Origin of the sequence: Mycobacterium sp. AZCC_0083, from assembly GCF_014202335.1 — a bacterium.
In the GTDB taxonomy this organism is placed as follows: domain Bacteria; phylum Actinomycetota; class Actinomycetes; order Mycobacteriales; family Mycobacteriaceae; genus Mycobacterium.
Genome location: NZ_JACHGP010000021.1, coordinates 1 through 45,772, shown reverse-complemented (window position 1 = coordinate 45,772; position 45,772 = coordinate 1). Strand labels below are relative to the sequence as shown.

Here is a 45,772-nt window from a genome sequence, read left to right as displayed (position 1 = left end):
TGCATCATGCCACGACGTCTTTCCGGCTACATTCGCGACCGACTTGTAGTCTAAAGTGTTGTAGTCCAGGAACTTTGAACACGATGCGTCAGCTGAATCACCGGGACGCCTTTGGATGGGGTGATCGGTGCATAGCTACTTCGACCTGAAAAACCCGTGATCGGTGTTGGGGCTTATCGGCGAAGTTGTTGACTGGGTGCGCCTGGCGGTGCGGGGTGGTCGTTTCAGGCTGCGAGGGTGCCGATCTTGACGAGGTTGTGGGCGAAGACGCCGTGTCCGCACCAGGTTCGGGCTCCATCGAGGCCGGTGAGCTCGGTGCGGTTCCAGCCGTAGCTTCGCTTGATGTGGTTGATCCGTCCTTCCGATCCGGTGCGCCATTTCACTTTCTCGCGGAAAGCCCGGCGGTGTTCGAACTCCCGTCGAGCCGCTGTGGGCTTGCTTCTGCGGGGGATCGCCACGTTGCGCACGCCGAGGTCGTGGAGATCGTGTTCCACCGCAGCTTCGCCGTAGCCGCGATCAGCGGTGACCGCGCGCGGGGCCTTTCCGGTGCGGCCGATGATCCGTTCGACCGCTGGTGCCAGCTGCGGGGCATCCGCCGGGTTCCCCATCTCGACGTTGTGGTCGAGGATGACCCCGTCGGCGTTGTCGACGATTTGGGCTTTGTAGCCGAACTCCACGGGCTTGCCCAGGCGTCCCTTGCGGATCGGGCGGGCGTCGACGTCGTGCAGGCTGACCACCCGAGTCGCCGACTCGGGCATCACCCCGGCCAGGCGGCTACGGGATTGGGCGACAACGCGTTCCGCGGTCAGCACGACGGTCTGTAGGCGGTTGATCGCACGGTGCAGTTGTCCTTTGCGGTGACCGCTGGCACCCCGGAGTGCACGACGAGCATTACGAATCACCGAGGTGGCTTCGCGCATCGCCTCCTCGGCGATGTCCGCGAGTTCCCCGGTGATCCGCCGTACCGCGGCCTGGGCCGCATCGCGTTGCTGTTCACCACGCAGTTTCAGTTTCGCGGCGATCGAGCGGGCGCGGCGCCCGGCCGAGCGCTGCCGATCTCGCGACGCCGTTCGGGTCGCGCCACCGGCGGCTTTGATTCGCGCCACACTGCGGGCCATTGAGCCGATCGCCTTGGCCAGCAGACCGGAATCGGTCGGATAGGACACCGCAGCCGGAATGACGGTGGTGTCGGCGCGGACCTTGTCGGTGCGCAACAGTTTGGCTGCGGCAGCCTTGGCCAGCAGTGCCTCGTTGAGCCCGGCAATCGCGTCTTCACCGCAGCGGGTGGTGATCTTCATCAACGTCGTCGGGTGCGGCACTCGGGTGCCGAACGGAATACGGCAGAACCGCTGCCAGGAGATGGAATCGGAGACCTCTCGGCACAACGACTCATAGCCCAGCCGGTAGCGGAACTTCAGGAACATCAGCCTCAGGTAGGTTTCCATCGGAATCGACGGCCGCCCGATCCGGGCATCGAAGTAGGTTGCGAACGGTGCGAAGAAGACCGGATCCTCCAGCAGGGCATCGACCCGACCCAGCTCCACGGGCAACACCAACAACTCGGCGGGCAGGATCGCATCCCACAACGTCGGCTGATCATTTACAGTACGAAACACAATGTCCTCGAATCCTTCTCACCAAGGGTTCGAGGACATTGTCCCAGTTCAAGGTGTGCCCGGGCCCGTCGCCACGCCCGACTTTTTCAGGTCGAAGTAACTAGCGACCGGCCAATGGGGCCGGCCCCTTTGGGGTTCACTGTGCCTGCTGATAGATCTCGTCTGCGGCTGCCGATGCGACGCCCAGTTCGGCTGCGACGGCGTCGATCGCTTGTTGCGCGATGTCGAGGTCGGCCTGGCCGTCGGGGGTGAAGTACGGGCCGACGTAGCGTTCGTAGTGTTGTTGGGCTTCATCACGGGTGAGTCGGTTGAGGAACGAGGCGATGTAGTCGACGGCCAGGTGGGGTTGTTCGGCAAGGGTCTGCAGTGCCCGTTGGTTGGCTCGCATCAGGGCTTGCAGCGCGGGGCTGTCCAGCGGGATATGGACGGGGTCCACGGCGACGCCCACGGTGGGGATCTGGAAGTGATCGCCGACCCAGGCCAGCAGGTGAAATCCCTCTTCCGCGGCGATCTGTTCGGGTGAGAGCGTGCTGCCGACGTAGGCGGCGTCGATGGAGCCGTCCCGAAGGCGTCGTAGGTCCATCTGGTAGTCACCCGGATCGCGCACCACGCACTCCAAGTCGCGGTCGGGGTCCAGGCCGTGTTTGCGCAGGACGATCCGGGCGAAACAGCCGGGGGCGGTGTGGGCGGCATGGACCGCCAGGCGGCGCCCACGAAGATCCGCCATGGATGTCACCTCGGCGCTGCCGAGAAACCAGAACAGCGGACGATGGGTGTTGACGTTGAGCACTGTCCATCCGATGCCGTCGGTCAGGCGCGACAAGAGGGTCCGGCCCAGACCGATCGTCGCGCCCCGGCGCAGACGCTCCATGTCCCAGTGGACCCCATCGCGGATGGCGACGTGGACGCCTTGGTCGTCGTAATAGCCTTCCTGGTCGGCAACGTAGGCGACCAGTTCCTCGTGGATACCATGCCCGGCATAGGCCAGGTCGATCGTGTGCATGGATGGAGCCCTTCCCGATCTGGTGATTTCGGTAGCGGCAGAACCTGGTTCAGTCCATGGAGAGGCCGCCGTTGACGGGGAGGTAGTGCCCGGTGGTGAACCCGGAATCCTCACTTGCCAAGAAGGCCACCGTGCGGGCCACCTCGTCGGGGCGGACGAGGCGCCCCATAGGATTGGTGGCGCCGAGGTGACCGATCTGGTCGGTCGTCAACTGCTCGGTGACCCTTGTCTCGTCCACCGTGGCGGGCGCGACGAGGTTTGCGGTGATGCCGTGCGGCGCCAGTTCGAGTGCGACGTAGCGGACAAACTGGTCCAGTGCCGCCTTGGCAGTGCCCAGCGTGATCATCCCTTCTCGGGGCTGGCGGGACAATCCCGTGCTGAGGTACACCAGCCGACCGTAGTCGCGGGAAATCATGCCCGGCACTACCGCTTTGGCGACGAGGAATGCGGCACGCAACTCTCTGTCCAGTTTTCCGCCGAGCTGCTCCCAACTCAGATCGGCAAACGAGGTGACGTCAAACGGGATCAATGCGTTGTGCACAAGCACGTCGACCGCACCCCACTTTTCGTTGGTTTCGTCGACCATCGTGGCCACGTCGTCGGCATCGGTGACATCGGCCCGAATCGCCACGGCCTCACCGCCGGCCGCGGTCGCGGCCCGGACCACCTCGTCTGCTTGCTCGGCACTCGACCGGTAGTTGACGACCACCCGAAACCCCTGCTCCGCGAGGACTAGGGCGGTCGCCGCACCGATTCCCCGGCTGGCTCCGGTGATCAGAGCAACACGGCTCATCAGTGTCTCCTCTGCCACGGGCCGCACGACATCGAAATCCCTGTGCCGCCAACTACGACGATCATCATTACTTCCCCTCGCGAGATCACAGGAGCGCGTGCTGGTAACGCTCCGGACGACGCCGCTCGGTCATGACACTCTGCGGTCAGCGCCGTCGTCGTTCTAGTCTGCGGGCCGACTGCGCCAATATCCGCCCACTCGTCTCGATTCCCAGTGTTCTCGCAGCCGCTAACCCAAGTCGGATACATGATTTGACGGAACTTCCTCAGTTGAATTTAGTTTTATACGGATGACTTTGCGTCAGATGGAGTACTTCGTTGCCGTCGTCGAGCACGGCTCCATCGTCGCGGCCGCCGCTGAGCTACCAGTCTCGGAGTCAGCGGTATCGGTGGCGATCTCCGAGCTTGAGAACATCGTGGGGGTGCGGTTGCTGCATCGCGTCAGGGCGCGGTGCGTCACGCTCACCGCGGCGGGCAACTCATTGCTCCCGGAATTGCGGTCGCTGGTGGCAGGTGGTGGTCGCCGCAGCCGCCGTGAAGAGGCTGTGCAGAGCGTATGCAAGTGACCGCTGAGCTCACACCGGGTGCAGCGTCGGCTGCGTTCCTGCTCGGCGCCGGTCAGGGTGGCCGCTGGATCGTGGAGTTCGACACAGTCGGACCGGAACTCGTCTTCGCAGGGCTCATCGGTGCGGTGCTGCCGCGTGTCGGGCATGTGCAACGTCGCCAAGCCGCCCCACTGCAAGCGTCGATACAGCTGCATGTCGATGCCGCGCGGCGTCGCCGACAGACGCAGCGGCATGTTCTCGTAGTAGGCCCGAAGCGCCGCGACCCGTCGGTCGAGGAACCACGGATCGGGCTTGGCGGGCACCTCATCGGCCCAGTTGTTGGCCCACCTCGTGGTCGTCGAACACCGCCAGCCACGGCGCGACCGCATGGGCGGCCTGCAGGTCCGGGTCGGTCTTGTACTGCGCGTAGCGCTGCCGGTAGTTGGCCAGCGTGACCGTCTCCGGCCCGACGTGGTCGCGCACCCTGTCCTTGCTCTGCCCCGCGGCGTACTCGTACTGATAGTCACCGAGGTGCACGACGAGGTCCGGCTGCTCCTCGGCGAGTCGGTGGTAGGCGGTGAACCAGCCCTGCTCGTAGTGCGAGCACGACGCGAAGCACATCGTCAGCGGGCCAGCGACGGTTCGGGTGCGGTGCGGGTGCGCCCGGCCGGCGACAGGTGACCCACGGTGCGGAACCGGTAGAAGTAGTCGGCGCCGGGTCGCAGGCCCGCCAGTTCGACGTGCACGCTGTGCGCCGGCTCCGGGACTGCGGTGGTCAGCCCGCGCCGCTCGATCCGGGCGAAGGCCTCGTCGGTGGCCACTTCCCACTCCACGTCGACCGCGCGTGCCGGCATGCCGCCGAGACCATCGTCGGCCAGCGGTTCGGGGGCCAGCCGGGTCCAGATCACCGCCCCGTCCGGCGCCGGGTCGCCCGAGGCCACGCCGAGGGTGAACGGATCTGCGAGGACGGGGCCACGCCGACGCCCGGTGAACCCGGCGACGGGCAGCGCCGCGAGCACGACGGCACCCTTGAGCAGGGCGCGACGGGTCGGACGGTGAGACACGCCGTAGTGTCGGCGTTTCAGCTGGCCGTATCGCAAACGCCGTGTGTACGTGAGCTTTCCGCGGGATGGATGGCCTGGGCGCTGACGGCACTGGCATACTCCCAACGGTGACTGCTCTCGAGTACTCGGATTCTCTTTTCATCTCGGTCGAACCGGACCAGCTCTACGCGATGGTGTCGGACGTGACGAGGACGGGCGAGTGGAGCCCGATCTGTAAGTCGTGCGAGTGGGACGAGGGCGACGGACCGTCCGTCGGCGCCTGGTTCACCGGCCACAACGAGACCCCGGAGCGGACCTGGGAGGCCCGGTGCCAGGTGGTGGCTGCCGATCCCGGTCGGGAGTTCACGTGGGAGGTCAACAAGGGCTGGGCGCGCTGGGGTTTCACGTTGGAACCCGTCGACGACGGCACCCGCCTGACCGAGTCGTGGACGTTTCTTCCTCGCGGTATCGCCGGCTTTCAGAAGAGGTTCGGCGACGAGGCCGATGCCCAGATCGCCGAACGCAGCGAGGCGGCGCACCACGGCATTCCCGTAACGCTGGCGGCAATCAAGAAGGTTGCCGAGTCCGGGTAGCCGGACTTATGGCGCCGTACGCCTGCGGACGGTGATCGAGGGCACCTGCGCCAAGCTTTGTCCCACAACGCAGTAACGCTCCGTCAGCTCGGCCAGCTTGGCCAGCGTCGCATCGTCGGCATCGGTCTGCAGCTCGGCGACGACGCTGACCTCCTGCACGCCGACGGGTACGTCGCGGGACACACCCAAGGTGCCGCGGGCATCGAAGATCCCGGTGGCACGCAATTCCGCGCTGGCGATGTCGATGCCCATGGCAGTGGCCACGCTGCGCATCGTCACCCCGGCGCAGCCCAGCAGGGCCTGCAACAACATGTCAGCGGAGCACGCGTCGCTTCCGTCCCCGCCGGTGGCCGGATGCAGACCGGCACGGATCGGGGCGGCCCACGTCTGGACCGACGCCGTGACGGGTTTCGTCTCGAATGACGCTTCGGCTTCGATCGGAGTGCGCGCGCTGGCCGGGTCGTCGCGATATTGCTGCTTGAGCGGCTTCTGCAATTCCCGAAGCGTGGCTGCGTCCATTCGGCCATTTTGGCACCCAATGCCTGAGAGCCCGGATGCAGGGAGGGGGCATCCGGGCTCTCAGGGGCTTTGGTGGGGCTTACTTGCTCTTCTGGTGGTGGTGATGCTCGGCGGTACCGGGCTGAGGGGTGTTGACCTGGTGCGGGAAGGCCGGGTGCTGGGCCGGGGCGCTGGTGGCCGGGCCGTTGTAGCGGACCGAGGTCTCGGCGTGGCTGGCGGTGGCGGTACCGAGGGCGATCAGGGCGGGGGCGGCGAGCAGAGCGGCGGTGGCGGCGATCCGGCGGCTGATGGTGTTCATGTGAATCTCCTTGTGTGAGTGTGCTTTTGAGTTTCTCTGCCGGTGTTTTCCGGCGTTGAGACAACTATGTCGCACTCAGTTGGAGATGTATGTCCGCTGACCAGCCACTACACCGGATGAAAGACGTGTCCCCCGATCGGCGGACACGGAGTGGACGGAAGGCAGTCGCATCGGTGGTCCTGCCACTTCCGGTCGCGATTGCCTCGTTGAACAGGCCTTTGTGTGACATTCTGTGCGGGTGTCCGCGGGGGCCCCGCCTTCGGGGGTTGTCACTTTCTTGTTCACCGATATCGAGGGTTCGACCCGTCGGTGGGAATCCGATGCTGCTGCGATGGGGTCGGCCCTCGTCGTGCACGACGAGGTGCTGCGCACCGCAATTGAGTCGCACGGCGGTTTTCTGTTCAGTCACACCGGCGACGGGGTGGTCGCCGCGTTCGCATCGCCGAAGGCGGCTGTCGACGCCGCGATCGCCGCTCAGCAGAGGTTGGAGTTACCAGTCCGGATGGGACTGGCGACCGGCGAGGCCGAGCTTCGAGACGGCGACTACTTCGGCACCGTACTCAACCGCGCCGCACGGGTAATGGCTGCTGGACATGGCGGTCAGATCCTGCTGGCCGACACCACGGCAGGACTGCTCAGCGGAGTGGAGCTGGTGAATCTCGGGCCGCGGCGGCTGCGAGACCTCCCGATCCCGATCACGGTGTTCCAACTGCGCGCGCCCGGGCTGGGGACTGACTTTCCGCCGCTACGAACACTCGAGAGAAATTCGGGAAACTTGCGGCCCGCGGCAACCAGCTTGGTCGGCCGCGAGGCCGAGGTCGCCGAGATCGAGGCGGAGTTGGGGAATCATCGGCTGGTGACGTTGACCGGGGTGGGCGGGGTCGGCAAGACGCGGCTTGCGACCGAGGTAGCGATGCGTCTGGTCGATGAATTCCCGGACGGTATATGGGTTTTCGAGTTGGCCACGGTCGCCAATCCGGCGGCTGTGCCCGATGCGGTGGCCGCCGTGTTGGGCATCACGCAGCAGGCGGGCAAGACTGTGAGCGAATCGGTGGCCGCCACGCTAGAAGGTAGGGTCCGGTTGTTGGTGTTCGACAACTGCGAGCACGTGCTCGACGCAGCGGCGGATCTAGTGGAGGCCATCCTCGCGCAGTCCGCAACGGTGACGATCCTAGCCACCAGCCGTGAGGGATTGGGCGTCGCGCGTGAGCAGATATGGCCGGTGAAGTCGCTGAAAGTCGGCGCGGCGGTGGAATTGCTGGTGGAACGCGCTCACAGTGTGGCACCGGGCTTTTCGGCCGACGACGCGGTCCTGGAGATCTGCCACCGCCTTGATCGCATTCCGTTGGCCATTGAGTTGGCGGCCTCGCGGATGGCGTCGATGACCGCCACGGAGGTGCGCGACCGTCTCGATCATCGTTTCCAGCTGTTGGTCGGGTCACGGCGTGGCCTGGAGCGCCACCAAACGTTGCGCCACGCCGTGCAATGGTCCTATGACCTACTCGACGATGCGGAAAAGGTGCTGCTCGATCGGTGTTCGATATTCGCCGGGGGATTCGATGTTGAAAGTGCTTGCGCGGTGGCCGGATCCGACGGTGCCGACGACTACGTGACTCTCGATCTGCTCGACGCGTTGGTTCGCAAGTCGCTGCTGGTCGCCGACCGAGCAGCCGGGCGGACCCGATTTTCGATGCTCGAGACGATCCGCCAGTTCGCCGAGGACCAACTCGTCGCCCGTGGCGAGGCGACCGAGGCGCGTGCGGCGCATGCCGGCTACTTCGCGGGGCGAGAAGCCGACATCCTTGCGCTGTGGGATAGCCCCCGCCAGCGCGACGCCTATATGTGGTTCACCGTCGAGCTGGCCAATCTGCGCACGGCATTCCGCTGGGCTGCCGACCACGGCGATCTGGATGTCGCCGCCCCCATCGCAACATGTGCGGCGTGGTTCGGTTTTCTGACTGAGAATTACGAACCGATCGTGTGGGCAGAAGAGCTCATCGAGCCGGCCCGCTCCGTCGACCACCCCCGGCTCACGGACCTGTATGTGTTGACATCGCTGTGCTACAACACCGGACGGATGGATTCGGCTATTCGCTACACCGAGGCCGCCGAGAGGGCGATCAGCGGTGGAAGCGACCACCTCCCGCACGCCGCAGCGGGCTTCCTTGGCAGTGCCTACCCTGCCGTCGGCCAGCCGGAACGGTGGGTTCAGTGGTTTCGCGCTCAACTCGCACGCGGTCGCGCCACCGACCCGTACAGCACGACGAACCTCGTCATCGGACTGACGGTCGCCGGTTCCATTGATGACGCGATGGCCGCCGCCGGCGGTCTGATCGACGCCGCCGAAGCGACCGGCAACCCGTATGTGCTCTCATGGGCGCTCATGGCCCACGGGTATGCCTTCCGCGCCGGTGATCCCGGCCTTGCGCTCGCTGCCGCGCGCCGTGGCCTGCCCATCGCACAAGACAGCGGCAACCGCTTCAACGAGACGATGCTGGTGCACATGCTGTCCGGACTCGAGGCAGAATACGGGGACCGGATGGCCGCGTTGGATTACTTCACGGTGTCGATCGGCAACTTTCACGAGTCGGGCAACACCTACATGGTCAGCGCGCCGCTGGCCCTCCTGGCCGTCTTACTCGACCGGCTCGGACGTTACGAATCAGCGGCCACGATCGCGGGCTTCGCAGCGGCCAATCCCATGACTACTGCGGCTCTACCCGAACTCGACACAGCGATCGCCCACCTTCGCGATGTTCTCGGTCACGCGACCTACGAATCGTTCGCGTGCGCGGGGGCAAGCATGACCAACACGGCGATGGTGACCTACGCCTACGACCAAATCGACCAGGCCCGAACCGAGTTGAAGACCGCCCCGAAATAGCCGACATACGAGAGTCTCGAAAGTCAGTCGCGGTTCCGTGTCGTGCTCAGCCGGTCACTTTTTCGTGGTTCAAGCCCGCGTAGCGAGTTGCCCAGTCCGGTCCAGCGCTACCAGTGCGCTGGTTGACCGTAGGCTGGAAACTCCCCCGAGAGAGGTACTGAACATGGCCGCTTACGATCTTGCCGCGTTGTGGGAGGCGCACTGTCGGTATGAGTTTGACACGCGGGACGTGGACGCCACTATGGCCACCATGGTGGCCGAACCCTACGTCAATCACATCCCGACCATGACCGGTGGCGTCGGCTTCGAGAGCTTGCGACACTTTTACGCGCACCACTTCATCGGGGTGAATCCTCCCGACTTCGAACTCCTCCCCGTCAGCCGCACAGTCGGCGAGAGTTCCGTCGTCGACGAGTTCGTCGTCCGCTTCACCCACACCACTCGGATGGACTGGATGCTGCCCGGCATTGAGCCCACCGGACGCGCAGTGGAGATTCCGACAGTGGCCATTGTGCAGTTTCAGGAGGACAAACTCGTGCACGAGCACATCTACTGGGATCAGGCCAGCGTGCTCGTTCAACTCGGTCTGCTCGACCCCGACGGCCTGCCCATCGCTGGGGCCGAGACCGCGCGCAAAGTGATTGACGTTTCCCTGCCAAGCAACACGCTGATGACTCCGTTCGATTAGGACGCCTGGCCCACGGACACGAGTTCGCGGTGAGTTCGACTGGCACGTCTCGAAAGAAACCTTCCGAGACTCCCTTGCGTCGACCCGCGATCTTTGGTCACGGCATCCCGCGGCAGGCCAAACTCTTAGGTATCGACACGGTCACGGACCGATACCGTTCGATGCAGCACTGACCACATCAGCCTCACTGATCACTATCGTCACATCAGTCAACTGCTGACGTCAATGCGACGTCCCACTTGAAAGGTGTGACATGTCGCCGCGTCCAGGTATCGCATCGGTATCGATGGCGTCGGCGGCCGTGATCGGGCTCATCGTTTCTCTCGGCGCCACGCCGACGGCCAGCGCCGAGCCGTGCGAAGGCGCTGCCGCACAAGCTCAGCCCCTCCCCAACCAGGCATTCGAGATCCCCAGCCCGTCAAACATCGCGCCGCTCAACCGCCCGATCGGACACAAGCCCAGCGGCGCGAATGACCAAGCGGCGCTTCCCAAGCTCGGACTTCTGCCCTCGATCCTGAAGGCGCTCACACCACCCCCGCAGCCCGTGCACCAACAGGCGGCAGTGGTGCCTCCCAAGCCCGCTCCCGTCGCCAAGCCAGTTCAGCCGGCGCCCGCACCCGTGGCGGCACCGCCTTCCGGGCCGCCGGGAACGACACTCGTTGGCTGGGTGACCGGACCTGACAGCCCAAACCAGACCATCCAACGTTTCGCCATCACCGGCACCGACCTCGGGATCATGTGGGACAACGGCGATCCCACCAATCATCAAGTGCTCATGGCGTTCGGCGACACGAACGGCTACTGCGGAATTCCCAACAAGCAGTGGCGTTACAACACGCTGTTCCGCAGCTCAGATGGCGCGCTGTCGAATACGATTGCCGTGCCGGATGGCGTTGTCGCCAACAAGTATTCCGGCTCACCGGTCTGGCGACAGGGCATCTCCAAGCAGATCATCAACACCATCGGGCAGGCGCCAGAGGAGACGGGCATCATCCCGACCGCCGGCGTCTCGGTCGGCGGTAACCAGTTACTCAACTTCATGTCCATCAGGGACTGGAACAGCCCAGGCTCTTGGTCGACGAACTTCTCGGCAATCGCTGTGTCACAAGACAATGGCGAGAACTGGGGCGTCTACCCCGGGACCATTCGCCCACCCACGGGCGGCAACGAGAACTTCCAGATGGGGGCATTCCTCAAGCCCGGACCCGGTGACCCGTACCTCTACTCGTTCGGGACACCCAACGGCCGCGGCGGTTCGGCGTACATCGCCCGGGTCGCCCCGAACCAGGTGCCGGACCTCACCAAGTACGAGTACTGGAACGGCGACAACGGAGCCTGGGTCCCGGCCAACCCGGCCGCCGCGACGCCGGTGATCCCCGGCCCGGTCAGCGAGATGTCGGCGCAGTACAACACCTATCTTCGGCAGTACCTGGCGCTGTACGGCAACGGCTCCAACGACATCGTGATGAGGACTTCGCCGACACCCCAAGGGCCGTGGGGTCCCGAGCAGCTGCTCGTTCCGCAGTCGCAGATCCCCGGCGGCATCTACGCGCCCTACCTGCATCCGTGGTCGACGGGTCGCGAGCTGTACTACAACCTCTCGCTGTGGTCGGCGTACAACGTGATGCTGATGAAGACCATCCTGCCGTAGGGCTCAGTTCGCGACGTAACCCTTGCCCAGGTTGACGACGTTGCAGTACGCGCCATTGCCAGCGGCTTTCGGCGCATTGTTGCTGCGCGAGACGATCGTCCGCCCGTCGATGGACACCCGACAGGTCACCGTGCCTGGATCAGGGCCGGGATGGATGCCGGTGAACGTCAGCGACGGCGCGCTCCCGTTGTAGTCGTACGCCGCCGACCACGGCAGGCCCGCCACTTCGACGATGGGTTCGTCATTGGCGCCGAAGTACGACACCTGCACACCGTCGCCGAACGAGCCGGTCAACTCGAACACGATGGGGGTCGACGCGAACGCCGTCCCCGGAGATGCCAGAAGCAGTCCCCCACCAAGCGCGACGACAGCCGCCAGCCTGCCCAACCGACCCGCAACAGATTCGACCCCCATGGGTTAAGTACAGCACCGCATGCAGGCCACCGTCAGGCGATCTACGGACAGGACCACATCCGAAGTAGTGGAACCCGCTCTCAACGAAGTGCAGGTGTCAGCGGGCCGCAACGGACGTCGAATCGTTCGCGCACAGTGTCAAGGGCGCGGCGCTGGTGCTCGCGTTCGCGGCGGTGCGTGAGCAGGAAGCGCGCCGTACCCATCATGCGGCGTGGCAACGGATACCAGCGTTCGAGGTCGAGTCCGCAGTCAAGGAATACCTTGGTCGGAACGCTGTCGGAGATCAGGCTGAGGTTGTGCTGGGCGAGGGAAAACATCGTGTACGGGAGTACCGCGTGCGACTTCGCCCGCAGGTCCTGCATGTCGAGTTCATACAGCGGAAGGTCGTTGATCTTGTCCAAGAAGAGTAAGTGCGTCATGAAGTAGCCCCCGAACGACGTCAGGTGCAGGGTCGCAGAACGCGGTTGTATCGAGACCACTGCACCACTGGGGGAAACGTAAGGCTCGTAGTCGTGGTCCTGGTCGTGGCGCACCAGGTATCCGGTGCAATTCACAATCCAGCTGCCCGGTTGGATCGGCTTGGTGGCGCCACTGCGGAACACCAGGTCCGTAGCGCCGTTGCTGTCGACGACGTCCACGACGTGGTCCATGATTAGGTCGTGCAGGCCGGCGGCAATCGTCTTGTTCTCCGAATCGGAGAGCAAACCCAGCAGGAAGTTGCCCGTCTCGGAGGTTAACGACGTCCCGTATGTGGCGCGGAACCAATTGGCGACCTCTGTCTCGTTGGTTCCGTCGAAACGGCGAGTCAATTCCGAGGCCATCTTGCCGAGTCCCGTGCCACCCCACCATCGTCGGGCACCCGTGGGGTAGAGGCGGTCGCGGCTGGCGAACATGGTGCCCGAACCAGCCACGAGGTTCACCTCACGGCTGGGGTATGTCGTGATCAACGCATGCGCAGTATCCATCCCGGTCTTTCCGCCGCCGATGACCCAGACCGGTGTGTCGCTCGCCCCGATGTCCCCGCCGCGCATGTCGCAGTAGTCCGGAGACACCGACTGGACACGCGCGCTGGACAACTCGAGCGGTTCGTTGGGCACAACTCGCACGCCAAAAGCCTTGATCAGTCGTTTCGCCTCAATTACTCGAAGTTGGCCCGCAGAAGATCTGCACGTGATCCGCACGATCCCGTCGGTTTCGTCGTGGGACTCCAGCGTCCACCCGAAGAACTCGTCGACCCGCACTCGCCGCTTGATCTCGTTGAGACAGTGTTCAAAGTGCCCCAGCACCTCGCCCTTGGTCGCCAAGTAGGAGGGTTTCTGGCCGAGAGTCCACTTGATGTTGCCGGCGGTGAACATGCCATGCGGCTGGTGCAGTCGCACGTACGGATACGTGTCGACCCACATGCCGCCGACGCGTTCCCGGCTGTCGACGAGGATGACCTTCTGATCGCGAGATAGGTAACGGCTGGCTACGAAGAGGGCATTGAGTCCGGCGAGCCCGGCTCCCACTATGCAGACGTCACACCTCTCAACAGCGACATTTTGCGCTGCAATATCGGACGGTTGAGCTGCAGACATTGGTCGCACCCTTCTTTTCAGCAACGCGCCTCGTGTACTTGCGCGGCGGACGACTCATTGTCTGCCCTTGCTGTGGCGCGACGTCGAGTAATCGACTACTCGACCTTCTTGCCTTCGCCCGATTGACCTCTTCTCATATCCCGGGCTCGATCTCTGGCGCCTTGAGCAGACACTTCGAGGCCGATATCAAACCCGAGACGGTTCAGTCTCGATCGTCATCGCGGGTGCCTGAGAGCCCGGATGGGGGGCATCCGGGCTCTCGGGCTTGGTGGGGCTTACTTGCTCTTCTGGTGGTGGTGATGCTCGGCGGTGCCGGGCTTGGGGGTGTTGGCCTGGTGCGGGAAGGCCGGGTGCTGGGCCGGGGCGCTGGTGGCCGGGCCGTTGTAGCGGACCGAGGTCTCGGCGTGGCTGGCGGTGGCGGTACCGAGGGCGATCAGGGCGGGGGCGGCGAGCAGAGCGGCGGTGGCAGCGATCCGGCGGCTGATGGTGTTCATGTGAATCTCCCTGTGTGAGTGTGCTTTTGAGTTTCTCTGCCGGTGTTTTCCGGCGTTGAGACAACTATGTCGCACTCAGTTGGAGTTGTATGTCCGCTGACCAGCCACTGCACCGGATGAAAGCCGTGTCCCCCGATCGGGGGACAGAGGTCACGTCCCGCTGCCCCCGTCGGGGCTCAGGATCTCCAGGGCGGCGTTCGACCGGGCGATCCATTCCTCTTGCGACTCGGACTGGGCGTATTCGTCGTGCCAGTTCCACCACTGGTACGGCGGGGTCTGCGGGTACCCGTCGGGCGAATCCTCCCAATCCTCCTGGCGTCCAAGCGCTGTCATGTCGAGGTAGCTCCAGGTGTTACCCAAGACTTCGTCGCCGCGATTGTTGATGAAGTAGGTGCGAAACACGCGGTCCCCGTCCCGGATGAACGCGTTGGTGCCGTGCCATTCGTCGACGCCGAAGTCGACGTCGAACTGGTCGGTGATGCCGAACCACGGGATGTCCCATCCCATCCTGGCCTTCACCCGGTCGATGTCGGCCAGCGGCGCGCGTGAGACGAACACCAGCGTGGTGTCGCGGGCGTTGAGGTGCGCGAGGTTGCCGATGTGGTCGGCGATCATCGAGCAGCCACGGCAGGCGTGGTCGGGCCAGCCATACACCCCGGGCTCGAAGAACGCGCGGTAGACGATCAGCTGACGTCGGCCTGCGAACAGATCCTGCAGGCTCACCTTGCCGTCGGGCCCGTCGAAGGCGTACTGCGTATCCACGGGCACCCATGGCATGCGCCTGCGCTCGGCGGCCATTGCGTCACGGTCACGCATCACCTTCTTCTCCTTGACCAGCAGGCGCTGGCGTTCGGTCTCCCATTCCTGCGGCGACACGATCGGGGGTGTGTTCATGCGAATATCCTTCCGGGGTTGGTGAATTGGGCTCAGGACAGCGGTGTGAGGCCCGCGGATGTGAGGGTGTAGGCGCGGTGGTCGGGGTGCGGTGCGGTCGCGATGTCGAGAATCGACTTGCCCGCATGATCCGGGGTGAGGACGGGCGACAGGGCCGCCACGAAGGCGTCGACGTCGACGCCTTGCCGCTCGGCGTAGGCCGCCACCGCCGCCGCGCCCAGGTCGGTGGCCGGCGTCAGCTGCGGAAGGACGGACACGAAGCTGATCCCCAGCCCGGCCCGTTCCGACTCGGCAGCGGCGTAATCGGCAATGAAGCGGACGGTGGCCTTGGCACCCGCATAGCCACCGCTGAGCGGCGACCCCTTGAGCGCGGCGCCGCTGGACATCACGATCACCGAACTCCCCGGCGCCAGCGGGCGCCCAAGCGCGTGACGGATCCAGTGGAACGCCTGCGCCACATCGACATTCCAGTTCTGGCTGAAGCTCTCCCACGTCTGATCGGCGAGCGGGCTCATCTGCGGGGCGGCCCCGGCGCACAGCACCAGTGTGCGCGGCCGGTATTCGTCGATGAGCCGACTGGCGGTCGCGGGATCGGCGGCGTCGGCGCTCACCGCGGTGAAGTCGTCCCCCAGCTCGCCACGCACCTCGTCGAGCTGGGTCCTGGTCCTGGCGACGCCGACGACGTGCGCACCGGCGCCCACCAGAGCGGTGGCGATGCCGCGGCCGAATCCGCGGCCCGCCCCGGTCACGATCGCCGTACTGCCTGCGAGTTCTGCAATGGTCATGAACACTCCTTTTCGAGTTCCTGACTGGGTAGAAACCGCGAAGGCGCGAAACTGGGCGGGCCCGCGGCGACCAGTTTTCGGCTCGCGCGGTGTCTGCATGGGGACGAGGGCAATGAGGAGGCGGACACGGTGATTGCGGATCTCATCGGCAGGGCGCGCGCCGGGGACGGGGAGGCGTTCCGCCAGCTGACCGAACCGCACCGTCACGAGCTGCAGGTGCACTGCTACCGGATGCTCGGATCGCTGCAGGATGCCGAGGACGCGGTGCAGGACACGCTGCTCTCCGCCTGGCAAGGCCTCGACGGTTACGGGGAACGCGCCTCGATCCGCACCTGGCTCTACCGGATCGCCACCAACCGGTGTCTCAACGCGCTGCGCTCGGCGAAGCGGCGCCCGGCCAAGGAGTGGGACATCAAACAGATCGAACCGCCGGAGCCGACGCGGCTCGGCGAAGTCGTGTGGCTGGAGCCCTATCCGGATGCCCTCCTCGAGGGCACAACGCTAGGCCCCGAAGCACGCTACGAACAAACCGAAGCCATCTCGCTGGCCTTCATCACCGCCTTGCAGCTGCTGCCCGCACGCCAGCGTGCCGTGCTCATCCTGCGGGAGGTACTCGGATACTCCGCGAAGGAAGTGGCCGAGATGCTCAGCGGGACAGTCAATTCGGTCAACAGTGCGCTCAAGCGGGCGAGGACGGGCCTGCAGCGTGGGCTGCCCCCGGCGGGTGCACCCGGTCCCGCCGTCGGCTCCCCCGCCGAGCAGGCGCTGGTGGCCAAGTTCGTCCGGGCCTACCAGTCCGGCAACGTCGAGGCGCTGATCGCCCTGCTCACCGAGGACGTCAGCGTCTCCATGCCACCGATTCCGCTGGAGTACCAGGGCCGCGACGTGGTGGCCCGCTTCTACGCCACCGTGATGCGTGCGGGTCGGCACTACGACCTGGTGCCCACGCGGGCGAACGGTCAGCTGGCGTTCGGTTCTTACCACTGCGCGCCGGGCGGCGGCATCCGGCACGGGGCCGGCCTGCTCGTCCTCACCGTCACCGGCGATCAGATCAGCGCTCTGACCCGGTTCGACAACAGCGTGCTCCCCTGGTTCGGCCTACCGGGATCGCTGCCCGCGTCGGGATAGACGCCAACGAACACCGCCCCATAGCCGAAAGGTGTCGGCTACGGCGCGGTGTTGTGAGTGACGATGTCACTCGTCGTGGTGACGAGTCACCAGAAGATGACCTTCGTGGGGGGCGGCGGGGGCGGGGGCGGGCTGGTCTTGGTTCCGGTTCCGGTGCCGGTGCCGGTGTGAGTGCCGGTTCCGGTGCCGGTGCCGGTGCCGGTTCCCGTGCCGCCCTTGCCGCCGTGGGCGATGCTCAGCTCGCTGGCGGTCAGGGTGCGGATGCTCTGGCGGCGCAGCGCCAGCTTGTCGTCGCGGTTGGTGCTCATGATGTCTCCTTGTTTCGTGTGGTCGCCGCCCCGGTGGGCCGCGCTCATAGGTACGAGCGATGAGCCGCCAGAAACCCGACACTTTTCTTCAGACTTTTTCGAAGACTTTTTCTTGCCTCGCGTGGGGGCCGCTGACCACACCGGGTTTCACACTTTTCGTGAAGAGTTTTTCGAGGGCGACGGAGGAAAGCCCAGCCGTCAGCCGCCAGCCGTTGAGCTAAGCGGTCGCGATGGTCAGACCGAGGTCACGCAAAGTGGGGTTTGGGTAGCGCGCTCGCGTGACGATGATGCGCGTGGGCTGGTTCGAAATGCCCGATCAATGCGCTGGTGTCGAACCCGATTACTCGGGCCAGTCCTGCTCACGTAGTTCGCTCAAGAAGCCGGGTCCGAAGACTCCAGCCAGCGCACCTGCGGTCGCGTCGACCGCGTGTTGTCGCGTCTTGGCGGTGCTGGCGTGATCGTCCATGAGGGTATTTCGGCGAATGAGTTGACGCAATAAGGCGCCTGGCGTGTCTGCGAGGTCGGGCCAGGTGCGACGCGCGATGTCCAACGCGTTGCTGATGTCGTCGGTCTCGGTGATGACGTGGCGCCGGTGCGTAGTCGGCATGCCCAACTGTGACACCGAGGACCGCCTCGGTACCTACCTCCCGCGAATCACTGCCGGAGTGCGGGGTACGGCCCCTTAACCAGTCAACGCGCCAAGCAACGCAGGCATCGACACCGTCGCGAAGCCGATCGCCGAATCGGCGATGCCATACGGAATCACCAACGTCTCGGCATGCACCAGCGCACCACAGGAGTACACGACGTTGGGCACGTAGCCGTTCTGCTCGTCGGCGGCAGGCGAGAGCAGCGGCTGACGGAGCCGACCGATGATCTTGGTCGGGTCGTCGAGGTCGAGCAGGATCGCGCCGATGGAGTAGGTGCGCATCGGGCCGACGCCGTGGGTGAGCACCAGCCAGCCGGTGTCCGTTTCGATGGGCGGCCCGCAGTTCCCGAGCTGCAGCACCTCCCACACGTCGAGCGGCTGCTGGCATGGCCACGAATCCGCCCACACCAGAAGGTGATCGGAGTAGGCGAAGGTGTTCGTCTCGCGGTCGGATCGCGACATCGCCGCAAAGCGCCCGTCTATCCGACGGGGGAAGAGCCCAAGGCCCTTGTTGGCGGCCGCGCGCCCGACGATCGGCTTGGAGGTGAAGCACCGGAAGTCCGACGTCTCGAGCAGCTGCTGGCTGATGCGCGATCCGCTGTACGCCGTGTAAGTAGCGTAGTACGTGACCGTGCCATCGTCGTCGACGAACCGCACGAACCTCGCGTCCTCCATGCCGGCCGCTTCGGCGCCCATGGCGGGCCGCAGCACGCGCTCGGAACAGGCTGTGTCGTTGGCGAATTCGACGGAATAGCTTCGGTCGGCGATCGAGCGGATCTCGGCCATCGTGGCCCGTGCGTGACCCCGGGTGCGCATGTTGGTCTGCAGCGAGTCGAGTTGTTCCTCGAGGTCGGCTCGGGTGAAGCGGTCACCGAGAGCGTCCAGGACGTAGTTGGCGGCCTCCCTGGCGTCGCCGAGTCGGGCCAGCTCGTTGCGGAATACGGCCCCGTCCAGGAGAGCCGGAGTCGCCACTGCAGTGGTGGCGAACGGCGACTGCTGATCCAGCGAGACACCACCGGCGGCATTCACGGTGCCGGTCCGGAATCCCATCGAGGACTGATGTCCTTCCCCGATGCCACGCACGCTCATCACGAAACGCAGGCCGCCCCCGGTCGTGCCGGTCTGGTCGGGATGGGCCACCATGCTCGGGTTGCACAAGGCGGCACCTTCGATGGCGTACTCGCTGGTGAACGCGGCTCCCAGCAACACCTTTCGCGCCTCGGAGAGTTGTCGGACCGGATCGAGCCGATCGGCGAGCACGTCCGCATGCCGCTGGAAGGTACCGAGCAGGTCGCGGTGGCGTCCGTCGAAACGGGTGACGACGTCGTCCAGGGCTGACTGCACGTCCTCTTCGGATAGCGCGAGGATGCGGGCGAGCACCGCGCCTGCCCGGGACTCCTGATGCTCGAAGCCCTCCTGGCCCGGCACGAACAACTGTGTGACGACGCGCGACGGGTCGGCGGCGAGTCGCAGCGGGCTGCGGGTCACCAGATCGGTTTGCACCGAAGTCATTGCCTCACAGCCGAGATGCGCCGAGCATGCTGCATGGTCGATAGCGCTGCCAGCGTCGACTCCGCACCTTGATTGCGGTTCACCCCGTCGACGTGCAGGCCATCGAACCCGCCGCCGGTCTTGGCGTCCCACATGACCTGTCCCGAATCGTTGTCACCCTCGAACCAGGCTGCTGCACGGCGGACGCCGTCGGGCCACATCGGGCTGGGATCGGCGGCAGCGGCGCGCGCGCACGCATCGGCCAGCGAGGACACCTCGATCGGCTGCTGGTCGAAGGCGGGACGGACGTCGTCGGCGCCTCGCCCTCCGACCGGGGTTGGCGAGAAGTGTCCGTCGACCGTCTCGTACTCGACCAACCAGCCGAGCAGATCCAGGCCGCGTCGCTGCAGCGCCGCATCGTCGAGCACGGTGCCCGCCGCGATCATCGCTTCGGCGAGAACGGCATTGGCGTAGGCCAGCCGCGGCTCGGGCCACGGCCAGGCTGGGTCCTCGCTCGGCGCGAGAACCGTGCGGACGTAAGAGGTGAGCAGCTCTCGAGCCTCGACGTGGTTGGGATCGGCGGTGAGCAGTTCGGCGGCGCCGAGTGCCGCGAACGCCATGGCCCGCGGTGACGGCGACCGCTGCAGGGCGGCCCGCTCGAACTGAATCTTCGCCGACTCGCGCACGAACGCGGTGTTCCCTTGGGCAGCAGCGGTTCCCAGCGCCCAGATGCATCTGCCCCATGCGTCTTCCAGGGCGGGCTCGTCGGTCCACTTGCCCGTGCTGTCCATCCGGTTACGACACGCGCCGGTGAGTGCCTGCGCCTCGATGAGGAACCGCATCGCCAGCCCGGCAATGCCATTCAGTTTTCGATCGGGGTCGGGCTCCTCACGGCTGACGACGACGAGAACCCTGGCCATGTCGTCGGTGCAGTAACCGTGTTCGGTCGCCGGTTCGGTCAGATTGGCATGCTCGAAGGTGCCGCGACGGTCGGTCATGTGCAGCAGGTGGTCGAACACCGGACCCAGAACCGGCGCGGTCATACCAGTGCCCGGCGCTCGAATACGAGTCGTTGAGCCAGAGCTAGATACGACTTGGCGATCGCCGGCCAAGCCAACGTCGGAGCCAGCCGGCGGCCCTCGGCCGCCATCGACCCGGCGAGACGCGGATCGGACAACACCTGCCGCAGCGCAAAGGTCATCGCATCGGGATCGTCATGGTCGACGACGATGCCCGCGCCGGTGCCGAGAAGTTCGATGGCATGCGGGAACGCCGTGGCGACGACGGGCCTGCCGCTGGCGACGGCGTCGACCAGCACACCGGAGGTGATCTGCTCGGTCGAGTCGTACGGCAGCACCACCACGGCGCAGGACTGGATCAAGGCCGCCAGGGAGGTCACGTTGCGGTAGTACGGGTCGAAGGAGACCGAGCCGGCCAGGCCGTTGCGACGCGCCTGTTCGGTGCGGGCCTCGCGGTATGCCTCGCCTTCGGCGGCCAGCACCTTGGGGTGCGTCCTGCCTGCGATCACGTACTGCGGCCTGCCGCGGAGCTCGTGCAGGGAACCCATGGACTCGATCACCCGCTCGATGCCCTTACCGGGGCCAAGCAGACCCCAGGTCAGCAACGTGGGTCTGCCGCCACGCTTCGAATGCACCCCTTGCGGGATGGTCGCGCCGTGCGCGATGGTGCTGATCTTGTGCCGGTCGACGTCGAAGCCGTGGCGCAGGCGCGCGCTGGCCGCGTCGGACATCACGACCATTTGATCGGCGAGGCCGGCGACCGTCTCGAGAACGGAGCGCTGGTGCGGTGTCGGATCGAGCGGCACCGTGTGAGCGACCACGATCGACGGCACGCGCAGCCCGCGCATGACTTCGATGACCTCGTCGCCGTCGGTACCGCCGTAGATGCCGTACTCGTGCTGGATCACTGCGACGTCGCACTCGTTCAACAGGTCTGCCGACGCCGCGACCGACGCCGCTGAGCCGTTGACCAGCTCCCCGACGACGCGGGGATCCGTGGACGGTTGGCCATCGGCCACCCGAACGACGCTGACCTCGGCACCGTTCGCCGCCAACCCGTTGGACAGTGCCGCGCTGAACGTCGCCAACCCGCAGACCGTCGACGGATAGGTACTAAGCACGCCGAAACTCGAGGGTGCAGAATTTCGTTGCGCCCCAACGGGGTTGATAAAGGTACGACCAAGCGATATTGCAGTCAAAGTGATCCCGACCGTGCGAATGTCACGAAGATGTCCGGCTTGAGCGGTTGCTCGTGGCGATCAGCGGAAGACGGCTGATTCATTCCGGACTGGTCGGTTTCCCAACGACCCTTACACTACACCCTCACAGCCCGATCGGCGGCCTTCCACCGACGGGCGCCGGCCGGTCCGGTGGCGGCATGGGCCCCCGCTGACCTGCAACGTCGTCGGCGATGCGGCCGTCCCGATTGGCGCGCGAACGGCGATTCCACCGCTTCGGAATGACGCGAAATTAATTGATTCCGAGGGTATTTCGGACGCCATTCAGACCGTGCCGACTCGAGACAAGGCTGCCCTGGCGGCGTAGAGTCCGAAGATCGGGACCACCCAGGCCTCCGTCTCAAAAGAGGAAGCCAAATGACCGACAAATCGCCTCGCCAAGCCATGGCCAAGAAGTCCGGAAAGTCTCTGAAGGAGAAACGCGCGGACAAGCGCGCGAAGTCCGATCACACCTCGCAAGCCGAAACGGTGCTGAACTCCAAGAAGCGCTGACCTCGTAACCAAGGCCCGAGAGCCCGGATGCTGATGCATCCGGGCTCTCGGGCTTGGTGGGGCTTACTTGCTCTTCTGGTGGTGGTGATGCTCGGCGGTACCGGGCTTGGGGGTGTTGACCTGGTGCGGGAAGGCCGGGTGCTGGGCCTGGGCGCTGGTGGCCGGGCCGTTGTAGCGGACCGAGGTCTCGGCGTGGCTGGCGGTGGCGGTACCGAGGGCGATCAGGGCGGGGGCGGCGAGCAGAGCGGCGGTGGCAGCGATCCGGCGGCTGATGGTGTTCATGTGAATCTCCCTGTGTGAGTGGGCTTTTGAGTTTCTCCGCCGGTGTTTTTCGGCGTTGAGACAACTATGTCGCACACTCAAGGAGATGTATGTCCGCTGACCAGCCACTACACCGGGCGAACCCCGTGTCCCCCGATCGGAGGACACGGCACGTCGCCTGACGACGCAGAACGAGCAAATTGACACCGCCGACGGGCGAACACGGTACAAAGGAAGACATGGCCTGTGACCATCAATTTTCCATCTCGTCCGAGGACATCCTCGGCGTCGACGACGGTCATCTGGTGATCCGGTACGTGAACACCTGCAAGAAGTGCCAGGCGGTGACCGGCGAGCACGTCCAGCGCAAGCCACTGCCGACAACGGCCGGCGGCGCCGACGCCCCAGACGCCTGAACAGGCGCTAAGCCGACCGATACGCGGTCACGAGACCGCGGTCGATCAGCCCCAGAACCGGCTCTTCTTCTTCGACTGGTCGCCCTCCACGTCGGTCCACTCCTCCGACGCGTAGCTGTGCGGCTCCTTGGCGCCGCGACGTAGCACGTCAAGCCTGCCGTCGCGGTGCTGAACGTAGGCGTCGCCGAACCGCATGTACTCGTCGGTCCCGCCGTCGGGGAGCGTCACGGTGACCGTCATGAACGTGGCCGAGCCGTAGCTCAGCGCACCTTCTCGGGGATCGAGTTCAGGGCTTGCAGGACGTGCACGGCCAGTTCGCCGGCAGCCTTGTCGCCAAGCTTGGAGTTGGCCGTGATGGTGTTCTTGACGAGATCGACACGTCGGTCATAGGGCGAACGGAGCAGAGTTGGGGAGGCCATCGAATTTCCTTCGTAGTCGGGCATGTTCGCTCGAATCCGAGCTGCCCGATACTGGTGACGTTACGCCGTCATCGGTCAACGGGTGTCGGTACGCCCATGCGGGTAGTCCGCCAGACGGTGCTGAAACGTCAGGATGTCGGGATTGCGGACCGTCCCGTCGAGGATCTCGATCGCCCGGGACACGGTCTGGTCGGCCTCCCATGCTTCGCGCCCGGCGAGCACCGTCGGCAGGTAGGAAAGAACCGCCTCGCTGATCTCCCAACTCGCCGAATTCCACAGGTAGGACGGGCTGTGGTCTACGGCGTAATAGGTGATGTTGTCGCCGACGGTGAATGTCGGGTGCTCGAACGAGGTGGGCCGGGCCCAACTGAATCCCATTGCCTCATCACATGATACGTCGATGATGAGGCTGCCCGGACGGAACGTGGCGAGGCCTTCTTCGTCAAGAAAGGTCAGTGGCGCGTTGGTGTCCTGCAACACGCAGTTGACGACGATGTCGTGCTCGGCCAGGAAGGGGGTCAGCGGCATTCTGCCTTCTGGGGTAAGCGCGAAACTCATCGACGACCCGCCGGCAGGGTCGTAGTCGTGCTCGAACTGGACGATGTCCGCCGAATGAATCGGTGAGGCTACTTCTGTCACACCGCGGTTGGTGAAGATGTCGACGTCGTGTATCCCGCTTGCACTCAAAGCCGTCACCGCACCCCGTGCGGTGGCGCCGAAGCCGATGACGGCCGCCCGCAGCCGGCGGCCGTACATGCCCGTCGACCCGATGAGCTCCAGGGCGTGCAGCACCGAGCAGTAGCCGGCAATCTCGTTGTTCTTGTGGAACACATGCAATTTGAACGAGCCGTCGTCACCCCACAGGTTCATCGCTTCGAAGGCGATCAGCGTTTGCCGACGCTCGATGGCCTGCTGAGTCAGTTCCCGGTCCTGGACGCAGTGCGGCCAGCCCCACAGCACCTGGCCGACGCGAAGTTCGGCAAGATCGCTGGCCTCCGGCTTGATCAACAGAATGACGTCGCAGTCCGCGATCAACTCCTCGCGTGAGCGCACACCGGCCGCCAACTCCGACAATTCCGCGTCGGAGACGCCGAAGTTGGCCCCGTAGCCACGCTCGAAGTAGATGTCGGCGCGAAGGTCGGCATCGATCCGGTCGAGATGGTGCGGATGGATCGGAACGCGGCGTTCGTTCTCCTTGCCGGTCCGTCCTATGACACCAAGCTTGAGATGAGGCACGTGCCCTCCGGGGAATCGTCTGTCAAGCAGTCGCTTCCTTCAGCGCCCACGTCGGCCACCGGCGGCCACTTGCGTGGTCACTCTAACGCGTTCGGTCCAAGGCAGCGTCGTCTTCGTCTGACAAACGGCATTTGACATCACCAGGGAAGAGGCGCGTACTGAGGGTCCACCAATGGATCAGAGGCATCTCGATGACCACCAACGAAACCGTGCTGATCATCGTCACCGCCATCGCCGCACTGGTCCTGATGGGCATGCTGGTGGGGGTCGCGTACAAGACGCGCTCACGCAAGCGCGGCGTGATCGGCGGCTCCATCCGCGAGGAGATGAAAGCCCACGCACTCCAGACCGCCCGATCGGTCGCCGCACAGCGACAGCAACCCTCCCCCGACCCTCTGGACGAGCAGGACGCGCGATGAAATCCGTTGTCGCATCACATATCGTGGGTGTACTCATGACGATCACGGGTGTGGCGCTGATGGTGACGGTCGTGACGCAGTACGAAACGGTTCTACGGAGCAGTCGCGGCTAGACCGCAATGCTCTAGGCGTCGACGGCCGACGCCTGACGCACGTTGCGCGCGATCTCGTCGAGGTGTGTCTCCCACGTTCCGCAGCAACCGCCCCACATGTCGATGTGCGGGTATTGCCGGGCCAGCCCGCCCATGAGCTCGCCGAGCCCCGCTGGGTCACCCATCTCGAGATGCCCGAGCGTGCAGAGCGAAATCTTGTCCATCATCGCGGCGTTGGGTCGCAGGCAACGCACTCGTTCGAACCACGCGCCCGGTTCGATGGCCGGCATGAACTCCAACGGGTGCGAGCAGTTGATGCCGTAGAACGCGGGCCTGTCATCACCCGTCTGCCCGTCGACCGTCTCGATCGCATCCTTCAGGGTCGGCCCCGACACCAGCCGACTCATGCTGTTGTCGAGGGTGAACGAGACCGACAGCGGCAGGCCCGCTCTCGCGGCGGCGCGCGACAGCCCGATGACCTCCGGCACGGAGTTGAACGTCATCGCCTCGACCAAGTCGACCTGAGCGCGGGCCAGCGTCGCGAGTTGTTCGCCGTGGTACTCCTCCGCCTCCTCGGCGGTGATCGTGTGGTTCGTTTCGTACGCGTCGCCGCGGGGGCCGACGATGCCTGCGTACATGAGTGCGGGCACAGCTCGAACCCGTACTTGTACAAGATCTCGGTTTCCTGGCTACCTCGGTGAGGTAGTTCAGTCCAGGTTGTTGGTTCGGAAACTCATGGCCATTTGGTTGCCTCCCCGAACCTGTGCGCTCGCTGTGAGCAGACTCAGGTTAGCTGCGCACCTGGCGGCGGTAGGTGAGTTTGTCGAACTCGCGACCATATTCGTCGACGGCGACCACGTCCATCTCGCTGACGAGGTAGCCCGGACGCACGTCGACCCGGATGAAGGCATATCCGCGGTACCGCACCCGCGACCAGCCGACCGCCTCTTCTTGCTTGCCGCCCTGGGCGTCCCAGACGTAGCTGTTGGGCACGAACGTGTCGGCGAGTTCGTTGCCGCGGTAGCTCTCCAGCTCGCCTGGCTGAAAGTCGTACCGTGGCCGGCCGCCGCATCCGACCGTGTAATAGACGGTGCCGTCGGTTTCGGGGTAGACGATGCCGTTGTCGGCGGCGACCGTCGTCGGCGTGTTGGCCCGGATGGGGTCGGAGCGCTCGAAGACGTGGTTGTGGCCCTGCAGCACCAGGTCGACCTGGTAGCGATCGAAGAGCTTGGTCCACGCCGCCCGAACTCCGCCGTCACTGGCGTGCGACGCGGTGGTCGAGTATGCGCAGTGGTGAAAGAAGCACACGATGAAGTCGATGTCGGGGTTGGCGCGGTGCGCGGCCAATGTGCGCTCCGTCCAGGTGTTTTGGGCGCCGTGCGAGTACCCAGTGTTGGCGGTGATCTCGTAGCTGACGTCGTTGGCATCCAGTGAGAGCACCGCGACGTTGCCGTAGGTGAACGAGTACACCGACGGGCACGCCTTGGGGCCGTTGCCGGGAAAGTCCATCCGCGCCAGATGCCCGCCGTAGCCGTGCGTCGGGTACGCCGCTTCCATGTCGTGGTTGCCGGTGGCGAACATCCACGGCGTCGTCGACGCACTGGCCTCGATCAACCCGAAGTAGACGTCCCACACGAAGGGGTTGAACCTGTCGAAGCCGGACGGAGGCTTGCCCGACTTCATGAACTTCGGAGGCTTCCCCGCACCGTCGGGGTCCGCGTAGGCGATGTCGCCTGCGAGCACGTGAAAGTCCGGGTTGGACGCGATGATCTGGTTCATCACGTTGGTGGTGTGCGGGACGGTGGGATCGTTGTCGGCCTTGTAGTAGTTGTCGTCGTAGTCGCCGGCAGTGAGGCCCGGCGGTAGCAGCGGTGTCTCGTCGGTGCCCTGGTCGCCGATCATCGTGAACCGGAACGGGCCCACCGCATCTCGCACACTGGGCATCCCGGTCGTCGCCGAGCGGACGTCGGTGATGAATCCGTCCGCGGTGCGCCATTGATAGAAGTGCGGCATGCGGCCAGGCAGGCCGTCGACGGGAGCGTGGGCGTAGAACTGTTCGGCTCCCAGCACCCCGCCATCACCTGCGGGAATCTGAGTCACCAGGTTGCGGACCTCCGCCTCGACGCTCGCGCCCAGCGCCGGTGTCGGCCCGTGGTCGAGGAAGACCTTGGTGCCCTTCGGGTTTCGCGACAGCTGCGCCGCGAGACGCAACTGGCTGGATGCATCGCTGCCATACCCGACCCGCCGGTTTGCCACCGCCAGTTGCACATCCTCGGCATAGGCACGACGACCGAACGGCGACAGCCCCACCGCGGCGACCGCCGCCGCAGCTGCCGAGCCACGCAAGAAGTTCCGCCGCGACACGCGATGGCGACGGAGATTGGCCTGATGCCACTCGAACTGCTCGTCCATCGACATGTTGGCGGCCACTGCCGGCGGGATTCCGGTATCGGGGATCTCCCCGGCAGTGCTCAGACGATGAGTAGGCACCACTGGATGCTCGCGCACGCACCACCGTGAAGCCAGCCGAGGGATGGAACCGCTGGGGAACGTTCGGTAAACATCTCGCTTGCCGTCGACCGGACTGCACGATCAGACGACCTGTGAGCCGTCGTTGGCGTGTAGCCGTTTCCGCTCCCATGGCCAGGTCATCAAGGCCCACACGATGATGACGATGGTGGTCTCGGCGAGCACGTACACCGGCCACGGACCCAACGCGTCGAGCACGCTCGCGGTGGGCGGTTTCGCGTTGAGATAGCCGTAGTTGGTTGCCGCGATCACGTTGAACGTGAAGGTGAATGCCGCCCATACGACTGTTGCGACGACCGCGAACCGGTAGCTGCGCCACGTCGGCCGCATCCCACGCCCCCACGTGAGATAGATCGCCGACCAGACGACGAGCACGTGCAGCGCAAAGAACGTGACGAACAGATGGTGCGGGAAGTCGGGCGCACCTTCCTCAGGTGTGCCGATGTCCGGGGTGATCAACGCTTGTGAGCTGAGGACCAGGCCCCAGAAGTACGTAAGTGAGAACGCCCAATGCCGTTGCGACCACAGGGCATAGACCGCCACGAGCTCCGCGACGTCGCACAGCTGCAGCGGCACCGAAGTATCCATGGTGGGCCGGATCAGTTTGTACACCAGCGCCGCGATGAACACCGCAAGAAGCAGGACGGCCAGGACGCGGCCGAGCAGCCGCGCCTGCGATTCGGTCTGCCTGCGTCCGATCCAGACCAGGAACGCAGCGCCGATCACGAAGATCCCGAGCACCACCAAGTGCGATGGGCCGTATGCCGAGAACTCCCGTTGTGTAGCCAACAGCTCCATGAACTCCACAGTTTCGTCGTACACCATTGTCTGCAGGGATTGGATTGTTTGCAGGGATTTGCTGACTCGACTTGCCTCAGTCCAGCTGACAGAGCGATTACCGACTCATCCCATCCACGATGGCGTCGGCAACGAATCACTGGGGTGGCGGACAACCAGACGGTGGTCGGTGAGCTGATACTGCCCGGCGGGAGACCGCGCAGTGCAGCCCCGTCGCGAACATGGCAACGACCCTGCTCGACGTCGGTTGCGGCTGGGTGCAGCCATGATGCGTGCTGTCGAGAGGCACGACGTCAACGTCATCGGTCTGACGCTGTCGCACAACCAGAAGACACACATCGAGCGATTATTCGACGGCTCGCCCGGCGACAACCGTATGGAAGTACGGCCGTCGTCGTGGGAGGAGTTCAACGAGCCGGTGGACCGCATCGTGTCGATCGGCGCCTTCGAGCATTTCGGCTTCGCCAAGTACCAAGACTTCTTTCAGAAGGCCTACAAGCTGATGCCCGACGACGGCGTGATGCTGCTGCAGAGCATCGTCGCCCCCAGCACAGATGAATACCACGAACGCCAACTGCAGATCACCATGTCGCGCCTGCGGTTCGTCAAGTTCATCCTCGACAAGATATTTCCCGGCGGCCGACTGCCGCTCATCGCTCAGGTCGAGGAACACGCCGCCAGCGCCGGATTTCAGGTGACCCGCGTTCAACGGCCTGCGGTCGCACTATGCCCGCACCCTGGACACCTGGGCGGGCAATCTCGCATCCAAACAAGACCAGGCGATTGCGGTCACCTCGCGCAAAGTCTACGACAGATACCTGCGCTACCTGAGCGGCAGTGCCGATCTGTTCCGCAACGGCTTTATCGACGTCTGCCAATTCACCTGCGAAAAGAGCTAGCACACCGGTCATCTCGCTGATCGAGCCGTACGCTGCCTTCTGGCAGGGTGCGGCTCGATCCGTCGCCCCTGCTAAGCCAGCACGGACGCCAGCTCCGAGCGAGGCACCGAGACCCGTTGTGGCCCAGCGACTTGGGAGAGCCACATGCCTTGCGGGATGTAGAAGATCACCGCATCGTCGGTCAACGCGAAATTCTGGTACGTCCGCGCCCCCAAGGTATTTGGCGGTACTGGACCGGGGTAGCCCTCCGAGTGCTTGTCCATGTCGCGCTGGACGATCGGGTCGAGCACCGCTACCGGGTCGACTCCCGGTTTGAACAGAGCGTCGAAGGCGATCGGGGTATGTGTGCCCACGTCGTAGTTGAAGGACTGGAATCCCGTCACCGGGTGGGCACCGAAGTCGCGGTAGATCTCGAAGACGACGCTGGCGGTGCCCGAGGCCGCGGTTCCCGACCGGTAGGCGTGCGGTTGCACCCCATGTTCGTACGGCCAATCGCGTGGCGGGAGCGTGGCAACGAAGTTCAGGAAGTCGTCCCTGTCCTGCGTCACGAAGTCCGTCAGCGTCTGTTGATCGGGATAGTCGAGTGGATACTCGACGTCGAACGAGTACGTGGCGGTCTTGGTCTCGATGTGGCACGTCTGGTCGGTCCGCACCGTCCCGCCGAGGTCCGCACAGCCCGCGGCCGGAGTCGCCGGTTGTGCGGACGCGGGAGCGCTGAACATCGTCGCGAAGACCGCGGCGGCGGCCAAGGCGATGAGCGGCTTGCGGATCACCATTCCGACCCCATGGGGTGTACCTGAAGTTCGCATGTGTCGATTCCTACTGGGACGGTGAATGTTTCGGTGGTATCTGGCGCGGTCACCAGGAGCTGCGTGTACGTCGGGCACAGCCGGTTGTAGTCGTTCCTGTCCACGGCGACACCTTCCACCACGGCGTACTGAGGCTGGTCGGCTGCCACCGTCACGGTCGGCAATTCGTCGGTCCGCAGTCCGCCCTGAAATCCGGACAGGGTGCGTTCGGCGTGCAGCAGGGGGCCGCCGTCTCCGGTATCGACGCCGGGGTAGCCGGTCAGCGTGCACGGCTGATCACTGGGTGCCAGGACGAACTTCAGCACTACTTCGCGATGACCAGAAGCGGACTGCTCCAACCCGTACTGGGCCACCACCTGCCCCGTCTGGCACGGCGGCGCGGAGTTGGCCTGTGCGGTGGCAGGCATTCCGACGGTTGCTGCGAAAGCCGTTGCCACCGCTGCCAATACAGTGAGCCGTTTCACGGTGTGCCTCACTTCTCGCTCGGGTAGAGACGGACATACTCGATGCCGCCGCCCTTGGTGATCGGCGGCCCGAGTAGCACGGTCGAGGTGTTGGCCACGGGATCGTAGGTGACCAGCGATGTCCCACCGCCGCACCCGACCTCTCCGACGACCACCAGCTTGTCACCGCTCACGCCTGCGAGTTCGACGCTGTCGGAGACGCCGGGGATGTCCACCCGTTGAGTGCCCCCATCCGGTGTCAGCCGGGACACGAATGCGGTGCCGCATGGTCCCGCGGTCGGAAGGAACGTGCCACTGGGCAGTTCGTATGCGTTCCAGTTGCCCAGGTTGTCCTCGAAGTGAGGATCGTTCTCCTCGTGCGTGTTGAACCCGGTCAACGCGGTGGGCTTGCCGCCGTCGAGCGGGACCTTCCATAGCTGCTCTCCTGCGCCGCTGGTGCAGTGTGTGAGGACCACGCCGGGGGTCCACCACTTCACCGGGGAGCACTTCGCCTCGGGCATCGGCGTCGCCAGCGTGCGGACGATCGACCCGTCGTTGCCCATTACCACCAGGCTGTTGTCGGTCCTCGGCGCGATCTCGTTGCCGAGGTTCTCGGTGGCCAACACGAGCTGAGTTCCGTCGGGCGTCTCCAAGTAGTCGCCACCGAACCTTCCCGCACCGCCCAGATCCTTGATCGGGTAGACGAATTGCTCGGTGCCTGCCATGTCGATCCGCTTGAGCGTGCGGGACTCGTCTTCGTTGAAGCCGGCCTCCAGTAGCGCCTTGCCGTCCGGACGGGTGTAGGCCGGGGTGCCGTGGACCGGAACGGAGGTCCGTACGCCGGTGTGCAGATCGATGGAGATCGCCGTGTCCTCGACACCGTGCGTCGACTTGAACAGGGCTTGGCTACCGTCGCCTGACCAGTCGACCAGGACCGGCAGGCGGTCGGCAGGCGGGAACTCGGTGATCGAGTAACGGTCACCGGCCGGGCTGACGAGGTACAACACGTTGGTGGCGGTCTCGAGCGTCGGTTCGCCCGGCGCGGGTTGATTGCCGGGCATGTGTGGCGTGACGGGGGTCCACACGGCCAGCATCCATCCGGGGCCGACCTGCGGCCAGGGCACGTCGCCGATGGCACGCTCGGGGCCATTGGCCACGGCGGGGGTTGCCGCGGGTGTGGCCGCAGGCGCCGATGCCAAGGCCGATGCACTCGGGCTCGATTGCACAGCAGTCGAATTCGAGGACGACGAGCAACCGGTCAGCAACAGCGACGCCGCAGCGACGATGCCGAGGCCGGCGCGCCAGGCGGCGGCGTTGGTCGAAATGTGCTTCAAGACGGTTCCTTTCGTAACGTTGGTTGAGCGGTGAGTGGCTAGGCGTTGATCCGGGTGATCGCCGTTCGGGCGAAGCGTTCGACGGTGTCGCAGTACTCGTACGCGGCAGTCGATCGGTAGATGCGACCTCCGTCCAGGAGAACCAGGATGGTGGTGGACGGCGGTGTCACCTGCGGCTCGAATACGCACTCCGCGTTGATGCCGAGCCCGCCGACGGTCTCGGCGCCGGGTTCTGTCGCGGCGTTGGCGAGCCTGGTGCCCGCGTCCACCAGGGACGCGCCTGGAAGCAACAGCTCGGAGGTGATCCCGAGACCCGTGCCGTCTCCGGTTACGGCATAGAAGCAGTGCGGACCGTTCGACCCTGCCGCGTCGTCGGTCGGCTCGGGAGTCACCGGCTTGCCGAGGATGTCGGATGCTTCGGCCGTGGTCACCCAGTCGCACGGGCGGAACGCCTGTGGCGCCGCCGGATCCGCGGGTTGGGCCGAGCTCGCGGGACACAGGGCCAGCGACGACACCGCTGCGCCGACGGCGAACACCGCGATGGCGGTCCATGCGGACGTGCGCCCCATTCCGGACATGTGGCTTCCCTTCGGTCACCACGAATGCTGCTAGCAACGCCTTGGCAAATTCTTGGTGCCCGCAATCAGACACATCAGTGCTGATCAGACCACGATTCGAGGCGCCGTGAATCAGAAATGGGAGATAGTTTCGCGCAGCCTTGGCGCACGCTCACAGCCTCGACCGGGGTCAGCCGACCTGCGGCACGACCAGGTTGGCGAGTTCGATGTCGTCGGCCCGGTCCTGATCGGTTTGGGCGGCGCCCTTGTTGGACACGTTGACACTGATCAGAAGGCCGTCCTTCACGGCAACGAGGCTTCCACCCGCGGCGAACCAATAGGCCTCATAGTCGACGCCTTCAACCCGATTCTCCGGACGAATCACGTGGAAGTGGTTGACCGGCGCCGTGGGATCGGTCGGCACCGGAAAGACCTCGACGGACACGGATCGATTGCTGCCGGTGTAGTAGCACGCGTTGTCACCAACGGGCATCGGCGGATTGGACTCGTAGGTGAGCTGTCGTTGGGCGTCGCCGCCGGCGTACTTCTTGGCGACTTCAGGGGTGAGCAGATCGCACGGCTGGCGTGTCAGAGCGATGCTCGTCGGCGTGGCACTCGGGGGCGCGCTACTCGACGGTGCGGTGCTCGACGGTGCGGTGCTCGAAGCCGTGGTGGTCACAGCTGGGGTGCTCGGTGTCTGACACGCCGCGACCGAGGTGATGACAGCGGCGCCCATCAGTGCAACGGCCAAGGCTCGGGTAGACATCAGACTCAGTATCGCCGCCTTGTCTGTGCCTGCTGCCAGTTTCAGTGCCCGACCCGACACAGAATTTCTTCGGCGATCATGACGGATGGACATGGGAGTTACCTATGTGCCTCGTGGCGAGTTCTAGAAACCGCTACGACCTGCGGCAGATGCGCGTACGGCCGGGACGGCTCTACCGTGGAGGCGGCCCGCGGCACCGACGCACCGGGCCCGGATCGTCTGGGTGAGAAGGGAAACCGCAAGCACCGTGTTCGGGCTGCCGCTCAATCCCCCGCCGGTTCCGTCGCCGGCACCCACACCGGCACCGCAATTGCCGCCGCCGGACTTTCATGCATTCCATAGCGGCGTCTCGCTGCTCGGCGGATGGTTTCCGCTCACCATCGAAATCGTCACGGTCGTCGCCGTGGTGGCCGTGTTGGGCTGGCGGACCAAACGCTGGCGTCTGCTCTGGGTTCCGGTGAGCGTTCTCATCGCGGTCCTCGGAGCGTTGGGGGCGCGGCTGTACACGGACTCCGAGGGGCTGGCCTCCGACCCGGCGCCGCTGACGCTGTGGATCTGGATCGGCGTCTTCGTGGGCACAGTTGCGGTGGCCGCGCTCGGCTGGCGCGGCACAGGGTGGCGGCGACGCACCCTGTCGGTGCTCGCGATCCCGTTGTCGTTGTTCGCGGCGTTGTTGGCGCTGAATCAGTGGGTCGGCTACTACCCCACCTTGCAGGCCGCATGGGGCGGTCTGACGGCCGGCCCGCTGCCCGATCAGGTCGAAGCGAGCGGTCTGCCCGGGCTCCGAGGCACCCACCCATCGAGCGGCAAGCTGGTCGAGGTCGACATCCCAGACACCGCAAGCGGTTTCAAGCACCGCAGCGAATACGTCTACCTACCACCCGCGTGGTTTTCCGGTGACACGCCGCCGCGACTGCCGGTGGTGATGATGATCGGCGGTGAGTTCAACACTCCGGCGGACTGGATGCGCAGCGGCAACATCAAGCCGACCATCGACGGCTACGCCCAAGCCCACGTCGGCCAGGCGCCGATCTTCGTCTTCGTCGACTCCGGCGGCAGCTTCAACAACGACACCGAATGCGTCAACGGGCCGCGGGGCGACGCGGCCGACCATCTCACCAAAGACGTACGCCCCTATGTGATCTCGGAGTTTGGGGGCTCCCCCGACCCCGCCAACTGGGGCATCGTGGGATGGTCCATGGGCGGTACCTGCGCGATCGATCTCACCGTGACCCATCCCGAGCTGTTCCACGCATTCGTAGACATCGCCGGCGACCACGGACCGATCGCGGGCACGAAACAGCAGACCATCGACCGCCTCTACGGGGGCGACGCCGCGCAGTGGGCGGCCTACGACCCGGCGACCGTGATGGCCAAGCACGGCCCCTACGTCGGGGTGTCGGGCTGGTTCGAGGACACCCCCAAGGTCTCCGACGAGCAGATGAAGAAGCTGCTCCCCGGCGGATTTCAACCGCCCCCGCAACCGGCGAACGCTCTGGGCCTCGGCGGTCACGACGAGTTTCGCAACGGCGCCGAAGACCAGGTCGGCGCCGCCCAGGACCTATGCGACGCCGCTACCAAGGTGAACATCTCGTGTTCGGTGCACACCATCGCGACCTTCCACACGTGGCAGTTCGCCGCCTACGCGTTTTCCGATGCACTGCCGTGGTTGGCCGGACAGATCGGCACCCCTTCGCACTGAACCGTCGCGCACGCCAGATCTTCAGAGCACGGCGTGGACTGCACTGGCCACGGCGAACGTGGCGAAGAAGCCGATGATCGCCCAGACGATCGGGCGGCGTTGCTTCTCCATCGCGACGATCGCAGCGACCACGGCGGCGGCGACGCTCCCGACCAGGAACGCGATTTCGGCACCGAGGGGAGCGATCACGCCAGCACTTGTCACCATGCCGGAACCGTAGGCAGCCAACCTCGTGGCCACCTCGGACCGGACTGGGAGGAGGCGCCTTAGTGAGCAGGCGTCGCGAGGTCGTAGACGGTGTCGGAGCCGACCTTGATCGGTGCGAAGGTTGCTGCGACCCAGTTGCTGATGTCCGAGTGCTGCTTGCCGCCGCCAGGTCCGCCGCGCTGGTCGTCCGGCGCGATGAAGTATGTGACCTGATGGTTGGCCACGTACTGCTGGAATTGGCTCAAGGTCGGGACGGGGTCCGAGCCGGAGAAGCCGCCGATGGCCATGACCGGGGTGTTGGTCGACAACTCCAAACCAGCTGCCGTCGACGATCCGTCGACGGCCGCCGACCACTTGGTCAGGGTGCCGTCGAGCAGGCTGTCCAGTGCAGCGTTGTCGACGTTCTGGCCGTGCATGCCGCCGCCCGTGCGGCCCGCTTGCATTGGGGCCGCGGGCCCTACGTTGGCGTTGCCGCCGGCGTGGGACTGCCCGATGGTCGCCAGCGCGTAGGCCGTGGAACCGGCCAGTGCTACGCCAAGCCCCAGTACCAGCGATCCGGCCGCCAGCCGTCGGCGCTGCGGTGCGGCAAGCGAGAGCAGCAAGACCACGATCGCCGCGACGGTCATCGCCAGAATCGTCCAGCGCAGCGCGGGCAGCCACTGTGCATTGCGGCCAAGGAGCCACCAGCTCCATACGCCGGTCGACCCGATGAGCACCGCGAGTCCGACGCGGCCGAACCACGAGGATCGCTTGCCCCACGCCTCGTTGACACCGATCGCAAATGATCCTGCTACCGCAGGTGCCAAGGACAGGCAGTAATACGGATGGATCGTGCCGCTCATGTAGCTCAGCACCAGTCCGTCGACGAGCATCCAGCCGCCGAACAGGATGGCGCCCGCGCGGACGAGGTCGGTGCGTGGGGCGCGCCGCCGTGACACCAGCACCAGCGCCACGGCGAGCAGCGCGGCGGGAAGCAACCAGCCGATTTCGAACCCGAACTCTCCGGAGAACAGCCGCCCCAGACCGGCCGCCTGACGACCCGGACCGCCGAACCCGCCATGGTGGACCGCTCCGGCGTCCGGGTGCGCACCGCTCGCCGCGCCGCCGCCCGGCTGCTGTCCGGGATCGCCGTGGTTACGCCCGAGGACGCGGGCGAACCCGTTGTAGCCAAGGACCAGATTCATGAAGTTGTTGTCGGTCGAACCCGCGATGTAGGGCCGTGACGGCGCCGGCCACAGCAGCGTCAGCCCGACGAACCAACCCGCCGACACCAGGAATGCCCCCAGCGCGCCGAGCAGATGCAACAGTCTGCGACGGACCGAGGTCGGCGCTGCGACCAGATACACCAGGCCGATCGACGGCATCAGCATGATCCCTTCGAGCATCTTGGCCAGGAACGCGAACCCCAACGCCACCCCTGCCAACGCGATCCACTTCGCGCTCGCTCGTTCCAACGCGCGCACCGCGCAATATGCGGCCGCCATCATCAGCAACACCATCACCGCGTCGGGATTGTTGTACCGAAACATCAACGCCGCCACGGGCATCAGCGCCACCGCCGCCCCAGCCACCAAGGCCGCGCGTGGTCCGCTGATCCGACGCACCGCGCCGTAGAGCAGCGCCACCGCCGCCACGGCCATCAACGCCTCGGGAACCAGCATGCTCGCACTGCTGAATCCGAAGATCTGACCCGACAAGCCCATTACCCATTGCGACACCGGAGGCTTGTCGACGGTGATGAAGTTGTTCGAGTCCAGCGAGCCGAACAGCAACGCCTCCCAGTTCGTCGAACCAGCTTGCGCCGCACCGGCATAGAACTGATTGCCCATCCCGTTGACGGTGATGTTCCACAGGTACATGACCGCGGTCGCGACTAGGAGAACACCGAGACCAATCCGATCCCAGGTACCCGAACTGATCCGTCGGCGCCGGGGCACGTCGCCATCGTCGGCAATCGGCGCTGGCGCAGCCGCGTCCAATGTCAGAGTCATGACTCCATTGAGACACCCCAACTGATGTGCAATCTATGTGGAGCTTTTGCGTTTCCTTTGAGCCAAAGCGGAACGGTTCACGGTGTAGTGCGGCGCTAGCTGGCCGCGGTTCCCGGCCTGAATCTGGCGGTCAGCTGGTCGGTTGAGATGAGAAAGTCTCGCGATGCGCGGTTCGCTGTCGCCGTGGGTGTCGAGGTCGAAGATGCCGTGTTCGGTGTAGACGCGGTTCATGCAGCGCAACCCAGTGAGTGGGTACGTGCATGCGGGAACCAGTTTTGCGGTTCCGTCCTTCGCGCACAGGCTCATGATGACGAAGACGCGTTTAGCGCCGATGGCGAGGTCCATGGCCGCCGACGGCGGGATCGCGTCCGGGGCGCCGGTGTGCCAGTTGGCAAGGTCGCCGTTCTTGCTGACCTGGAAGGCGCCGAGTACGCAGACGTCGAGGTGGCGTTCATGGTTAAACTTCGTACCGAAAAATCGTTGGATTTTGGGAGGAGCGAGACGATTTGCTAGATCGGCGAGGAGTGGAGAGAAACGGGTTCTAATATCGTGCGGTTCGCTTCTTGGTGTCGATACTGTTTTGGGTGCGCACGGTGTCGAACCGGACCTGCGCCGACTCGGCGATCACAGCCGACTGCACACAGGACGCTCTAGCCAATAACACTGATACGCATTGTCTTTCGGCGCCTCTGAACGTAAGCGAAGTTTCGCCGCAGCGGCATTCGTCCGCCAATCGTTGACGCCGTCGGCAATAGACCGCAGACGTCCCCGATACGCCGCTGCGCGCAGCGCGCAGCGCGGAAATCTACCGCAACATTTTTTGCGTTAGTTGACTGACGAGAATCTCTCAGTTCTTTCGACGCAAGTGTCTCGGCGGTTGTGTCAACACCCCCTCCGGGGATTTCGCCCCAACGGATTTGCAGTCCGGCGTTCTCGGCGTCGGATCGCATCAAGCTATGTCGGCTATGCATTCATCACCGCAGTGACCACGCTTCGTGGCGCCAGATCGGTTGGGGAGTATTGCATCACGACAACCATCGTCACCGTGATGGTGGCGATCAGCCTGCTCTCCCTGAGCGCGGAGTCCTGATCCGGTACGCAACCGGTACGTCGATCCGGGTTGGCATTCGGGCAACGAAAGGCGAGGCGCGAGGCTGCTTTACGCCGATGCCATCGCCAGTAAGACCGAACCACACCCGCCGCGTTGAAGGTCGGCGCTTACCCGGGTGGTGGTCGATAACCTGCCGCGGAGTTACGCAACTGCCAGATCTGCGCGGGGCATAGAATGCCGACTGCGTAGGAAACGAGGTAATTCGCCGCGAACTCGTCGTTCGGAAGTACGTCACTCTTTACCTCTGCCATGATCTGCGGGTAGCCCTCGCCGCTAAGCACCTTGTCGCAGATCCCGTGGCCGTAGCCGATCGCGTCATTGTTTGGAAAGTCATAGTGTCGGCGCACCATCACGTTGTACGTGTACTCGACCTCGGGCGCCGGAACAGCATGCGCCACGGGTACTGGGGCCTGCGCGAGGGAGCCGACAGCGATCGAAACCACGGTTAGTGCCGTTATCGTCTTGCCGCGCTTGGGAGATAAAAGCCTATCGGCCTTAGGAGACAGATATTTTTGAGTCTGCTCGTCGTGTGGGTGGCAGCTTCTTGAACTCGTCCTGATCGGTCTAGTCATGATCTACTCGCTTTCGAGCTCACGTGGATTGGCACCTGCCCGCCGCCTTTCATCCTGCTTCCCGTCGTGTCATTGGCGCCGCGTAGGTGGCCTCATGGCCATGCCTGGCGAGCGCGGCCGCAGCGACGTCGAGAATGGCAGCGCCCTTAAGCAGCAACGGTTTCGAAGCCGCGCGCTGTTATTAAAAAACCACGACGGGTTGACTAGCTGCCGCTTGTGGACCAGTAAGCATTCCGGCTATGTCATGGGATGCGCTGGGCACCGCATCCCCTTAAACAGGCGGGTACGCCGGTGGCGGGTAGACACCACGCAGCGCCCACGGGAACCAATTCAAGAAGTACTCGACCTCATCACTTGCGTCGTAGTCGGGGTTGGGATCCATTATGGTGCATCACCTTTCGGATATCATCATTGTCCGGAGTTTCCGGCCAAGGCCTGAGCATGCTCGTCGTAATCCAGTTCCCGCGCCCCGTATGCGGGGGTGCGGTCGAGGTCGTCGCGGATGGCTTCCTGCGCGGCCGGCGGCAGGGTGTGCATGATCTCGCGCACCCGCGCCTGACGACGGGCCACAGCCTTGCGCTCCGGCATACCGGGTGTCGCGTTGACCTGGGGCGGAACGCCCTCGACCTCTTCGGTACCACCGTCGTGGTGACCGGCGTCGATCATGGCCTGCTCCTCGGCCATCGTCGACTCGTCCTTCTCCTCCGACATACCGATCGGCCCGATCCGGCGCCCGTTGAGGAACTGCTTGACCACCGGCTCATCGGAGGTCAACAGGACCTCGCGAGGGCCGAACATCACCAGGTGCTTGCGGAACAGCATGCCCATGTTGTCGGGCACGGTGCGGGCGATGTTGATGTTGTGCGTGACGATCAGGATCGTGCAGTCGATCTGGGCGTTGATGTCGATCAGCAGCTGCGACAGATACGCGGTGCGGACGGGGTCCAGACCGGAGTCGGGCTCGTCGCACAGGATGATCTGCGGATCGAGGACCAGGCTGCGGGCCAGCCCGGCGCGCTTGCGCATACCGCCGGAGATCTCACCGGGGAACTTGGTCTCGTCACCGGTCAGACCGACCAGGTCGAGCTTCTCCATGACGATCTGGCGGATTTCGGATTCCTTCTTCTTCGTGTGCTCACGAAGCGGGAACGCGGTGTTGTCATACAGCGACATGGAGCCGAACAGCGCACCGTCCTGGAACATCACCCCGAACAGGGTGCGGATCTCGTAGAGCTCCTTGGCCGAACACTCGATGATGTTGGTGCCATCGACGACGATCTTGCCGCGCTCGGGGCGCAGCAGCCCGATCAACGACTTCAAGAACACCGACTTGCCGGTACCGGACGGGCCGAGCAGCACGCTGACCTCACCAGCGGGGATCTCGAAGGTGACGTCCTCCCAGATTCGCTGGGGCCCGAAGGACTTCGTCAGTCCCTCAACCTGAATACCGATACCCACGTAGATCTGCTCCCTGTCGTTCGAAACTTCTGCGGTACCAGTTAGCTACAGCCATCGATACAAACGTCGCCAGCCGGTGGTGAATCTGCTGGCGGCACAGCGGAATCCCATGGAGGCGGTTCCTTGGTCAGATCGATGTCATGATCCAGATCGGGTGCGACCGGTACCATCCTGCACACGAAGAACAACTTCAGCGGGCAGGAAAAATCGGATGGGTCAGCGGCCGCAGGGATTGCGTGGGCGGTCTGCACACCGATAATGCCGAGCGCGACAACCATTGCCTGCAGAGTCTTTTTCACGCGGCGCATGTGCTTTCCTCGCTATTTGATGGTTGCAGACAAGTCGCCGGACATGGCCGCCAGTTGTGGTCCCCAGCTCGACCAGTCGTGCTGACCGCCAGCCGGGAAATCGAAGTGTCCGTTGTTGGCGCCGATGCCGCGGTAATGCAAGTAGAAGCTGCGGTTGCTCCCTTGTGCCTGATCGCAGTAGCCGATCATCGCCGCGGGATCGCTGCATGTGAGGGTCTGCGGGCTGAAAACCCAGAGCCGTGTGTTGTTGTCGGCGAGCAGTTGCAAGTGAACGTCGGGGTCGTGCCACTTCCAACGACCAAGCTGCGGCAAACCCCACATGTTCCGGGTATCTACGCCGCCGTACTGCGCGAGGCCCGCAGTGATCGCGCCGTTGAACGTGGTTGACGACGGCGTGAGGAAGCCCGACAGCGAGCCAGCGTAACGGAACCTGTCCGGGTGGAACTCCGCCATCATCAGTGCACCAGTACCGCCCTGGGCGGCGCCAACGATTCCGTGGCCGCCGGGTGCGAGACCCTTGTTTGCGGCCAACCAGTCCGGCAACTCGCTCGACAGGAAGGTTTCCCACTGGCGACTGCCGTCCTGCTCCCAATCGGCGTAGAGGCTCCATGCGCCGCTCGCTGGTGCAGCCACCGAGATGCCCTTGCCTGCAAGGCTATTCATCGCATTGCCCGCGGTAACCCATTTGCTGACATCAGGTGCGGCATTGAAAGCGTCGAGCAGGATCACCGCGTGCGCGCCTCCGCCCTGGAACGCGACCGGTATATCGCGGCCCATCGCCGCGGACGGCACCATCAGATACTCGACTGGGGTCTGAGCTCTGGCGTGCCCGGCTGTCCACAAACTCACGCCCAGAACCATCACCAGCACGGCGCGCAACGTGACGATGACGCGACGAGGGTGTGGCACATCGTCACCGACGCCGAGCGTGAACCGGCGTCGGCGAGAACTGAGGGACAGCGTGTCATGCATCGGAATACCTAACGTCGCCATGTGAACCGGTCAGCCGCGCGGACGCCCCGCATAGTCCAGGCGAACCAGTTGACGTCGTACTCGACATCGCTAATGTCGTAGTCGGGATTGGATTCATCTGTTTACGCCGCATCCGACCCGTAGACCGCGACCACTACGGTGCGGTCGAGGCTGCTTTCGGACCACACCCCGATGTGGTCGTAGGCACAGTCCTGCATGATCGCCATGTAGGCGGGGTTGTAATACCACTGGTTGATGAGTTCGATACCGCTAATCGCCAACGCGGGATTGATGGCGACTGTCTCGGCAACTCGCCCGGAGTATCCTGCGGCCTTGGCGCGGTCTGGTGGAGTGGAATTGTCGCTGCCGATGTCGCCATCCAGCGCTCGGTTGTTGAGTACGTCGTTGGTGTGCCACTGGGCGGCTAGCTCCAGCTGCGGGTTGATGCGCTGTTTCGTCGTGCAGCCGGCTTGGTGCTGAATCGTGTACACATTGGCGACCACACCGTCGTTGAGCCGCTTATTGTCAGCGCGCGCCGCCGGAATGCCCACCGACGCCCCGGCCGCCAACACCACCGCGATCGCGGTCAAGGCGAGACTGCTTCGGGTCCTGTTCGGCGAAACCCTGTGGTGCATGGTCATTTTGCGCGCCCCTCCCCATGTGTTACGGCGCCGCCGACGGAGGGTACCCCAGAAGCAGAATTGCGCGGCTGCCAAGTCAATTCCGAGCCCGACTCGTTGACCGTCTGATTGATCAGATGCGCGAAGTGGCAATCGTCGGGGTTGCTGTAGTCGGCTTCGGTCGTCGACGGTCTGTCCAACGACCACCACGCCATCTGCGTTGGCGGAGTTATAGCCCTGGCGCACAGTCACATTCACCAGGCACGCCACCACATCGACGCGAGCCCTGACCGCCGCATGCCAAGCCATACTGTTGGCGGCAGCGCTGCTCCGGCCACGAACCTACGGTGCGTTGTCTTCATGACGTGTCGCCATCTAGACGGGATCGAATCCAGATATCAACCAATGGCCGCCAAGCTTGTCGAGAGTCACCTTGACAGTGGACGCCGTTTCGGTCGGCGCACCGTTGCCCATGACGACGGTCTGGTTGACGAACACCAATACCACCGAACGGCTCGGGCTCGCAGAGACCGACGCCGCGGCAGGTACTACAGCCGTCGCCGAAATCTTCTGCTGCTTGGCCCCAGGAATGACTACGTCATGGGTCAGCGATGTATAGGAGTCCCGGAAGTCACCCGTGAGGAGATCCCGCGCCGCGCCGAGCTGTTGTTCGACGGTGTCGGGCTTGTAGGACAGCAACGCAGTCGTGCCGTCCTTGGCGGCCTGAACCGACTCAACGCCGGCAACCGTAGCGTCCCGCACCGAGGAGTCTTGCCATTTGAGGAACCCCGCCGCCACCGCCAGCACTAGTGCGAGCGCGGGCAGCACACCAAAGGCCAGTACCCGAGACCAGTTGACCCCGCGCTTGGTCGAGCCGCCATCGTCTGGATGGACTTCTTCGGCGTCCGGCGCCGCGTCCCCAACGGCCTCGTCGCATGTCGTCTCGTCGACGTCTTGGGTGACGTCGTCGGTGGCCGGTTCCCGAGTCTCTTCGCCATCGGAGTCGCCGGGAGTGACCTCCGACGATGCAGTGTCGTGGCTGGCGCTGGTGACGTCGGCGGGAACGTCGGTCTGTCGAGTGGTCACGGCACGAACTCCACGTTTGACACCTTGTCTTGATCGCCGACCTTCTGGACCGAGATCCGCATGCGCCATGCGCGCGACCGCTGTTCTGCTGCACCGGCATTGGTCGTCTTGACCGCGACCGCGACCAGGACCTGGGCGTCGGTGTCGGATTCAGACTCGAGACCCGCCTCGGTGATGGTGCCAATCGACTTCGACTGCGCGTGCTTGACTGCGTCGATGAACGGCCGGGAACGCTTCTGGAAATCGTCGCGGAAGTTGCCGGTGGCCGAATCCACGATGCGCGCCACGTCGGTGTCGGCTTCCTGCCAGTCGATCGTGGTCAGATTCAGCGCGCCCTGCCGACCGACCGAAAGGAACATGGCTCGCTGCTCATCGGCCTGGCGGGCCTGATGAGCGCGGAAACCCAGCCAACCGGTCAGGCCGCCCAACAACAGAAGAGCAACGACGCCGAAGATCGTCGCCAGGCGCACGCGCGGCATCCGGCGCCTGTCCGCCGGCTCAGCCGTTGCCTCGCCGATCTTCGGCTCGTCGTCGGCTGAGTCCGCCACCTCGGCCTCTCCGACGTCTGTTTCGGACCCGGGTCCCTCTAGTCCCCGCTGATCGTCGGCTTCAAGGTCGTCATCGCCATCGATCACCAGTGGCGTCTCACGATCAGCCTCGCTTTGCACGCTCCGCATCACTGGATACCTCCACGGTAATCGCCTGCGCCAGCTTGATTTTCGATCTGCCTCAACGAGGGCTTGGTCATGAACTCACTCAATTCGCCGCCGGGTTCGCAGCATCGCTTGACATGCTTGGCCGATGGGCTCAGCCGAGCTCGGGCATAGCGCCCGCCTTGCTGGCATAACAACCACGCGTCTTTCCTCCGTCTGACGACATCGTCGAGGGCCACCACTGAGCGACCCAGGACACAACCTAATCCAAGTTAGACTTAGATCACATTGATGGCAATACCCATGTTTTATAGTGCGGTGATACCTCGGTATATCATTTGATTTTCTGACGGCACTGCTAGTTTTCTGGTTCAGAGTAGAGTCGCGCCTGCGGAACCCTGAGAAGCTACTCCGTGGTCAGTGACTAGGGATATGACGCCAATGACGACCGGCGCCATCACCGTGGTGGTCGACGCGACCCTCCTCCATCGTCCGCACTCGAACCGGGACGAGGAATCCAGCGGTTGCCGTCGCGCGGGCGACCGCGCAACGGCATCTGTCACAAGGCGGTGTCGTCATGGTCGATAGCGAACTGCACTCCGTTGTGCTGGCGATGGACTATCGAGTGGACGACGTCGCGCGAATGCGTTCAATGCTGGACCGACGCCGAATCCTGTTGAGCGGCATGGGCGCCCACCATCTCGTGATGTATAGCTCCATTTGGGAGTCCGGACGCGTCCTTGTAACGGTCGGTATCCGGCACCGGCAATCTGTCGAGGAACTCCTCCGGACACCGTTGATCTTCGAGTGGTTCGACGCTGCGGGCGTGAACGACATACCCGCGGTCTTCGCGGGTGAAGTCGTCGAAAAGATCGACCTAGCGGAAGACGCGACCGGGACGGAGGTGCCGGGACTGATCATCGGTGTCATCGCCCGGGTGGAGGAGGTTGCAGTATTGCTGGCCAAAGTGCACAGCGGGCTCAACCGATTCCGACGGGCGGGTGTCCGAAAGATCTGGATATACCGGGCGTTTGACGACGACCGGGAACTGATGATCCTGCAGGAGGTGGACTCGGAAGGCAGCGCACGACAGTGGATCGGTCGGCCAGATCTCGCAGCGGAGTGGATGTCAGCCACGGGGTCCGCGGACTATCCACCGGTCTTCGTCGGCGAATTGGCACAGATCATCAGCGCCGACGAATCGCGATTGTCGACGCCGCGCCATGTCTCCGGCGTCCCGCCGCCAAGACCTTGCAGCGCTGTCGCCAATGCGTCGCACCGACCGTCGAGCTGCCGATAGGTGAGGGTGCCGATCTCGTCGACCAGGGCGGGTCGGTTTGGACAGCGGCGAGCCGACGTCGCGATACCGATCGTCGTCGACGTGCCTTCACGCCGGACGGCCGCGACCATCCGTACGTACTTGTCGGGTCGCAGCGCAGCCAGGAGTCGCGCCCGGATCAGGGTGGCCAGTACTTCACGCAACTCGGCCACGCGGTCCAGAAGTGTCGACGAGGCCATGGTCAGCCGACGATCGGGAGCCGGCGTTCGGCGGCCAACTCGTCCAGGGCATGCTGCATCACCGAGCGCACGTAGCCATCCACCTCGTCGGGGTCGGGTTCCTCACCGAACTCGGCGACGGTGTCGATCGGGCCGAGCACCTGGGTCACGATCTTGGTGGGCATCGGCAGGTTCAGGGTCAGCCCGAGGCTCAACCCGAACGGGAAGCCGAACGAGAGGGGCAGGATTTTGAGCCGCGCCAGCTTGTCGAGTTGCGGTAGTTGCGCCAGCCAAGTGCAGCGCGACAGGTAGAGCTGGCTCTCCTGCCCGCCGATGGACACCACGGGGACGATCGGGACGTCAGCCGCGAGCGCGGCCGGTTGGCCGGGATGAAGCCAACGCGCCTAATGGGAGTCGATCAGCGTGTCCTTGACGGGGATCTTGGTTCTCGAGCGGGAGGCTGATTACCGAGCCGCCGGCCGGTGAGCACTGTCGT

Annotated in this window: 47 protein-coding genes and 7 pseudogenes; 11 read left to right on the top strand and 43 right to left on the bottom strand. The window is 64.7% G+C overall.

Annotated features, from left to right (window positions below; genetic code table 11):
* Positions 1 to 224: 224 nt before the first annotated feature.
* The 3 genes from HNP02_RS36375 to HNP02_RS36365 all read right to left on the bottom strand — a co-directional run bounded on the left by HNP02_RS36375 (position 225) and on the right by HNP02_RS36365 (position 3,412).
* Positions 225 to 1,586, bottom strand: coding sequence for an ISNCY family transposase (locus tag HNP02_RS36375; RefSeq protein ID WP_184445595.1), 1,362 nt, complete (start codon positions 1,584 to 1,586; stop codon positions 225 to 227).
* Positions 1,587 to 1,752: 166 nt separating this feature from the next.
* Positions 1,753 to 2,619, bottom strand: a complete 867-nt coding sequence (locus tag HNP02_RS36370; RefSeq protein ID WP_184445511.1) for an ABC transporter substrate-binding protein — start codon at positions 2,617 to 2,619, stop codon at positions 1,753 to 1,755.
* Positions 2,620 to 2,668: 49 nt separating this feature from the next.
* Positions 2,669 to 3,412 (bottom strand): SDR family NAD(P)-dependent oxidoreductase, encoded by a 744-nt coding sequence (locus HNP02_RS36365; RefSeq protein WP_184445510.1) that lies wholly within the window; start codon positions 3,410 to 3,412, stop codon positions 2,669 to 2,671.
* 289 nt (positions 3,413 to 3,701) lie between these two features.
* On the opposite strand from HNP02_RS36365, the gene HNP02_RS44200 reads away from it, so the two are divergent.
* Complete coding sequence (locus tag HNP02_RS44200; protein WP_184445594.1) at positions 3,702 to 3,977, top strand: LysR family transcriptional regulator; 276 nt, start codon at positions 3,702 to 3,704, stop codon at positions 3,975 to 3,977.
* A 92-nt stretch (positions 3,978 to 4,069) separates the two neighbouring features.
* On the opposite strand, the pseudogene HNP02_RS44195 reads toward HNP02_RS44200, so the two are convergent.
* The 3 genes and pseudogenes from HNP02_RS44195 to HNP02_RS43265 all read right to left on the bottom strand — a co-directional run.
* A pseudogene (locus HNP02_RS44195) lies at positions 4,070 to 4,345 on the bottom strand (alkaline phosphatase D family protein); the annotation flags it as partial.
* Positions 4,281 to 4,577, bottom strand: a complete 297-nt coding sequence (locus HNP02_RS43270) for an alkaline phosphatase D family protein (RefSeq protein ID WP_255507388.1) — start codon at positions 4,575 to 4,577, stop codon at positions 4,281 to 4,283. The pseudogene HNP02_RS44195 and the gene HNP02_RS43270, both read right to left, overlap by 65 nt.
* Before the next feature lie 2 nt (positions 4,578 to 4,579).
* Positions 4,580 to 5,020, bottom strand: a complete 441-nt coding sequence (locus tag HNP02_RS43265; protein ID WP_309241818.1) for a PhoD-like phosphatase N-terminal domain-containing protein — start codon at positions 5,018 to 5,020, stop codon at positions 4,580 to 4,582.
* Positions 5,021 to 5,127: 107 nt separating this feature from the next.
* Between HNP02_RS43265 and HNP02_RS36350 the strand changes: the two genes are divergently transcribed.
* Complete coding sequence (locus HNP02_RS36350; protein WP_309241817.1) at positions 5,128 to 5,592, top strand: SRPBCC family protein; 465 nt, start codon at positions 5,128 to 5,130, stop codon at positions 5,590 to 5,592.
* A 6-nt stretch (positions 5,593 to 5,598) separates the two neighbouring features.
* Here the strand turns inward: HNP02_RS36350 and HNP02_RS36345 are convergent, their stop codons facing one another.
* Both HNP02_RS36345 and HNP02_RS36340 read right to left on the bottom strand, forming a co-directional pair.
* A complete protein-coding gene (locus HNP02_RS36345) occupies positions 5,599 to 6,111 on the bottom strand; it encodes an OsmC family protein (RefSeq protein WP_184445508.1) in 513 nt (170 codons plus the stop codon).
* 79 nt (positions 6,112 to 6,190) lie between these two features.
* On the bottom strand, positions 6,191 to 6,409 hold the full coding sequence (locus HNP02_RS36340; RefSeq protein WP_184445507.1) for a hypothetical protein: 219 nt from the start codon (positions 6,407 to 6,409) through the stop codon (positions 6,191 to 6,193).
* 331 nt (positions 6,410 to 6,740) lie between these two features.
* On the opposite strand from HNP02_RS36340, the gene HNP02_RS36335 reads away from it, so the two are divergent.
* The 3 genes from HNP02_RS36335 (at position 6,741) to HNP02_RS36325 (ending at position 11,632) form a co-directional block, all read left to right on the top strand.
* Entirely contained in the window at positions 6,741 to 9,293 is a 2,553-nt protein-coding gene (locus tag HNP02_RS36335; RefSeq protein WP_375373751.1) for an NB-ARC domain-containing protein, read from the top strand.
* 163 nt (positions 9,294 to 9,456) lie between these two features.
* Positions 9,457 to 9,981: an ester cyclase gene (locus tag HNP02_RS36330; protein WP_184445505.1), complete on the top strand. Its 525-nt coding sequence runs from the start codon at positions 9,457 to 9,459 to the stop codon at positions 9,979 to 9,981.
* 253 nt (positions 9,982 to 10,234) lie between these two features.
* Entirely contained in the window at positions 10,235 to 11,632 is a 1,398-nt protein-coding gene (locus HNP02_RS36325) for a DUF4185 domain-containing protein (protein ID WP_184445504.1), read from the top strand.
* A gap of 3 nt (positions 11,633 to 11,635) precedes the next feature.
* On the opposite strand, the gene HNP02_RS36320 is transcribed toward HNP02_RS36325, so the two are convergent.
* The 5 genes from HNP02_RS36320 to HNP02_RS36300 all read right to left on the bottom strand — a co-directional run bounded on the left by HNP02_RS36320 (position 11,636) and on the right by HNP02_RS36300 (position 15,796).
* A complete protein-coding gene (locus tag HNP02_RS36320) occupies positions 11,636 to 12,046 on the bottom strand; it encodes an MmpS family transport accessory protein (protein ID WP_184445503.1) in 411 nt (136 codons plus the stop codon).
* An 80-nt stretch (positions 12,047 to 12,126) separates the two neighbouring features.
* Positions 12,127 to 13,623, bottom strand: a complete 1,497-nt coding sequence (locus tag HNP02_RS36315) for an FAD-dependent oxidoreductase (RefSeq protein WP_184445502.1) — start codon at positions 13,621 to 13,623, stop codon at positions 12,127 to 12,129.
* Between the two features lie 275 nt (positions 13,624 to 13,898).
* A complete protein-coding gene (locus HNP02_RS36310) occupies positions 13,899 to 14,117 on the bottom strand; it encodes a hypothetical protein (protein ID WP_184445501.1) in 219 nt (72 codons plus the stop codon).
* Positions 14,118 to 14,267: 150 nt separating this feature from the next.
* The gene (locus HNP02_RS36305; protein ID WP_184445500.1) at positions 14,268 to 15,011 is read right to left on the bottom strand and encodes a DUF899 domain-containing protein; all 744 of its coding nucleotides are present in this window, start codon (positions 15,009 to 15,011) and stop codon (positions 14,268 to 14,270) included.
* Between the two features lie 32 nt (positions 15,012 to 15,043).
* On the bottom strand, positions 15,044 to 15,796 hold the full coding sequence (locus HNP02_RS36300; RefSeq protein ID WP_184445499.1) for an SDR family oxidoreductase: 753 nt from the start codon (positions 15,794 to 15,796) through the stop codon (positions 15,044 to 15,046).
* A 129-nt stretch (positions 15,797 to 15,925) separates the two neighbouring features.
* Between HNP02_RS36300 and HNP02_RS36295 the strand changes: the two genes are divergently transcribed.
* On the top strand, positions 15,926 to 16,924 hold the full coding sequence (locus HNP02_RS36295) for a sigma-70 family RNA polymerase sigma factor (protein ID WP_184445498.1): 999 nt from the start codon (positions 15,926 to 15,928) through the stop codon (positions 16,922 to 16,924).
* 86 nt (positions 16,925 to 17,010) lie between these two features.
* On the opposite strand, the gene HNP02_RS36290 is transcribed toward HNP02_RS36295, so the two are convergent.
* From HNP02_RS36290 to HNP02_RS36270, 5 genes are all read right to left on the bottom strand, one after another.
* Positions 17,011 to 17,232 carry a hypothetical protein gene (locus HNP02_RS36290; RefSeq protein ID WP_184445497.1) on the bottom strand — a complete coding sequence of 74 codons (222 nt, stop codon included), beginning with the start codon at positions 17,230 to 17,232 and terminating at the stop codon, positions 17,011 to 17,013.
* 340 nt (positions 17,233 to 17,572) lie between these two features.
* A complete protein-coding gene (locus HNP02_RS36285) occupies positions 17,573 to 17,839 on the bottom strand; it encodes a hypothetical protein (protein WP_184445496.1) in 267 nt (88 codons plus the stop codon).
* Between the two features lie 75 nt (positions 17,840 to 17,914).
* Positions 17,915 to 19,393: a glycoside hydrolase family 130 protein gene (locus HNP02_RS36280; RefSeq protein WP_184445495.1), complete on the bottom strand. Its 1,479-nt coding sequence runs from the start codon at positions 19,391 to 19,393 to the stop codon at positions 17,915 to 17,917.
* Positions 19,390 to 20,415 carry a glycosyltransferase gene (locus tag HNP02_RS36275; protein WP_184445494.1) on the bottom strand — a complete coding sequence of 342 codons (1,026 nt, stop codon included), beginning with the start codon at positions 20,413 to 20,415 and terminating at the stop codon, positions 19,390 to 19,392. Before HNP02_RS36275 ends, HNP02_RS36280 begins: the two co-directional genes overlap by 4 nt.
* Positions 20,412 to 21,512 (bottom strand): glycosyltransferase, encoded by a 1,101-nt coding sequence (locus HNP02_RS36270; RefSeq protein WP_375373750.1) that lies wholly within the window; start codon positions 21,510 to 21,512, stop codon positions 20,412 to 20,414. The genes HNP02_RS36275 and HNP02_RS36270 overlap by 4 nt, the downstream gene beginning before the upstream one ends.
* A 474-nt stretch (positions 21,513 to 21,986) precedes the next feature.
* Here HNP02_RS36270 and HNP02_RS43260 point away from each other — a divergent pair, with 474 nt between their 5' ends.
* Entirely contained in the window at positions 21,987 to 22,121 is a 135-nt protein-coding gene (locus tag HNP02_RS43260) for a hypothetical protein (RefSeq protein ID WP_255507384.1), read from the top strand.
* A 63-nt stretch (positions 22,122 to 22,184) separates the two neighbouring features.
* Here HNP02_RS43260 and HNP02_RS36265 read toward each other — a convergent pair whose 3' ends face one another.
* Positions 22,185 to 22,403 carry a hypothetical protein gene (locus HNP02_RS36265; protein WP_184445493.1) on the bottom strand — a complete coding sequence of 73 codons (219 nt, stop codon included), beginning with the start codon at positions 22,401 to 22,403 and terminating at the stop codon, positions 22,185 to 22,187.
* A gap of 218 nt (positions 22,404 to 22,621) precedes the next feature.
* On the opposite strand from HNP02_RS36265, the gene HNP02_RS36260 reads away from it, so the two are divergent.
* Complete coding sequence (locus tag HNP02_RS36260) at positions 22,622 to 22,798, top strand: hypothetical protein (RefSeq protein WP_184445492.1); 177 nt, start codon at positions 22,622 to 22,624, stop codon at positions 22,796 to 22,798.
* Positions 22,799 to 22,843: 45 nt separating this feature from the next.
* Here HNP02_RS36260 and HNP02_RS36255 read toward each other — a convergent pair whose 3' ends face one another.
* From HNP02_RS36255 to HNP02_RS36245, 3 genes are all read right to left on the bottom strand, one after another.
* A complete protein-coding gene (locus HNP02_RS36255; protein ID WP_184445491.1) occupies positions 22,844 to 23,038 on the bottom strand; it encodes a hypothetical protein in 195 nt (64 codons plus the stop codon).
* A 20-nt stretch (positions 23,039 to 23,058) separates the two neighbouring features.
* Positions 23,059 to 23,217: a DUF6307 family protein gene (locus HNP02_RS36250; RefSeq protein ID WP_184445490.1), complete on the bottom strand. Its 159-nt coding sequence runs from the start codon at positions 23,215 to 23,217 to the stop codon at positions 23,059 to 23,061.
* A gap of 75 nt (positions 23,218 to 23,292) precedes the next feature.
* Positions 23,293 to 24,453 carry a N(5)-(carboxyethyl)ornithine synthase gene (locus HNP02_RS36245; protein ID WP_184445489.1) on the bottom strand — a complete coding sequence of 387 codons (1,161 nt, stop codon included), beginning with the start codon at positions 24,451 to 24,453 and terminating at the stop codon, positions 23,293 to 23,295.
* A gap of 191 nt (positions 24,454 to 24,644) precedes the next feature.
* Between HNP02_RS36245 and HNP02_RS36240 the strand changes: the two genes are divergently transcribed.
* The gene (locus HNP02_RS36240) at positions 24,645 to 24,872 is read left to right on the top strand and encodes a hypothetical protein (protein WP_184445488.1); all 228 of its coding nucleotides are present in this window, start codon (positions 24,645 to 24,647) and stop codon (positions 24,870 to 24,872) included.
* A 124-nt stretch (positions 24,873 to 24,996) separates the two neighbouring features.
* Here HNP02_RS36240 and HNP02_RS36235 read toward each other — a convergent pair.
* From HNP02_RS36235 to HNP02_RS36225, 3 genes and pseudogenes are all read right to left on the bottom strand, one after another.
* Positions 24,997 to 25,620: pseudogene (locus tag HNP02_RS36235) on the bottom strand (homocysteine S-methyltransferase family protein); the annotation flags it as partial.
* A 133-nt stretch (positions 25,621 to 25,753) separates the two neighbouring features.
* Positions 25,754 to 27,382 carry a metallophosphoesterase gene (locus tag HNP02_RS36230; RefSeq protein WP_221318429.1) on the bottom strand — a complete coding sequence of 543 codons (1,629 nt, stop codon included), beginning with the start codon at positions 27,380 to 27,382 and terminating at the stop codon, positions 25,754 to 25,756.
* A gap of 174 nt (positions 27,383 to 27,556) precedes the next feature.
* A complete protein-coding gene (locus HNP02_RS36225) occupies positions 27,557 to 28,291 on the bottom strand; it encodes a TIGR02206 family membrane protein (protein ID WP_375373753.1) in 735 nt (244 codons plus the stop codon).
* A 230-nt stretch (positions 28,292 to 28,521) separates the two neighbouring features.
* Between HNP02_RS36225 and HNP02_RS36220 the strand changes: the two are divergent.
* A pseudogene (locus tag HNP02_RS36220) lies at positions 28,522 to 29,190 on the top strand (class I SAM-dependent methyltransferase); the annotation flags it as partial.
* A 71-nt stretch (positions 29,191 to 29,261) separates the two neighbouring features.
* On the opposite strand, the gene HNP02_RS36215 reads toward HNP02_RS36220, so the two are convergent.
* The 5 genes from HNP02_RS36215 to HNP02_RS36195 form a co-directional block, all read right to left on the bottom strand.
* Positions 29,262 to 29,999 (bottom strand): esterase, encoded by a 738-nt coding sequence (locus tag HNP02_RS36215; RefSeq protein WP_184445486.1) that lies wholly within the window; start codon positions 29,997 to 29,999, stop codon positions 29,262 to 29,264.
* A complete protein-coding gene (locus tag HNP02_RS36210) occupies positions 29,960 to 30,463 on the bottom strand; it encodes a DUF4232 domain-containing protein (protein WP_309241815.1) in 504 nt (167 codons plus the stop codon). The genes HNP02_RS36215 and HNP02_RS36210 overlap by 40 nt, the downstream gene beginning before the upstream one ends.
* Before the next feature lie 8 nt (positions 30,464 to 30,471).
* Positions 30,472 to 31,776 (bottom strand): hypothetical protein, encoded by a 1,305-nt coding sequence (locus HNP02_RS36205; RefSeq protein ID WP_255507382.1) that lies wholly within the window; start codon positions 31,774 to 31,776, stop codon positions 30,472 to 30,474.
* Between the two features lie 38 nt (positions 31,777 to 31,814).
* Positions 31,815 to 32,354, bottom strand: coding sequence for a hypothetical protein (locus tag HNP02_RS36200; protein WP_184445485.1), 540 nt, complete (start codon positions 32,352 to 32,354; stop codon positions 31,815 to 31,817).
* A gap of 169 nt (positions 32,355 to 32,523) precedes the next feature.
* Positions 32,524 to 33,099 (bottom strand): hypothetical protein, encoded by a 576-nt coding sequence (locus tag HNP02_RS36195; RefSeq protein ID WP_184445484.1) that lies wholly within the window; start codon positions 33,097 to 33,099, stop codon positions 32,524 to 32,526.
* A 223-nt stretch (positions 33,100 to 33,322) separates the two neighbouring features.
* On the opposite strand from HNP02_RS36195, the gene HNP02_RS36190 reads away from it, so the two are divergent.
* Positions 33,323 to 34,801 carry an alpha/beta hydrolase-fold protein gene (locus tag HNP02_RS36190; RefSeq protein ID WP_309241814.1) on the top strand — a complete coding sequence of 493 codons (1,479 nt, stop codon included), beginning with the start codon at positions 33,323 to 33,325 and terminating at the stop codon, positions 34,799 to 34,801.
* Positions 34,802 to 34,822: 21 nt separating this feature from the next.
* On the opposite strand, the gene HNP02_RS36185 is transcribed toward HNP02_RS36190, so the two are convergent.
* The 13 genes and pseudogenes from HNP02_RS36185 to HNP02_RS36130 form a co-directional block, all read right to left on the bottom strand.
* Positions 34,823 to 35,008 carry a hypothetical protein gene (locus tag HNP02_RS36185; RefSeq protein WP_184445483.1) on the bottom strand — a complete coding sequence of 62 codons (186 nt, stop codon included), beginning with the start codon at positions 35,006 to 35,008 and terminating at the stop codon, positions 34,823 to 34,825.
* Between the two features lie 59 nt (positions 35,009 to 35,067).
* The gene (locus tag HNP02_RS36180; protein WP_184445482.1) at positions 35,068 to 36,999 is read right to left on the bottom strand and encodes a glycosyltransferase family 39 protein; all 1,932 of its coding nucleotides are present in this window, start codon (positions 36,997 to 36,999) and stop codon (positions 35,068 to 35,070) included.
* Between the two features lie 33 nt (positions 37,000 to 37,032).
* Positions 37,033 to 37,446 (bottom strand): annotated as a pseudogene (locus HNP02_RS36175) (CoA-transferase); the annotation flags it as partial.
* A 771-nt stretch (positions 37,447 to 38,217) separates the two neighbouring features.
* On the bottom strand, positions 38,218 to 38,553 hold the full coding sequence (locus HNP02_RS36170; protein WP_375373752.1) for a DUF732 domain-containing protein: 336 nt from the start codon (positions 38,551 to 38,553) through the stop codon (positions 38,218 to 38,220).
* Between the two features lie 400 nt (positions 38,554 to 38,953).
* Positions 38,954 to 39,064: pseudogene (locus HNP02_RS43255) on the bottom strand (CAP domain-containing protein); the annotation flags it as partial.
* A 26-nt stretch (positions 39,065 to 39,090) separates the two neighbouring features.
* Positions 39,091 to 40,140: an ABC transporter ATP-binding protein gene (locus HNP02_RS36165; RefSeq protein ID WP_184445480.1), complete on the bottom strand. Its 1,050-nt coding sequence runs from the start codon at positions 40,138 to 40,140 to the stop codon at positions 39,091 to 39,093.
* A gap of 41 nt (positions 40,141 to 40,181) precedes the next feature.
* Positions 40,182 to 40,448 carry a fibronectin-binding protein gene (locus HNP02_RS36160; protein WP_255507379.1) on the bottom strand — a complete coding sequence of 89 codons (267 nt, stop codon included), beginning with the start codon at positions 40,446 to 40,448 and terminating at the stop codon, positions 40,182 to 40,184.
* 12 nt (positions 40,449 to 40,460) lie between these two features.
* Positions 40,461 to 41,309, bottom strand: coding sequence for an alpha/beta hydrolase-fold protein (locus HNP02_RS36155; protein ID WP_184445586.1), 849 nt, complete (start codon positions 41,307 to 41,309; stop codon positions 40,461 to 40,463).
* 251 nt (positions 41,310 to 41,560) lie between these two features.
* Positions 41,561 to 42,055: pseudogene (locus HNP02_RS36150) on the bottom strand (CAP domain-containing protein); the annotation flags it as partial.
* A 360-nt stretch (positions 42,056 to 42,415) separates the two neighbouring features.
* Positions 42,416 to 43,126 carry a hypothetical protein gene (locus tag HNP02_RS36145; protein WP_309241813.1) on the bottom strand — a complete coding sequence of 237 codons (711 nt, stop codon included), beginning with the start codon at positions 43,124 to 43,126 and terminating at the stop codon, positions 42,416 to 42,418.
* Positions 43,123 to 43,803, bottom strand: coding sequence for an Mce protein (locus HNP02_RS36140; protein WP_184445479.1), 681 nt, complete (start codon positions 43,801 to 43,803; stop codon positions 43,123 to 43,125). Before HNP02_RS36140 ends, HNP02_RS36145 begins: the two co-directional genes overlap by 4 nt.
* Before the next feature lie 1,125 nt (positions 43,804 to 44,928).
* Complete coding sequence (locus HNP02_RS36135; RefSeq protein ID WP_184445478.1) at positions 44,929 to 45,297, bottom strand: hypothetical protein; 369 nt, start codon at positions 45,295 to 45,297, stop codon at positions 44,929 to 44,931.
* 2 nt (positions 45,298 to 45,299) lie between these two features.
* Positions 45,300 to 45,653: pseudogene (locus HNP02_RS36130) on the bottom strand (glycerol acyltransferase); the annotation flags it as partial.
* Positions 45,654 to 45,772 lie beyond the last annotated feature (119 nt).

Coding starts and splice junctions, on each gene's coding strand:
- HNP02_RS36370 (WP_184445511.1), bottom strand. CDS start 2,619: ATGCACACGATCGACCTGGCCTATGCCGGGCATGGTATCCACGAGGAA.
- HNP02_RS36365 (WP_184445510.1), bottom strand. CDS start 3,412: ATGAGCCGTGTTGCTCTGATCACCGGAGCCAGCCGGGGAATCGGTGCG.
- HNP02_RS44200 (WP_184445594.1), top strand. CDS start 3,702: ATGACTTTGCGTCAGATGGAGTACTTCGTTGCCGTCGTCGAGCACGGC.
- HNP02_RS43270 (WP_255507388.1), bottom strand. CDS start 4,577: ATGTGCTTCGCGTCGTGCTCGCACTACGAGCAGGGCTGGTTCACCGCC.
- HNP02_RS36345 (WP_184445508.1), bottom strand. CDS start 6,111: ATGGACGCAGCCACGCTTCGGGAATTGCAGAAGCCGCTCAAGCAGCAA.
- HNP02_RS36340 (WP_184445507.1), bottom strand. CDS start 6,409: ATGAACACCATCAGCCGCCGGATCGCCGCCACCGCCGCTCTGCTCGCC.
- HNP02_RS36335 (WP_375373751.1), top strand. CDS start 6,741: ATGGGGTCGGCCCTCGTCGTGCACGACGAGGTGCTGCGCACCGCAATT.
- HNP02_RS36330 (WP_184445505.1), top strand. CDS start 9,457: ATGGCCGCTTACGATCTTGCCGCGTTGTGGGAGGCGCACTGTCGGTAT.
- HNP02_RS36325 (WP_184445504.1), top strand. CDS start 10,235: ATGTCGCCGCGTCCAGGTATCGCATCGGTATCGATGGCGTCGGCGGCC.
- HNP02_RS36320 (WP_184445503.1), bottom strand. CDS start 12,046: ATGGGGGTCGAATCTGTTGCGGGTCGGTTGGGCAGGCTGGCGGCTGTC.
- HNP02_RS36315 (WP_184445502.1), bottom strand. CDS start 13,623: ATGTCTGCAGCTCAACCGTCCGATATTGCAGCGCAAAATGTCGCTGTT.
- HNP02_RS36310 (WP_184445501.1), bottom strand. CDS start 14,117: ATGAACACCATCAGCCGCCGGATCGCTGCCACCGCCGCTCTGCTCGCC.
- HNP02_RS36305 (WP_184445500.1), bottom strand. CDS start 15,011: ATGAACACACCCCCGATCGTGTCGCCGCAGGAATGGGAGACCGAACGC.
- HNP02_RS36300 (WP_184445499.1), bottom strand. CDS start 15,796: ATGACCATTGCAGAACTCGCAGGCAGTACGGCGATCGTGACCGGGGCG.
- HNP02_RS36290 (WP_184445497.1), bottom strand. CDS start 17,232: ATGAGCACCAACCGCGACGACAAGCTGGCGCTGCGCCGCCAGAGCATC.
- HNP02_RS36285 (WP_184445496.1), bottom strand. CDS start 17,839: ATGCCGACTACGCACCGGCGCCACGTCATCACCGAGACCGACGACATC.
- HNP02_RS36280 (WP_184445495.1), bottom strand. CDS start 19,393: ATGACTTCGGTGCAAACCGATCTGGTGACCCGCAGCCCGCTGCGACTC.
- HNP02_RS36275 (WP_184445494.1), bottom strand. CDS start 20,415: ATGACCGCGCCGGTTCTGGGTCCGGTGTTCGACCACCTGCTGCACATG.
- HNP02_RS43260 (WP_255507384.1), top strand. CDS start 21,987: ATGACCGACAAATCGCCTCGCCAAGCCATGGCCAAGAAGTCCGGAAAG.
- HNP02_RS36265 (WP_184445493.1), bottom strand. CDS start 22,403: ATGAACACCATCAGCCGCCGGATCGCTGCCACCGCCGCTCTGCTCGCC.
- HNP02_RS36260 (WP_184445492.1), top strand. CDS start 22,622: ATGGCCTGTGACCATCAATTTTCCATCTCGTCCGAGGACATCCTCGGC.
- HNP02_RS36255 (WP_184445491.1), bottom strand. CDS start 23,038: ATGACGGTCACCGTGACGCTCCCCGACGGCGGGACCGACGAGTACATG.
- HNP02_RS36250 (WP_184445490.1), bottom strand. CDS start 23,217: ATGGCCTCCCCAACTCTGCTCCGTTCGCCCTATGACCGACGTGTCGAT.
- HNP02_RS36240 (WP_184445488.1), top strand. CDS start 24,645: ATGACCACCAACGAAACCGTGCTGATCATCGTCACCGCCATCGCCGCA.
- HNP02_RS36230 (WP_221318429.1), bottom strand. CDS start 27,382: ATGTCGATGGACGAGCAGTTCGAGTGGCATCAGGCCAATCTCCGTCGC.
- HNP02_RS36225 (WP_375373753.1), bottom strand. CDS start 28,291: ATGGAGCTGTTGGCTACACAACGGGAGTTCTCGGCATACGGCCCATCG.
- HNP02_RS36215 (WP_184445486.1), bottom strand. CDS start 29,999: ATGCGAACTTCAGGTACACCCCATGGGGTCGGAATGGTGATCCGCAAG.
- HNP02_RS36200 (WP_184445485.1), bottom strand. CDS start 32,354: ATGTCCGGAATGGGGCGCACGTCCGCATGGACCGCCATCGCGGTGTTC.
- HNP02_RS36195 (WP_184445484.1), bottom strand. CDS start 33,099: ATGTCTACCCGAGCCTTGGCCGTTGCACTGATGGGCGCCGCTGTCATC.
- HNP02_RS36185 (WP_184445483.1), bottom strand. CDS start 35,008: ATGGTGACAAGTGCTGGCGTGATCGCTCCCCTCGGTGCCGAAATCGCG.
- HNP02_RS36180 (WP_184445482.1), bottom strand. CDS start 36,999: ATGACTCTGACATTGGACGCGGCTGCGCCAGCGCCGATTGCCGACGAT.
- HNP02_RS36160 (WP_255507379.1), bottom strand. CDS start 40,448: ATGCGCCGCGTGAAAAAGACTCTGCAGGCAATGGTTGTCGCGCTCGGC.
- HNP02_RS36155 (WP_184445586.1), bottom strand. CDS start 41,309: ATGGTTCTGGGCGTGAGTTTGTGGACAGCCGGGCACGCCAGAGCTCAG.
- HNP02_RS36140 (WP_184445479.1), bottom strand. CDS start 43,803: ATGCGGAGCGTGCAAAGCGAGGCTGATCGTGAGACGCCACTGGTGATC.
- HNP02_RS36135 (WP_184445478.1), bottom strand. CDS start 45,297: ATGGCCTCGTCGACACTTCTGGACCGCGTGGCCGAGTTGCGTGAAGTA.